Source organism: Campylobacter sp. 10_1_50, assembly GCF_000238755.1.
Lineage (GTDB): Bacteria > Campylobacterota > Campylobacteria > Campylobacterales > Campylobacteraceae > Campylobacter_A > Campylobacter_A concisus_R.
Genome location: NZ_JH414887.1, coordinates 135,428 through 191,915, shown reverse-complemented (window position 1 = coordinate 191,915; position 56,488 = coordinate 135,428). Strand labels below are relative to the sequence as shown.

At 40.2% G+C, this 56,488-nt stretch carries 61 protein-coding genes and 1 other RNA gene (1 of these 62 only partly in view); 24 read left to right on the top strand and 38 right to left on the bottom strand.

Features of this window, described 5'->3' with window-relative positions:
• The 10 genes in view from coaD to HMPREF1019_RS00890 are tightly spaced (at most 28 nt apart) and all read left to right on the top strand, a layout consistent with a single transcriptional unit that may run on beyond the window.
• Positions 1-291, top strand: partial view of a pantetheine-phosphate adenylyltransferase gene (coaD, locus tag HMPREF1019_RS00935; RefSeq protein WP_009293795.1) — the 3' portion only. It extends 180 nt beyond the left edge of the window; the window shows 291 of its 471 coding nt (coding positions 181-471); the start codon falls outside the window, past its left edge; the stop codon is at positions 289-291.
• A 1-nt stretch (position 292) separates the two neighbouring features.
• The gene (gene tmk, locus HMPREF1019_RS00930; protein ID WP_009293794.1) at positions 293-880 is read left to right on the top strand and encodes a dTMP kinase; all 588 of its coding nucleotides are present in this window, start codon (positions 293-295) and stop codon (positions 878-880) included.
• Between the two features lie 28 nt (positions 881-908).
• Positions 909-2,135 (top strand): histidine--tRNA ligase, encoded by a 1,227-nt coding sequence (gene hisS / locus HMPREF1019_RS00925; protein ID WP_009293793.1) that lies wholly within the window; start codon positions 909-911, stop codon positions 2,133-2,135.
• Positions 2,132-3,967, top strand: coding sequence for a biosynthetic arginine decarboxylase (gene speA, locus HMPREF1019_RS00920; protein WP_009293792.1), 1,836 nt, complete (start codon positions 2,132-2,134; stop codon positions 3,965-3,967). Before hisS ends, speA begins: the two co-directional genes overlap by 4 nt.
• Positions 3,968-3,978: 11 nt before the next feature.
• Positions 3,979-5,157 (top strand): pyridoxal phosphate-dependent aminotransferase, encoded by a 1,179-nt coding sequence (locus HMPREF1019_RS00915; RefSeq protein ID WP_009293791.1) that lies wholly within the window; start codon positions 3,979-3,981, stop codon positions 5,155-5,157.
• A complete protein-coding gene (gene thiS, locus HMPREF1019_RS00910) occupies positions 5,157-5,360 on the top strand; it encodes a sulfur carrier protein ThiS (protein WP_009293790.1) in 204 nt (67 codons plus the stop codon). The genes HMPREF1019_RS00915 and thiS overlap by 1 nt, the downstream gene beginning before the upstream one ends.
• Before the next feature lie 7 nt (positions 5,361-5,367).
• Positions 5,368-6,219: a sulfur carrier protein ThiS adenylyltransferase ThiF gene (gene thiF / locus HMPREF1019_RS00905; protein ID WP_009293789.1), complete on the top strand. Its 852-nt coding sequence runs from the start codon at positions 5,368-5,370 to the stop codon at positions 6,217-6,219.
• Positions 6,220-6,984, top strand: coding sequence for a thiazole synthase (locus tag HMPREF1019_RS00900; protein WP_009293788.1), 765 nt, complete (start codon positions 6,220-6,222; stop codon positions 6,982-6,984).
• Positions 6,984-8,138, top strand: a complete 1,155-nt coding sequence (gene thiH, locus HMPREF1019_RS00895; protein ID WP_009293787.1) for a 2-iminoacetate synthase ThiH — start codon at positions 6,984-6,986, stop codon at positions 8,136-8,138. Before HMPREF1019_RS00900 ends, thiH begins: the two co-directional genes overlap by 1 nt.
• A complete protein-coding gene (locus tag HMPREF1019_RS00890; RefSeq protein ID WP_009293786.1) occupies positions 8,125-8,739 on the top strand; it encodes a thiamine phosphate synthase in 615 nt (204 codons plus the stop codon). Before thiH ends, HMPREF1019_RS00890 begins: the two co-directional genes overlap by 14 nt.
• 36 nt (positions 8,740-8,775) lie before the next feature.
• Here HMPREF1019_RS00890 and HMPREF1019_RS10075 read toward each other — a convergent pair whose 3' ends face one another.
• On the bottom strand, positions 8,776-9,030 hold the full coding sequence (locus tag HMPREF1019_RS10075) for a hypothetical protein (RefSeq protein WP_009293785.1): 255 nt from the start codon (positions 9,028-9,030) through the stop codon (positions 8,776-8,778).
• A gap of 49 nt (positions 9,031-9,079) precedes the next feature.
• Between HMPREF1019_RS10075 and HMPREF1019_RS10070 the strand changes: the two genes are divergently transcribed.
• Positions 9,080-9,235: a hypothetical protein gene (locus tag HMPREF1019_RS10070; RefSeq protein WP_187364899.1), complete on the top strand. Its 156-nt coding sequence runs from the start codon at positions 9,080-9,082 to the stop codon at positions 9,233-9,235.
• A 108-nt stretch (positions 9,236-9,343) separates the two neighbouring features.
• On the opposite strand, the gene mog is transcribed toward HMPREF1019_RS10070, so the two are convergent.
• The 10 genes from mog to HMPREF1019_RS00835 form a co-directional block, all read right to left on the bottom strand.
• Entirely contained in the window at positions 9,344-9,883 is a 540-nt protein-coding gene (mog, locus tag HMPREF1019_RS00880; RefSeq protein WP_009293784.1) for a molybdopterin adenylyltransferase, read from the bottom strand.
• A gap of 13 nt (positions 9,884-9,896) precedes the next feature.
• Positions 9,897-11,549 carry an ATP-dependent metallopeptidase FtsH/Yme1/Tma family protein gene (locus HMPREF1019_RS00875; protein ID WP_034901193.1) on the bottom strand — a complete coding sequence of 551 codons (1,653 nt, stop codon included), beginning with the start codon at positions 11,547-11,549 and terminating at the stop codon, positions 9,897-9,899.
• A complete protein-coding gene (gene mtaB / locus HMPREF1019_RS00870) occupies positions 11,536-12,774 on the bottom strand; it encodes a tRNA (N(6)-L-threonylcarbamoyladenosine(37)-C(2))-methylthiotransferase MtaB (protein WP_009293782.1) in 1,239 nt (412 codons plus the stop codon). Before mtaB ends, HMPREF1019_RS00875 begins: the two co-directional genes overlap by 14 nt.
• Positions 12,774-14,363 carry a mechanosensitive ion channel domain-containing protein gene (locus HMPREF1019_RS00865; protein ID WP_009293781.1) on the bottom strand — a complete coding sequence of 530 codons (1,590 nt, stop codon included), beginning with the start codon at positions 14,361-14,363 and terminating at the stop codon, positions 12,774-12,776. Before HMPREF1019_RS00865 ends, mtaB begins: the two co-directional genes overlap by 1 nt.
• Positions 14,360-15,397: a 3-dehydroquinate synthase gene (aroB, locus tag HMPREF1019_RS00860; RefSeq protein WP_009293780.1), complete on the bottom strand. Its 1,038-nt coding sequence runs from the start codon at positions 15,395-15,397 to the stop codon at positions 14,360-14,362. The genes HMPREF1019_RS00865 and aroB overlap by 4 nt, the downstream gene beginning before the upstream one ends.
• Before the next feature lie 3 nt (positions 15,398-15,400).
• Positions 15,401-16,819 carry a COG3400 family protein gene (locus HMPREF1019_RS00855; RefSeq protein WP_009293779.1) on the bottom strand — a complete coding sequence of 473 codons (1,419 nt, stop codon included), beginning with the start codon at positions 16,817-16,819 and terminating at the stop codon, positions 15,401-15,403.
• A 103-nt stretch (positions 16,820-16,922) separates the two neighbouring features.
• On the bottom strand, positions 16,923-17,483 hold the full coding sequence (locus tag HMPREF1019_RS00850; protein WP_009293778.1) for an ABC-type transport auxiliary lipoprotein family protein: 561 nt from the start codon (positions 17,481-17,483) through the stop codon (positions 16,923-16,925).
• Positions 17,480-18,412 (bottom strand): MlaD family protein, encoded by a 933-nt coding sequence (locus HMPREF1019_RS00845; RefSeq protein ID WP_002940905.1) that lies wholly within the window; start codon positions 18,410-18,412, stop codon positions 17,480-17,482. The genes HMPREF1019_RS00850 and HMPREF1019_RS00845 overlap by 4 nt, the downstream gene beginning before the upstream one ends.
• Positions 18,413-19,153: an ABC transporter ATP-binding protein gene (locus HMPREF1019_RS00840; protein ID WP_009293777.1), complete on the bottom strand. Its 741-nt coding sequence runs from the start codon at positions 19,151-19,153 to the stop codon at positions 18,413-18,415.
• Entirely contained in the window at positions 19,150-20,256 is a 1,107-nt protein-coding gene (locus HMPREF1019_RS00835) for an MlaE family ABC transporter permease (RefSeq protein WP_009293776.1), read from the bottom strand. The genes HMPREF1019_RS00840 and HMPREF1019_RS00835 overlap by 4 nt, the downstream gene beginning before the upstream one ends.
• 79 nt (positions 20,257-20,335) lie before the next feature.
• Between HMPREF1019_RS00835 and tgt the strand changes: the two genes are divergently transcribed.
• Positions 20,336-21,466, top strand: a complete 1,131-nt coding sequence (tgt, locus tag HMPREF1019_RS00830; RefSeq protein ID WP_009293775.1) for a tRNA guanosine(34) transglycosylase Tgt — start codon at positions 20,336-20,338, stop codon at positions 21,464-21,466.
• The gene (locus HMPREF1019_RS00825) at positions 21,456-22,154 is read left to right on the top strand and encodes a CorA family divalent cation transporter (RefSeq protein WP_009293774.1); all 699 of its coding nucleotides are present in this window, start codon (positions 21,456-21,458) and stop codon (positions 22,152-22,154) included. The genes tgt and HMPREF1019_RS00825 overlap by 11 nt, the downstream gene beginning before the upstream one ends.
• A 61-nt stretch (positions 22,155-22,215) precedes the next feature.
• Here the strand turns inward: HMPREF1019_RS00825 and lpxD are convergent, their stop codons facing one another.
• The 12 genes from lpxD to HMPREF1019_RS00765 all read right to left on the bottom strand — a co-directional run bounded on the left by lpxD (position 22,216) and on the right by HMPREF1019_RS00765 (position 34,950).
• Positions 22,216-23,202 carry a UDP-3-O-(3-hydroxymyristoyl)glucosamine N-acyltransferase gene (gene lpxD / locus HMPREF1019_RS00820; protein WP_009293773.1) on the bottom strand — a complete coding sequence of 329 codons (987 nt, stop codon included), beginning with the start codon at positions 23,200-23,202 and terminating at the stop codon, positions 22,216-22,218.
• Positions 23,202-23,663, bottom strand: a complete 462-nt coding sequence (gene ilvN, locus HMPREF1019_RS00815) for an acetolactate synthase small subunit (RefSeq protein WP_223155267.1) — start codon at positions 23,661-23,663, stop codon at positions 23,202-23,204. The genes lpxD and ilvN overlap by 1 nt, the downstream gene beginning before the upstream one ends.
• A gap of 2 nt (positions 23,664-23,665) precedes the next feature.
• Complete coding sequence (locus HMPREF1019_RS00810) at positions 23,666-25,360, bottom strand: acetolactate synthase large subunit (protein WP_232210160.1); 1,695 nt, start codon at positions 25,358-25,360, stop codon at positions 23,666-23,668.
• Between the two features lie 445 nt (positions 25,361-25,805).
• The gene (mnmH, locus tag HMPREF1019_RS00805) at positions 25,806-26,813 is read right to left on the bottom strand and encodes a tRNA 2-selenouridine(34) synthase MnmH (protein ID WP_009293770.1); all 1,008 of its coding nucleotides are present in this window, start codon (positions 26,811-26,813) and stop codon (positions 25,806-25,808) included.
• Positions 26,800-27,285: an HIT family protein gene (locus HMPREF1019_RS00800; protein ID WP_002942290.1), complete on the bottom strand. Its 486-nt coding sequence runs from the start codon at positions 27,283-27,285 to the stop codon at positions 26,800-26,802. Before HMPREF1019_RS00800 ends, mnmH begins: the two co-directional genes overlap by 14 nt.
• Positions 27,285-28,070 (bottom strand): indole-3-glycerol phosphate synthase TrpC, encoded by a 786-nt coding sequence (gene trpC, locus HMPREF1019_RS00795; RefSeq protein ID WP_009293769.1) that lies wholly within the window; start codon positions 28,068-28,070, stop codon positions 27,285-27,287. Before trpC ends, HMPREF1019_RS00800 begins: the two co-directional genes overlap by 1 nt.
• Complete coding sequence (locus HMPREF1019_RS00790; protein WP_181000039.1) at positions 28,067-29,308, bottom strand: tetratricopeptide repeat protein; 1,242 nt, start codon at positions 29,306-29,308, stop codon at positions 28,067-28,069. Before HMPREF1019_RS00790 ends, trpC begins: the two co-directional genes overlap by 4 nt.
• Complete coding sequence (locus tag HMPREF1019_RS00785; protein ID WP_009293767.1) at positions 29,308-29,673, bottom strand: YkgJ family cysteine cluster protein; 366 nt, start codon at positions 29,671-29,673, stop codon at positions 29,308-29,310. Before HMPREF1019_RS00785 ends, HMPREF1019_RS00790 begins: the two co-directional genes overlap by 1 nt.
• On the bottom strand, positions 29,670-30,377 hold the full coding sequence (locus tag HMPREF1019_RS00780) for a tRNA1(Val) (adenine(37)-N6)-methyltransferase (RefSeq protein WP_009293766.1): 708 nt from the start codon (positions 30,375-30,377) through the stop codon (positions 29,670-29,672). The genes HMPREF1019_RS00785 and HMPREF1019_RS00780 overlap by 4 nt, the downstream gene beginning before the upstream one ends.
• The gene (locus HMPREF1019_RS00775) at positions 30,374-32,626 is read right to left on the bottom strand and encodes a vesicular transport factor Uso1p (protein ID WP_009293765.1); all 2,253 of its coding nucleotides are present in this window, start codon (positions 32,624-32,626) and stop codon (positions 30,374-30,376) included. The genes HMPREF1019_RS00780 and HMPREF1019_RS00775 overlap by 4 nt, the downstream gene beginning before the upstream one ends.
• Positions 32,623-33,585, bottom strand: coding sequence for an NAD(P)/FAD-dependent oxidoreductase (locus HMPREF1019_RS00770; protein ID WP_002942343.1), 963 nt, complete (start codon positions 33,583-33,585; stop codon positions 32,623-32,625). The genes HMPREF1019_RS00775 and HMPREF1019_RS00770 overlap by 4 nt, the downstream gene beginning before the upstream one ends.
• 24 nt (positions 33,586-33,609) lie before the next feature.
• Positions 33,610-34,950, bottom strand: a complete 1,341-nt coding sequence (locus HMPREF1019_RS00765; protein ID WP_009293764.1) for a class II 3-deoxy-7-phosphoheptulonate synthase — start codon at positions 34,948-34,950, stop codon at positions 33,610-33,612.
• 142 nt (positions 34,951-35,092) lie between these two features.
• Between HMPREF1019_RS00765 and rarD (HMPREF1019_RS00760) the strand changes: the two genes are divergently transcribed.
• The 6 genes from rarD (HMPREF1019_RS00760) to HMPREF1019_RS09680 are packed head-to-tail and all read left to right on the top strand — an operon-like array spanning position 35,093 to position 40,655.
• The gene (gene rarD / locus HMPREF1019_RS00760; protein WP_009293763.1) at positions 35,093-35,980 is read left to right on the top strand and encodes an EamA family transporter RarD; all 888 of its coding nucleotides are present in this window, start codon (positions 35,093-35,095) and stop codon (positions 35,978-35,980) included.
• A complete protein-coding gene (gene rarD / locus HMPREF1019_RS00755; protein WP_034900934.1) occupies positions 35,964-36,851 on the top strand; it encodes an EamA family transporter RarD in 888 nt (295 codons plus the stop codon). Before rarD (HMPREF1019_RS00760) ends, rarD (HMPREF1019_RS00755) begins: the two co-directional genes overlap by 17 nt.
• On the top strand, positions 36,844-37,296 hold the full coding sequence (locus HMPREF1019_RS00750; RefSeq protein WP_009293761.1) for a hypothetical protein: 453 nt from the start codon (positions 36,844-36,846) through the stop codon (positions 37,294-37,296). The genes rarD (HMPREF1019_RS00755) and HMPREF1019_RS00750 overlap by 8 nt, the downstream gene beginning before the upstream one ends.
• Before the next feature lie 54 nt (positions 37,297-37,350).
• Positions 37,351-39,489 carry an AAA family ATPase gene (locus tag HMPREF1019_RS10250; RefSeq protein ID WP_009293760.1) on the top strand — a complete coding sequence of 713 codons (2,139 nt, stop codon included), beginning with the start codon at positions 37,351-37,353 and terminating at the stop codon, positions 39,487-39,489.
• Entirely contained in the window at positions 39,461-39,952 is a 492-nt protein-coding gene (locus HMPREF1019_RS09685) for a 5-methylcytosine restriction system specificity protein McrC (RefSeq protein ID WP_050805221.1), read from the top strand. Before HMPREF1019_RS10250 ends, HMPREF1019_RS09685 begins: the two co-directional genes overlap by 29 nt.
• Positions 39,882-40,655: an McrC family protein gene (locus tag HMPREF1019_RS09680; protein ID WP_009293759.1), complete on the top strand. Its 774-nt coding sequence runs from the start codon at positions 39,882-39,884 to the stop codon at positions 40,653-40,655. Before HMPREF1019_RS09685 ends, HMPREF1019_RS09680 begins: the two co-directional genes overlap by 71 nt.
• Before the next feature lie 15 nt (positions 40,656-40,670).
• On the opposite strand, the gene HMPREF1019_RS00735 is transcribed toward HMPREF1019_RS09680, so the two are convergent.
• The 14 genes from HMPREF1019_RS00735 to HMPREF1019_RS00670 form a co-directional block, all read right to left on the bottom strand.
• Positions 40,671-41,726, bottom strand: coding sequence for a glycoside hydrolase family 3 N-terminal domain-containing protein (locus tag HMPREF1019_RS00735; protein ID WP_009293758.1), 1,056 nt, complete (start codon positions 41,724-41,726; stop codon positions 40,671-40,673).
• The gene (locus tag HMPREF1019_RS00730) at positions 41,723-42,613 is read right to left on the bottom strand and encodes an NAD(P)H-dependent glycerol-3-phosphate dehydrogenase (protein WP_009293757.1); all 891 of its coding nucleotides are present in this window, start codon (positions 42,611-42,613) and stop codon (positions 41,723-41,725) included. Before HMPREF1019_RS00730 ends, HMPREF1019_RS00735 begins: the two co-directional genes overlap by 4 nt.
• Positions 42,614-42,625: 12 nt before the next feature.
• Complete coding sequence (gene gatB, locus HMPREF1019_RS00725; protein ID WP_009293756.1) at positions 42,626-44,047, bottom strand: Asp-tRNA(Asn)/Glu-tRNA(Gln) amidotransferase subunit GatB; 1,422 nt, start codon at positions 44,045-44,047, stop codon at positions 42,626-42,628.
• 163 nt (positions 44,048-44,210) lie between these two features.
• Positions 44,211-44,891 carry a F0F1 ATP synthase subunit A gene (locus tag HMPREF1019_RS00720; protein WP_009293755.1) on the bottom strand — a complete coding sequence of 227 codons (681 nt, stop codon included), beginning with the start codon at positions 44,889-44,891 and terminating at the stop codon, positions 44,211-44,213.
• A gap of 65 nt (positions 44,892-44,956) precedes the next feature.
• Positions 44,957-45,718, bottom strand: coding sequence for a TSUP family transporter (locus tag HMPREF1019_RS00715; protein WP_009293754.1), 762 nt, complete (start codon positions 45,716-45,718; stop codon positions 44,957-44,959).
• A gap of 142 nt (positions 45,719-45,860) precedes the next feature.
• A complete protein-coding gene (locus HMPREF1019_RS00710; RefSeq protein WP_002942317.1) occupies positions 45,861-46,397 on the bottom strand; it encodes a superoxide dismutase family protein in 537 nt (178 codons plus the stop codon).
• 66 nt (positions 46,398-46,463) lie between these two features.
• Positions 46,464-47,231, bottom strand: coding sequence for a TIGR02757 family protein (locus HMPREF1019_RS00705; protein WP_009293753.1), 768 nt, complete (start codon positions 47,229-47,231; stop codon positions 46,464-46,466).
• Positions 47,228-49,099 (bottom strand): flagellar hook-associated protein FlgK, encoded by a 1,872-nt coding sequence (flgK, locus tag HMPREF1019_RS00700; protein ID WP_009293752.1) that lies wholly within the window; start codon positions 49,097-49,099, stop codon positions 47,228-47,230. Before flgK ends, HMPREF1019_RS00705 begins: the two co-directional genes overlap by 4 nt.
• A 3-nt stretch (positions 49,100-49,102) precedes the next feature.
• Positions 49,103-49,534: a flagellar export chaperone FlgN gene (locus HMPREF1019_RS00695; RefSeq protein ID WP_002942314.1), complete on the bottom strand. Its 432-nt coding sequence runs from the start codon at positions 49,532-49,534 to the stop codon at positions 49,103-49,105.
• 16 nt (positions 49,535-49,550) lie between these two features.
• Positions 49,551-49,754, bottom strand: a complete 204-nt coding sequence (locus HMPREF1019_RS00690; RefSeq protein WP_009293751.1) for a flagellar biosynthesis anti-sigma factor FlgM — start codon at positions 49,752-49,754, stop codon at positions 49,551-49,553.
• A 58-nt stretch (positions 49,755-49,812) separates the two neighbouring features.
• A complete protein-coding gene (locus tag HMPREF1019_RS00685) occupies positions 49,813-50,112 on the bottom strand; it encodes a rod-binding protein (protein WP_009293750.1) in 300 nt (99 codons plus the stop codon).
• Positions 50,112-51,164, bottom strand: coding sequence for a flagellar basal body P-ring protein FlgI (locus HMPREF1019_RS00680; protein ID WP_009293749.1), 1,053 nt, complete (start codon positions 51,162-51,164; stop codon positions 50,112-50,114). Before HMPREF1019_RS00680 ends, HMPREF1019_RS00685 begins: the two co-directional genes overlap by 1 nt.
• Before the next feature lie 57 nt (positions 51,165-51,221).
• Positions 51,222-51,788: a 16S rRNA (guanine(966)-N(2))-methyltransferase RsmD gene (gene rsmD, locus HMPREF1019_RS00675; protein WP_009293748.1), complete on the bottom strand. Its 567-nt coding sequence runs from the start codon at positions 51,786-51,788 to the stop codon at positions 51,222-51,224.
• The gene (locus HMPREF1019_RS00670) at positions 51,785-52,129 is read right to left on the bottom strand and encodes a hypothetical protein (RefSeq protein ID WP_009293747.1); all 345 of its coding nucleotides are present in this window, start codon (positions 52,127-52,129) and stop codon (positions 51,785-51,787) included. The genes rsmD and HMPREF1019_RS00670 overlap by 4 nt, the downstream gene beginning before the upstream one ends.
• Positions 52,130-52,248: 119 nt before the next feature.
• Here HMPREF1019_RS00670 and HMPREF1019_RS00665 point away from each other — a divergent pair, with 119 nt between their 5' ends.
• The 4 genes from HMPREF1019_RS00665 to HMPREF1019_RS00650 are packed head-to-tail and all read left to right on the top strand — an operon-like array spanning position 52,249 to position 55,008.
• Complete coding sequence (locus HMPREF1019_RS00665) at positions 52,249-52,644, top strand: FlaG family protein (RefSeq protein ID WP_009293746.1); 396 nt, start codon at positions 52,249-52,251, stop codon at positions 52,642-52,644.
• 2 nt (positions 52,645-52,646) lie between these two features.
• Positions 52,647-54,407 (top strand): flagellar filament capping protein FliD, encoded by a 1,761-nt coding sequence (gene fliD, locus HMPREF1019_RS00660; RefSeq protein WP_009293745.1) that lies wholly within the window; start codon positions 52,647-52,649, stop codon positions 54,405-54,407.
• Between the two features lie 9 nt (positions 54,408-54,416).
• Positions 54,417-54,788, top strand: coding sequence for a flagellar export chaperone FliS (gene fliS, locus HMPREF1019_RS00655; protein ID WP_009293744.1), 372 nt, complete (start codon positions 54,417-54,419; stop codon positions 54,786-54,788).
• Positions 54,781-55,008, top strand: coding sequence for a hypothetical protein (locus HMPREF1019_RS00650; protein ID WP_009293743.1), 228 nt, complete (start codon positions 54,781-54,783; stop codon positions 55,006-55,008). The genes fliS and HMPREF1019_RS00650 overlap by 8 nt, the downstream gene beginning before the upstream one ends.
• Positions 55,009-55,109: 101 nt before the next feature.
• Here HMPREF1019_RS00650 and rnpB read toward each other — a convergent pair.
• An RNA gene (gene rnpB, locus HMPREF1019_RS09700) (RNase P RNA component class A) lies at positions 55,110-55,436 on the bottom strand.
• A gap of 508 nt (positions 55,437-55,944) precedes the next feature.
• Between rnpB and HMPREF1019_RS00645 the strand changes: the two genes are divergently transcribed.
• On the top strand, positions 55,945-56,488 hold a 544-nt coding region (locus HMPREF1019_RS00645; protein ID WP_009293742.1), incomplete at its 3' end, for a Cache 3/Cache 2 fusion domain-containing protein.

Here is a 56,488-nt window from a genome sequence, read left to right as displayed (position 1 = left end):
GAGCTAAAAAATGTAAGCGTTCTTGGCTTTGATAACTTGCTTGTTGATTTTGCTAAGTCGCACGGCATAAACACCGTCATCAGGGGGCTTCGCGCGGTTAGTGACTTTGAGTATGAGCTACAAATAGGCTACGCAAACGCTGCACTTTGGGACGAATTTGAGACGGTTTATCTTATGCCAAGCTTAAATAACGCCTTCATCTCAAGCTCGATCGTCCGCTCAGTCTTGCGCCACAACGGCGACGTGAGCAACCTAGTGCCAGCAAAAATTCTTAAAAATTTAAAGGCGTAAAATGTATGTTTTGTTTGAAGGCATTGACGGCGTTGGCAAGAGCACGCAGATAGAAATTTTAGCTTCTAAATTTAGTGATGCCATCGTCACAAAAGAGCCAGGCGGCACGCAGCTTGGTGTAAATTTACGTGAAATTTTACTAAGCTCAAGCATAAAAATAGGCAAAAGGGCTGAAATTTTACTTTTTTTAGCTGATAGGGCTGAGCATTTTGAAAAGCTAGTCGCTCCAAATTTAAGTAGGCTCATTTTAAGCGACAGAGGCTTTATCTCCGGCATCGCCTACGCTTTGGCAAATGATGAAAACTTAGATGAAAACGTGCTTTTAGAGCTTAATAAATTTGCACTAAATGATAAATTTGCAGATAAGATCATCTTTTTTGAAGCAAACCATGAGCTAATAAGTTCGCGCCTAAAAGCAAGAGGCACCAGCGATAAGATCGAGGCTCGCGGGCTAGAGTATCTTTTAAAAGTGCAAAGTTTGATGAAGCAAATTCTTATCAAAAATGGCTTTGAAACGCTTTTTATAGACGCATCTAAAAGCATAGAGCTAATTTCAAAAGAGATAGAAAATTTTATAAATTTTAAGTAAAATCACAAAAAATAAAAAGGATAATGTTATGATAACGGCACTTCGTGGCATGAAAGATATGCTTCCAGCTCGCGCAAAACTTTACGCACAGATAATCAAAACCTGCGAGGAAGTCGCAAAAAACTACGGATATGAGCAAATTTTGACCCCACACCTCGAGGAGACGGCGCTTTTTAAAAGAAGTGTCGGCGAGAGCAGTGACATCGTGGGCAAAGAGATGTATCAGTTTGAAGACAAAGGCGGAAACGACGTTTGCTTGCGTCCTGAGGGCACAGCTGGCGTGGTTAGAGCGTTTATCGAGGCAAAACTTGACAGGGCAAATGTGACAAAACGCTGCTTTTACCATGGCTCGATGTTTCGCTACGAGCGCCCACAAAAAGGCCGCTTAAGGGAGTTTCACCAGTTTGGCTGTGAGTGCTTTGGCGAGGGCAGCGTCTATGAGGATGCGAGCATTATCTTGATGGTGAGCGAAATTTTTAACAGACTAAATATAAAAACAACCCTAAAGATAAACTCGCTTGGCGACGAGAGCTCGATGAAGTCTTACAAAGCAAAGCTTGTTAAATTTTTAGATGAAAACGACAATAAAATTTGCGAAGACTGCAAAAGACGCAAGCTTTTAAACCCTATCCGCGTGCTTGACTGCAAGGTCGAGAGCTGCCAAGAAATTTACAAAAATGCTCCAGTTATCACTGATAGCCTAAGCGATGAAGCGCAGGCTGATTTTGCAAAACTGCAAGAAATTTTAACGGCAAATGGCGTTAAATTTGAGATAGATACCAAACTCGTTCGTGGGCTAGACTACTACTGCAAGACGGCGTTTGAGTTTATCAGCAACGAGATCGGCTCACAAAGTGCGGTTGCAGGTGGCGGCAGATACGACAGGCTCGTTGAATATCTTGGCGGTAGGGCCAGTTACGGCGTTGGCTTTGCGATGGGAGTTGAGAGGATAATGGAAATTTTAGGTGAAGCCCAGGATGAGCGAGACGGAGTTTATCTTTGCGCGCTTGATGCGGCAAATGTTGATTTTATCTATAATCTTGGCTCAAAACTTCGCAAAAAATATCAGGTTGAAATTTCTTATGAAGCCAAAAAACTCCAAAAACATCTGCAAAATGCTGACAATAAAAATGCAAAAATTTTCCTTTGCGTGGGCGAAAACGAGATGAAAGAGAATAAAATTTGGTATAAAAATTTAGAGACCAAAGACGAAAAAACGATAAATTTAGATGAGCTTGAAAAGGAGCTGGGATGAATGATTTTGGACTTAGCATTTGGGGCAATTCAAATTTTGTGATAGAAGATGGCAAAGTCTGCATAAACGAAGCTAGCAAGCCAGCGATCATCGACATCGTAAAAGAGATAAGAGACGATGGCTACAGAGGGCCGCTACTGCTTCGCTTTCCGCACCTTATCCAAAAGCAGATCGAGCAGATCCACGCAAGCTTTGCAAAGGCAAAGAAAGAGTTTGCCTACAAAGGCAGCTTTAACGCCGTTTTCCCGCTTAAGGTCAATCAATACCCTGGCTTTGTAAAAAACCTAGTTCGCCTTGGCAAGCCCTATAACTACGGCCTTGAGGCTGGTAGTAAGGCTGAGCTACTTCTAACTATGGCTTATAACAACGACAAAGCGCCTATAACAGTAAATGGCTTTAAAGATAAAGAGATGATAAACATAGGCTTTATCGCTGCTGAGATGGGGCATAATATCACGCTAACGATCGAGGGCTTAAACGAACTTGAAGCGATAATCGCCATCGCAAAAGAGCGCTTTAAGCCAAAACCAAAGATCGGACTTAGGGTAAGACTGCACTCGACAGGCTCAGGACTCTGGGCAAAAAGTGGAGGTATACACTCTAAATTTGGACTAACATCAACCGAGCTAATAGAAGCTGTAAAGATGCTAAAAAAGGCAAATTTACTTGAAAACTTCACGATGATACACTTTCACATAGGCTCTCAAATAAGCGAGATCCATCCGCTCAAAAAAGCACTCATTGAGGCTGGCAACATCTATGCTGAGCTTAGAAAAATGGGCGCTTCAAATTTAAAAGCAATAAATTTAGGCGGCGGCCTTGCGATCGAGTACTCGCAGTTTAAAGAGGAGAGCAGCAGAAACTATACGCTAAACGAATATGCAAACGACGTTGTTTATATGCTTAAAACCATAAGCGAGCAAAAAAAGGAGATCGAGCCAGATATTTTCATAGAGTCAGGTCGCTACATCGCCGCTTCTCACGCACTTTTGGTTGCTCCTGTGCTTGAGCTATTTTCTCAAGAATACACCGAAGAGAAGCTAAATTTAAAGAAAAATAATCCAAATTTGATAACCGAGCTAGTTGATCTTTACAAGTCAATCAAGCCTTCAAACGCCCTAGAGTACCTGCACGACGCCATCCACCACACTGAGAGCATCCTCACGCTTTTTGATCTAGGCTATGTCGATCTGCAAGATAGATCAAACGCAGAGGTGCTTTTAAGGCTCATTAGCAAAAAGGCTGTCGTGATGCTTGGCAACAAGAGCAACTCAAGCGATCTAACTAAAATTCAAAAAGAGGTTCAAGAGAGATACCTGCTAAATTTCTCTATTTTCCAAAGCTTGCCAGACTTTTGGGGGCTAAAGCAAAATTTCCCTATCATGCCACTTGACAGGCTCGATGAGCGCCCTACCCTGCCAGCTTCGATCTGGGATATCACATGCGATAGCGACGGCGAGATCAGCTATGATGACGAGAAAAATCCGCTACTTTTGCACGACGTGGATGTGGAAAAGGAGGATTATTTCTTGGGATTTTTCCTAGTTGGCGCATATCAAGAGGTGATCGGCATGAAGCACAACCTCTTTACTCATCCAACAGAAGCTACCGTGGAGATAACAAGCGATGGCTATAAGATTACAAATTTACTAGAGAGCCAGTCGATCCTTGATATCATGGAGGACATGGACTACGATATCTACGAGATCCAAGACACTCTAAATGAGCGCTTGGAGAAATCAACTCTGATAAACGAAACACAAAAGAAGCAAATTTTGGGCGAACTTTATCTATTTTTAAATGATAATAGCTACTTAAAGACAATCAACTAAAAAGGACGAAAATGCAACTAGCAAACAGAATGCAAACATTAAGCGAATCAATCACAATCGCGATCAGTACAAAGGCCAAAGAGATGAAGGCTGCTGGCATCGACGTGATCTCACTTTCAGCTGGTGAGCCTGACTTTATGACTCCAAAAAAGATAAGAGAAACTGTAAAAAACGCACTTGATAACGATAGCAAAAGTGGCAAATACACGCCAGTGCCGGGCTTGCCTGAGGTGATAGACGCCATTAGAGCAAAGCTAAAAAGAGATAACGGACTTGACTACAAAGCAAATCAAATCGTCACAAACATCGGCGCAAAACACTCACTTTTTAATGTATTTCAAGCGCTTATCAACCCAGGTGACGAGGTCATCATCCCATCTCCATACTGGGTGAGCTACCCTGAGATAGTTAAATTTTGTGGTGGCGTGCCTGTCTTTATTGAAGCAGACGAGAGCACAAATTTCAAAGTCACAGCCGAGCAGCTAAAAAAAGCGATCACTCCAAAAACAAAGGTCTTTTCACTAAATCACCCTACAAACCCAACTGGAGCTGTATATACAAAAGATGAGATCGCGGCATTTGGCGAGGTTTTAAAGGACACTGACATCATCATCACAAGTGATGAAATTTATGAAAAAGTGATCTACGGCAAGAAATTTCACGCAGTAGCCTCTGTAAGTGAGGATCTTTTTAAAAGAACGGTCACGATAAATGGCCTAAGCAAGTGTGGCGCGATGCCTGGCTGGAGATTTGGCTATATCGCAAGCTCGATGGACTGGCTAATTGCTGGTATCAAAAAGCTTCAAAGCCAAAGCACAAGCAACATTAGCTCGATCGTGCAAATAGGCGCTATCCCATCACTTCTTGGCGAAACTGACGAAGACATCGAAAATATGAGAAAAGAGTATGAAAGAAGACGCGACGTGGCAGTTGAGATGATAAATGCTATCCCTGGGCTAAGCGTAGTTAAGCCTGATGGCGCGTTTTATCTATTTGTAAAATGCAAAGAGGTAGATAGTGACTCGCTTAGATTTTGCAAAAAGATGCTTGAAGAGGCGAACGTAGCAACCGTGCCAGGAGTTGGCTTTGGTATGGAGGGATACTTTAGAATTTCTTTTGCGACAGACATCGAGAGCATAAAAAAAGCGATCGAGAGGATCGCAAATTTTGTAAAAAGCTACAAAATTTAATGATCAAATTTAGAGTAAATGGCAAAATTTTCGAGCTTGAAAACGATATAAATGTTTATGATTTTTTAGCTCAAAATGGCTATGAGATTAAATTTATAGCCCTTGAGCGAGACGGAGAAATTTTGCCAAAAAAGCTTTGGCGTGAGTGCTTCATGAGTGAGGGCAAAGCTTATGAGATCGTCACTTTAGTTGGCGGTGGATGAGGAGAAAATGATAGAGATAGTATTAAATGGCGCAAAATTTAAGGTGCCAGTAAAAAGCCTTGGCGAGCTAAAAGAGCTTGCGCTTGGCGATAAAGAGAGTGAAATTTATAAATTTTTAGAGAAATTTAACGCGACAAAGCCAGATATTTTTATCGTTGATGGCTTTGCCATAAAAGAAGATAGCGAGCTAAAAGATGGCTCAAACGTCGTATTTATAAGGCGCGGCGTAATGCCTGAGCGTGAAGTTTTACGCGCGATGATCGCCTCACGAAACAGCCCTGAGCTAAATTTAGCCCTAAGTAAAGCCGTGATCGGCGTGGCTGGACTTGGCGGTCTTGGCTCAAATATTGCGCTAAGTCTTGCAAGAGTTGGCGTAAAAAAGCTAGTGCTTGCCGACTTTGACGTCGTTGAGCCAAGTAATTTAAACCGCCAGCAGTATTTCGTCCGCCACATCGGCTTAAAAAAGACGCAGGCGCTTAAAGAGCTGATAAATGACGTCAATCCCTTTGTCAAGGTCGAAACTCACGATATATTTTTAGATGAAAAAAACGTGGCTAGCGTCTTTGGTGAGTGCGAAATTTTATGCGAGGCCTTTGATAATGTCGCTGGCAAGGCGATGATACTAAACGAAGCTGGAGCTAGCTTAAAAGAGAAAAAGATCATCGGCGCCTCTGGCATGGCAGGATACTTTAGCTCAAATCTCATAAAAACCATAAAATTTGCCAAAAATGTCTATCTTTGCGGCGACCTCACAAACGAGGCGAAGATCGGTCAAGGGCTCATGGCGCCACGCGTCGCAGTCTGCGCAAATCACGAGGCAAATTTGGCCATTAGACTACTTATGGGCTTGGAGGCGTAAGTGCAAAGTGATAGTTTGATCCTTGGCGGCAAGGAATTTCAGAGCCGCTTTATCCTTGGCTCTGGCAAGTACTCGCACGAGCTCATCGACTCAGCCGTAAACGAGGCTGGCGCGCAGATCCTAACCCTTGCTCTTAGGCGCATAAACGAGAGCAAAGAGCGAAATATACTTGATTTTATCCCAAAAGGCGTGACGCTTTTGCCAAACACAAGTGGCGCTAGAAACGCTAAAGAGGCCGTTCGTATCGCCCAGCTCGCACGTGAGCTTGGATGTGGCGAGCTTGTTAAGATAGAGATCATAACTGACTCTAAATTTCTCTTTCCAGACAACGCTGAAACCATAAAAGCGTGCGAAGCCTTGGCAAATGACGGCTTTGTGCCAATGCCATATATGTTTCCTGATCTAAATGCCGCAAGAGCGATGCTAAGCGCAGGGGCAAGCTGCATCATGCCTCTGGCTGCGCCCATTGGCTCAAACCAAGGGCTAGTTTTTAAAGATATCATTGAAATTTTAATAAACGAGCTTGATACGCAGATCATAGTTGATGCTGGCATCGGCAGGCCATCACAAGCGTGCGAAGCGATGGAGATGGGAGCGGCTGCGATCATGGCAAACACAGCCATCGCCTCATCAAAAAATATCCCACTCATGGCAAGAGCCTTTAAAGAGGCGATCATCGCTGGTCGCAACGCCTATCTAGCAGGGCTTGGCGCAAAGAGCAAAAGCGCAAATGCCTCATCTCCGCTCACTGGATTTTTAGACTGATGAAATTTACAAGAACCGATCACATGCAGCTACTACCTCACATGCAGGATGTTGGCAGCGACATTATGGATGAAATTTTAAAAGAGCGAGCTAGCTATAAACCTGAAAATTACAGCGAAGCGGACGTAAAGGCAGCTCTTAATGCAAAGCACTGCTCGCTTGAAAATTTAAAAGCCCTACTCTCGCCTGCTGCAGCACCATTTTTAGAGCCAATAGCCAAACTCGCTCAGGCAAAGACAAGGGCAAATTTTGGCTCAAACATCACGCTTTTTACCCCACTTTACATAGCAAACTACTGCGATAATCTCTGCGTTTATTGCGGTTTTAACGCTAAAAATAATATAAAAAGGGCAAAGCTAAGTGACGAGGAGATCACAAGAGAGTTAAGAGAAATTTCAAAGAGCGGTTTAGAAGAAATTTTGATCCTAACTGGCGAGAGCGAGACAAACTCAAGTGTCACTTACATCGCAAATGCCTGCGCTTTGGCAAAGAAGATTTTTAAAGTCGTTGGGGTTGAAATTTACCCGCTAAACTCTGAGGGCTACGCCATACTTCACAAAAGCGGCGCAGACTACGTGACCGTCTTTCAAGAGACCTACAATCCCACAAAATACGAAAAAATCCACCTTGGTGGCAATAAAAGAATTTTCCCATATCGCTTAAATGCGCAAGAGCGAGCGCTTCTTGGAGGCATGAGAGGAGTTGGCTTTGCCGCACTTCTTGGCATAGATGACTTTAGGCTTGATGCCTTCGCGACAGCACTTCACGCAAGCTTAGTTCAAAAAAAGTATCCGCACGCAGAGATCGCATTTTCATGCCCAAGACTTCGCCCTATCATCAACAACGACCGCATCAATCCACGCGACGTGGGCGAGCGCGAGCTTTTACAAGTGATCTGCGCTTATAGAATTTTTATGCCAACAGCTAGCATAACGATCTCAACCAGAGAAAAGGCGAAATTTCGCGACAACGCCGTAAAGATCGCCGCAAACAAGATAAGCGCTGGCGTAAAAGTGAGTATCGGCGCTCACGGCGAAGAGAAAAAGGGCGACGAGCAGTTTGAGATAAGCGATAGCAGAAGCGTGGACGAGATCAAGGCTATAATAAAAGCAAACGGACTAGAGCCCTTGATGAGCGAATATGTCTATGTTTAAAATTCTCTGCGTGGCCGACTTTGAAAGCTATGAGGGTGATGACTTTTTAAAGAGGATAGAGCTACTTTGCAAGGCTGGCGTGGATGAAATTTTGCTTCGAGCAAAGGGGCTAAGCGAGGCTCATTTTTACGATCTTGCTAGGGTTGTGGCTCAAATTTGTGAAAACTACCGCAAGAAATTTATCATTAATCAATTTTTTGACGTAGCATGCAAGCTAAAGAGCGACTTTTGGCTCACTTCGGCGCAGCTTGATTTTTTTAAAAATCACGGCGTTTTTTTGGATGAATTTAGAAAAACAGCTAAAATTTACGCCCCAGCTCACGACCTAGAGCAGGCTAAAATTTCAGCCTCTATCGCCGATGTGCTCGTTGCTTCTCATATATTTGCCACCTCTTGTAAGGCGGGTTTAGAGCCAAAAGGGCTAAATTTTATAAGTGAGATAAAAAGCTTAGACAAAGAAATTTACGCACTTGGCGGACTAGACAGTGGGAACTACAAAGAGGCCATAAAAGCTGGCGCAAACGGCATTTGCTTCATGAGCCTAGCAATGAGCGGCGATCTGGAGCTTATAAAAAAGATAATAGATAGCAAAAACGGCTAAATTTAGTATAAATTACATAAAATAATACATAAAATTTTACTCATTTTTGCTAGCGATATATGTTTTTATATCAAATATAAGTAGCGTCACAAGCGATGGCAGCATATAGGAGTTTAGCACTAAAAGCAGCGACTTTGTCAAATTTGACTTTATTAAAGTCTCTATGCCAAAGCTGCTGTTGTAGTTAAAAAAATATAGCAAGGCAAACTCGCTAACAAGAACTATGCGAGTGATCTTTAGCAAGATGTCATTTCCCAGTCTTGCAAATTTATCATCAACCACAAGCGACAAAGTGATCCAGCCAAGCAGCTAAATTGAGCAGGCTAAAGCATAAACAGTAATGCTTTCATCAAATTTTTCAAGTAGTAAAAATACCAAAGGTTGCAAAAATACAAGGCTAGTGATAAACCAAAGAAGTGAGCTAAAGGCTAGCAGGCAAACACAGCCAAAGATAGAAATGGCAGAGATAAAGCCAAAAACCTCTAACCCAAGATAGTAGGCCAGCGCATAGGATAAAAAAGAAAAAAAGCCAAATTTTAATAACAAGCCGCCACCTATTTGCAAAGGCGGTGGCTTTTAAATTTAGGCTATCTGTCAAACTCATTTACGAGATTTTCTTTTGTTTTGGACGGAAAACTTTCATCACGTTTTCATCAGTCTCGATAAATGCGCCCTCTATAAGATCAATGCAGTATGGCACCGCTGGAAATACCGGCTCCAAGCACTCTTTTATCGCTTTTGGCTGACCTGGTAAATTTATGATTAGCGCGTGGCCTCTTATGCCTGCTGTTTGGCGTGATAGGATCGCAGTTGGGACGTATTTTAAGCTCGCAGCTCTCATAAGCTCGCCAAAGCCTGGCATCATCTTCTCGCAAACTGCCTCAGTGGCCTCTGGAGTGACGTCTCTTACAGCTGGTCCTGTGCCTCCAGTCGTTAGCACAAGGTCGCATCCTAGCACGTCTATCATATGTACGAGCCTCTCTTTTATGAGATCAAGCTCATCAGGGATCACCTCGTAAAAATACTCTCTCTCGCTTACTATCCAGCCATCAAGCACCTCTTTGATCGCTGGGCCTGATTTGTCCTCGTATGTGCCCTCACTTGCGCGATCGGACATAGTTAGAATTCCTATTTTTGCTTTCATTTTTTCTCCTTTATTAGTAGTTTTCGTTTAAAATTTTAGCAAGCGTCTCTTTATCTACGCTCTCATAAGCAAGCAGATATGAGCTTATCCTTGCGATCTGCTCGTTCGTGCCCTTTAAAAAGGACATTATCTCATCTTTTGCTTGTTTTAAAATTTCTTCCACATCGTTTGGATTTGGCACGAAAGAATTTCCCATGCCATACTCATAAACCATCTTTGAGGCGATCTCTTTTGCTAAATTTAGATCGTTGCTTGAGTTTGAAAAGATATCGTTCTCATCTATCTCGAGCTTGCACATGCCAGAGATTAAAACCTTTATTCGTGAGAGCATCTGCGACTTTGACTCGATCTCTTGCTCAGTCGCCATAAAGCGGTCTTCAATGAGCGAAATTTTTTCAAATTTCACATCAAACCAGTAAGCACTTAGCGCCTTTGCACCTTGGTAGATGGCTTGAATTTTCTTCTCGCTCTCGCTGTAGCTTAACACCTTTTTCTTGCCGAGCAAGACCTTGTTTAAAACAGCCTCAAAATCCCTCATCCTAAGCACGCTTTCGCCGTTTCTTAGGGCATTTATCGCTGCTTCATTTACAAGCGTGCTAAGTGCCGCACCAGAAAAGCCAACGCTCATCCTAGCGATATCCTCGGCTGACACTTCGCAGTTTTTATCTCTTAGATATGTGTTTAGGATCGCCACCCTGTCGTTAAAATCAGGCATTGATAAAAATATACGCCTATCAAAACGCCCTGATCTAAGTAGCGCCTCGTCGATCATCTCGATCCTATTTGTTGCGGCTATGACGATGACGCCTGAGTTATCCTCAAAGCCGTCCATCTCGGTTAGTAGCTGATTTAGCGTGGCTTCTCGCTCGTCGTTTCTAGTGCCACCCCTGCTCTTGCCAACGGCGTCTATCTCGTCGATAAAGATGATTGATGGTGCGTAGGATTTGGCTCTGCTAAAGAGCTCTCTAACTCTTTTTGCGCCCATGCCGACGTAAATTTGCACAAAGCTTGCGCCATTTTGGTAAAAAAACGGCACATTTGCCTCGCCAGCGACTGCCTTTGCCACAAGCGTCTTGCCAACGCCTGGAGGGCCGATCATTAGCACGCCTTTTGGCATTTTGATACCAAAATTTCTATATTTTTGTGGATTTTTAAGAAAATCAACTATCTCACTAAGCTCGCTTTTGACCTCGCTAATGCCCGCTACATCGCTAAATCTCACGTTTGAGATGACTGGCATCGCATTTTGATTTAGCACGCTTTCTATCTCAAAAGCGCCGTCTTTTTTGCTTAAAAGGCTCTCCTCTTTTTTCTTGATAGCCCTAAAAATATATGCATACCAAAGTACAAGACAAACAAAGATGATGCTTCCCCAAACCATGCCAGGCGTGATATACTGCACGCTTCGCTCGACTGGGACCTTTTTGATAAGCTCTTTTATGTCTATGCCCTCTTTTATGATGGCAAAGCGGTTATTTTGCGCATAGAGGATAACCTCATCTTCGTCGATGACCGCTTTATCGATGAAATTTCCATCCATTAGCTGCAGATATTGCGAGTAGGTGATGTTTCGTGGTTCTTTGCTCACAGCAAAAAGTAGCGCTATTATCAGAGCCATAGCGGCTATTATCAGGATATTTTTCTTGTTAAATTTAAATTTTTGCATAATTGGCATCTGGCTTAATTTCATATTCGCTTACCTCCAACCACTCTTTTGTTATGTCGTTTTGACTAGAAATTTTAGCTTTGTTGTAAAACTGATCAAAGCCCTCGTAAAAGTCGCCGTTTTTTTGCTCGACTAAAATTTTTAAAGTCTCATTTTGTTTTTTTCTAAAATTTTCATTGTTTGTAAAAGCAATGCCTTGTAAAACTTTCAGCCTTGCCTTTGCCACATCGCCACTTACATCGCTTTTTAGCGTTGCTGAGTGCGTATCACGCCTAGGCGAATAGACAAAAGCGTGCAAATGCGTGATAGGAAATTTCTTGAAATTTTCCACCGCTTCTGCCCAAATTTCTTCACTCTCACCTGGATGACCCACGATATAGTCAGTCCCTAAAGCAAAACCAAGGGAGCTAAGCTCATTAAAAAGCTCTAAGTCGCTAAATGCGTTGTTTCGCCTGCGCATGATCTTCAGCATCGCCTCGCTAGTGTGCTGAAGTGCGATGTGAAGATGACGCTCCAGCCATTCCTCTTTTAAAATTTCTCTAAAGCTCTCATCTATCTGGCTTGGCTCGATACTGCCAAGTCTTATGCGTCTGATGCCTGAAATTTTGCCTAAATTTGCTAGCAATTTGCCAAGAGAGCTATTTGTATCTTTGCCGTAGCTGCCTATGTTTGTGCCAGTTAGAACGAGCTCATTATAGCCATTTTGAGCTAAAATTCTAGCTTCTTTTAGTATCATTGCCTCATCCATGCTCCTAGCTCTGCCGCGCACTGATGGGATGATGCAGTAGCTACAGTTAAAGTTGCAGCCTTCTTGAATTTTTATAAAGGCCTTTGTGTGATTTTCGTAGTTTGTGACGATGTTTTTATCGACTGAGTTTAAATTTCCAAGCTCAAAAAATGGCTTTTCTTGTTTTAAAAGCTCGTTTAGATCGCTCTTTTTACTAGCTCCTAGCACGCCAAAAACGCCGCTTGCAAACAGCTCTTTGCCCTTGCTAACTGCGCCACACCCTGTTAGTATAACCTTTGCGCCACGTCTTTTTACGCCGTTTATATAGTTTCTAACGCCGCTATCAGCCGAGTTTGTCACGGTGCATGAGTTTATCACGACGATATCAGCGACCTCTTCGTCATTTGTGATCTCGTAGTCTTTGATGTAGCTCTTTAAAAGCTCGGTGTCATAGATGTTTGTGCGGCATCCAAATGTTTTAAAAAATATCTTTTGCATTAGATATTTTCGCCCTCTTGCTCGGCGTGAGCTACGTGATCGCTTGGCGTTTCTTTTTTACCTATAAACATAGTTTGTGTTGGGTAAGCTATCTTTATATCATCGTGAGCCAAAAATGCCTCAATTATCTCAGCGCTTATCGTGCTTCTAAGAGCGAGTGTGGCGTATGAGTTTGACATAAACCAGCATGAGATATTTATACCGTAAGGCTCAAAAAATGTATAAATTCTTGGCTCTACGTTTGGATTTTTGATGCTGTACTGGCTTCTTAGCTTGTTCATCTGACGTTTTGCGATGTCAGTGTAGCCTTTTGAATATTTTTTTACTATATTTTTTGCTAGATAGGCGGCCTTTTTGTGATTACTATCAAAGCTTATCACGACATCTATGCCGTCCCAAACGGTCTTCATGCCGTAGTGTGAGTAGTTTGCGATGAGGTCTGTAAAGATGTAGTTATTTGGCACAAAAATAATCCTACCTGCACGGCGGTTTGTCTTATAGGTCGAGTAGCTAACGTCTTCAAAAACAGTTAAGCGAAGCAGCGAAATGTCTATCACATCGCCCACAAATTCGCTACCGTCGTGATAGACCCTGACGCGATCTCCCACGTGGATCGTGCCACCAAACATGATAACCATCCAGCCAAGCATACTCATAAACATATCTTTCATCGCGATGGCAATACCAGCTGAGGCAAAACCTAGCACGGTTACTAGATATGTGACGTTTTCGATGTATGAAAAGAGCAAAATTATGATGATAACGGTGATGTTTAGTACGTTTAAGAATTTATTGACCGTGTAAAATCTCTCGTTATCCGTGATTGTTCTTTTAACGATAAATTTAGCGATAAATGTTAGTCCGATCGTTAAAAGGATGACGATGGCTGTGTAGCCCATGCTTAAAAACTGAGCCTTGATGTCAGATGTCGTCATATTTACCGCTTCATCTGCCCTTTTTTCATAGACGCTATAAGTGGTATCAGCGATCTGTTTTGCCGCTTTGAAGTCGCCTATCTCTTGCTTTGCAAGGTTTAGACTTGCTCTATTTTGCTCGCTGTCATCTATCAAATTTAGCCTATTTAGCAAATTCTCTTTTGCTTCAAGCTTCTCAAGCAAGGTGTCAAGCTCTTTGATGTGCCTTTGGTACTCGATCTTGTCGCTTCTTATCTTTTTGATGTATGAAAAGCCAGATACTAGCGCCACTGGGCTATTTATCCTAGGTGGTGTCTCCATTTCTGGGGCTGCTAGCATATTTGAAAATGGCGTTTTCTCATACTCTTTTAGCAAATTTATCTGCTCTTTTAGGGTTTGACTTCTCTTTATGAGATCGCCACCTCTTTTTGAGCCTTTATCGAGCTTTTTAAGCTCATTTTCATTTTGCTCTAGCTCATCAAGAAGCTTTTGATAGGTGTTGTAGTTGGCGTATCTTGTGATCCAGATGTTGTTTTTTAGGGAGTTATCTAAGTTTGAAATTTCTTTTATAAGCTCGCTATTTTGTAAATTTTGTGAGACATTTTGCTCAAGCGTGGCGTTCTCTTCAGCGTAAAGTGCAAAGCAAACAACTAAAAAAACTAGGATCTTTTTCATTTAAATTCTCTCAAAGTTTCTAAAACGTCCTCTTTTTTGACGTCATTTTTGATGAACGCACTGCCGATTTTATCTGCGATTATGAAATTTATCTTATCACCTTTTGTCTTTTTATCCATAAAAAACGCCTCGTAAAATGCATATTCATTTTCTATTTTATAGCTTACAGGCAGATCAAATTTCACCAATACCTGCCTTATCTCCTCTGCCTGCGCCTCGCTCATGAGACCCAGTCTAACGCTTAGGCGATTTGCCATATTCATACCTATCGCCACCGCTTCGCCGTGTAAAAATTCTTTGTAGTTTGTCTCGTTTTCGATGACGTGAGCAAAGGTATGACCGTAGTTTAGGATGGCTCTTAGCCCATTTTCTTTCTCATCTTGCTCGACCACTCTAGCCTTTAAATTTATTGATTTTTCAACTAGCTTTGCTAAGTTTTCATCGTCTAAATTTATGCTCTTTAGCCAGTTAAACATCTCTTTATCAAATGTCACAGCCATCTTTAAAGCCTCTGCCACGCCAGCTGCAAATTCTCTCTTTGGTAATGTTTTTAAGAAATTTATCTCACAAAAAACTGCCTTTGGCTGATAAAATGAGCCTATTAAGTTTTTGCCAAATTTGTTATTTACGCCTGTTTTTCCACCCACACTAGCATCAACTTGCGCTAAAAGCGTGGTTGGGATATTAATGAAGTTTATCCCTCTTTCATATATGCTTGCCGCAAAGCCAGTCATATCGCTGATGACGCCACCGCCAAGAGCTATGAGCGTAGATGAGCGGTCAAATTTACTAACAAAAAGCTGCTCTAAAATTTGCTCTATCGTTGTTAAGTTTTTATACTCCTCGCCGTCTGGCACGCTTATGATAAATTTCTCATCGCACTTTAAAACGCTAAGTAGCTTTTCAAGGTGAAGCCCCGCCACTTTGGCGTTTGTGACGATGCCGACCTTGCCCTTTAGCTCTAATCTCTCAAGTTCGTTTATATAAATTTTATAGCTTGACGCCTTTTCCTTAAGGTTTAAATTTATCTGCATTTTCTACTCACTTACTGGCACAAAAAGCTGTGCGTTTTGGCTTAGTTTTTTATAAAGTCTATTTAAATTTGTCGATAAAAAGGCAAAAGCGCTGCCATTTGCCACGCTCTTGCTAAACATCACAAAATGAAGCAGATCATTTGTGCCTTTTAGCTTCACTAGCGGGTTTTTGAGGCTGTGATTTTCTATCTTTATGCGCTTTGAAAAGAGCGTGCTAATGCTCTCAAAGTGCTCTTTTAACGCCTCATCGTCGCTATGTTTGTTATCAAAATAGTAAAATCTCATCTCCAAATCAAGCTGCGCGCAGCAGTCTGTAATGATAGCTGATTGATTTTCCACCTCTTGGCTTTGATCGCCTAGTATCACGCCCTCTTTTATATTTGAGAGTAAAATTTTGCCCGTTTTTAGCACTGGGATTTTAAGCTCATAAAATAGCTTTTGAAATTTAAAAAAGTATCTATTGTCGCTTATGATCAGTCCGATGTCGTGTTTTAAAACGTCATCTTTTATCGATTTATTATCGCTATTAAAATAATCCATCAAAACAAGGATGTTTTTCTCTTTTATCGCCTTTAGCGTCTCTAAATTTTCGCCTAAAGTTGGGTTTATCACTCTAAAGATAAGGCGTTTGTTATTTAGCTTTGAATGCACATATAAGCTATCTTTTATGAGTTTGCTAACTCGCTCTTTGCTCATTGATCTCATGTCGATTAGCGTGTAGATGTTGCTACCAAACGGACTTGGAAACTGCCCACTCTCGCGTTTTATTGAGCGATAAACGTTTTGAAGCACGTTTGGATCGCCAACGATTAGCAAGATATCGCTTGGCTGGATCATTGTGTTTGGCTTTGGCAAGATGATCTCAGCGCCCCTGTAAATGAGCGCTATCCGCCATCTTTTTTGAGCGATCGAGCTTACATGGCGATACATATATGAGCTGCCAATAGGTACCTTCACCTCCATGATCTCGCCCTCGCTAAAGCCGATATTATCAGCATATACAGGCATGTCTGGCAGATAGTCCATGAGCCTAGAAGCTGCGATATCTCTTATATCAACCACGCTTAAATGCTTATCGCTTGCAAAAGTCTCCTTGCACTTTTCATCAAGCTCCCACGAGTTCATAAAAATGGTCTCAGTCTTTGTGCTGATCTGTCTTAAATTTTCATAAACAGCAACCGCTTCATTTTTGTTCTCACTTACGATACAAAACTGGCTAAAATAGCCATCACTTATGCTCTTTAGCTTTGAAAGACTAGTTGGATCAAACTGATAAAATGTGAAATTTTCGTAATTTGCCTTTTGGCTGTGATCTTCATTTGAAACAACGATGTAGTGGTGTAAATTTGATTTTGCTCCAAGAAGTCTATCTAAAAAATTTCTTGCAAAAGCTCCACCAGCGATTATTAAAATTCTCTTCATTAATTCTCCGTATTTTAAAGCCGCATTATAACAAAAGGTCTTTAAAATAAGCTATTTTTGGCTGTAAATTTAAGCTTTCACAGCCAAAAAATTTAAGAAAATTTTAGTAGATTATTTCAGAGATTAAAGTATCGATAGCTGAATTTGCAGCCTTATTTATCGTCTCAAAAATGGTACTTGAGCTTGGGTCTGGGCAGAAAATTTCTTTTGTGATCATGCCTGATTTTAGCGAGGTGTTTGCGTTAAATAGCTCATACGCTAGCGAAACTTCGGCCTTGTCGCCTCTTATTTGAAGTGAGATAATGCTAACTTTTAGCCTAAGATCCTTTGCATTTGGTGAAAATATCGGCTTTGCAGCGCAGTTTGAGTAAAGTCCTTTTACGAGCGACTTATAGATCATCTCGCTTGGCTCAGAGACAAATTTAGCATCGCTCAGGTATCTTATCTTATTGTTTTCAGCGACGATTAGTATCTTTCTGGTATCGACCATATCAAGGGCGCTTACGTTTTCTATGAAGACATTTTTTAGCTCTTTTTGCTTGTTTTCAGCTGAGCACTCTTTGTTTGAGTAGTGAATTTCATACATAGTTGCCACTGGCACGTCGGTCTTTAGCGAGCAACCAAAAAATAAAAATGTAGCCGCTAGAAAGATTAAATTTCTCATTTTTTATCTCCTTTGTCATTTGGCACTGGATTTGTGAAGAAAAACTCATAAGGGTTGTCCTCAAGTCTTTGAAGCGCGCCTCTAAACTCACGTAGCGTCTTGTCAAATCCATTTAAAAACTCGCTGGCCTCTCTAAGCAGCGGAGAGACCGTGTTTCTAAGGTCATACTCGCCGTTTTTTACCTTTTGAGTGATGATATCTTGAAGCGAGCTATATCCAGTGACAGCCGAATTTGCTGATTTGAAAACTGAATTTGCGCTTGCGATTAGCGTGTTTAAATTTTTAGCAAGCTCTTTTGTGTCTGTTTTGTTTAGGCTATCAGTGAAATTTTTTACATTTTTAACGATACTATCAACCTCGCTTAGACCATTTTCATCGGTTAAAACCTGAGTAAATTTATCGATATTTCTTAGGATTGACTCGATGTGAGAGATATTTTCAGCTGAGAAAAAGCCATCAACCTTATCAAGGGTTTGATTTATCTTTAAAGTGATGTTCTCAGCGTTGTTTCCAAGCTTTGAAAGAAGGCTCTCTTCAAGCTTTAAGATAGGTTTATCGCCTGGTTTAAAATCCTTCGTGCCTCGGCTTATATTTATACTTGCCACACCGCTAATAGCCTGAACTTCTATGCTAGCCACGCTATCAGCCTTGATAGGCAGGTCCTCTCTTATCTTCATCGTGATGTTTATAAGAGCGTTTTTATCATCGACAAAATTTATATCGCTAACGCTTCCAGCTGGCACGCCGATAAATTTAACCGTAGAATCAACCTTTAGTCCGCTTGGCAGCTCGCTTGTGTGGATGTAATACTCCTTAAAATCAACCTTTGTATTATTTTTGCTAGTCATCCACCAGATAAATATAGCAAATGCTGTAAGGCAGGCTATGAAAAACATGCCGACAATGGTATAAGAATTTCTATTTTCCATCTACTTTTTCCTCATTTTAAATAGCTCTTCAAGTGGGTTGTTTTCAAGATGCTCAAGCTCTTTTATATCTCCCTCAAAGGCTATTTTTTTGTTATCTATTATCAAAAATCTATCCAAAATATCAAAAATGCTATCCGCATCATGCGTCACCATGACGACAGTTACGCCGATGCTATCACGAAGCTCTTTTATGAGCGCGTCCATCTGCCGCGAGCTAACAGGATCAAGGCCGCTGTTTGGCTCATCTAAAAATAGCACTCTTGGACTTAGCACCAAGGCTCTTGCAAGTGCAGCACGCTTTTTCATACCGCCACTTAGCTCGCTTGGATAGAGCATTGAGACCTCTTTTTTAAGCCCCACCTTTTGTATCCAAAACATCGCTATCTCATCGATCTGGCGCTTGTTAAATTTAGAGTACTCATGAAGCAAAACGCCTACGTTATCAAGGATCGTCATCGAGCTATAAAGCGCTCCAAACTGAAACATCGTCCCACTTTTTAGCTTTATCTCTTGTTGTTCTTGTTGGCTACTTTTCCACATATTGACGCCATCAAAAAATATATCGCCCTTGCTTGGCTTTTTTAGATATATCATCGTCTTCATAAGCGTCGTTTTACCAGCGCCACTACCGCCTAAAAAGCCGTAAATTTCAGCCTCTTTGACGCTCCAGCTCACATTATCGTGCATTATCTTGTCGCCATAACTTGTCGTTATGTTTTTTCCAACTATTATCTCGTTCATATCTTTAGCCACATAAAAATTATCGCGAAAAATGCATCAAGCGCAATGACCCAAAATATCGCATTTACAACGCTAACGGTTGTCATCGCTCCAAGACTTTGGGCGTTTTGACTAACGCCAAATCCCCTCATGCAGCCAATGATCGCTATCACCGCGCCAAAAAACGGAGCCTTTATCATGCCAACAGCAAAGTGCCTAAGCTCGACCATCTCGCGAAATCTATTTAGATAGTCGCTAAAGCTGATATCAAGAATAGTTTGGCAAATGATCATCTGTCCTAAAATGCTTATGCTATCAGCTATAAAGATGATGACAGGCACGCAAAGCACCATAGCGATGATGCGTGGCAGCACCAAGAAGTTAAAAGGTTCAAAGCCCATCGTCTTCATCGCGTCTATCTCCTCAGTTAGCTTCATAGCGCCAATTTGAGCGGTAAAACTGGAGGCCGACCTGCCCGCAACGACGATAGCAGCGATGAGCGGTGCGACCTCTCTAAGCGTTAGCATGCCCATGATCTCAACTATAAATATACTTGCCCCAAAGCTTGCAAGCATCGCACTACCAAGATAAGCAAGCACGACGCCTATCAAAAAAGCGGTGAGCGAGACGATGAAAACGGCATTTACGCCACCATCTTTTATGTAGTTGCTAAATTCTCTAAACCTTAAATTTGCGGGATTAAATAAAATCCTCACACTCTTTATCAAAAATTCGCCCAAAAACGAGCCAAACTCAAGCAAATTTACAAATCCCTCGCAAATTTTCTCTCCTAAGCGTGAGAAGAAATTTAGGCTATTGTGAGGCGGCATATAGTTAAAGTCGATCTTCTCGTCATTTAAAAGATCGCTCATCGCCTTTATCTTCTCATCATTTGTAATGATCTCAAATTTCTTGCCATTTAGCGTGTTTTTTAAAAGGATCAAAACGGCGTAATCAATGCTCTTTAGCTCGCTAAAGTCAAATTTAACATTGCCGTTAAGCTTTTGGATTTTTTTAAAAATGCTTTGTAAATTTTTTGCGTCTTTGTAGCTAAACTCACCTGCAAATTTTATGGTCGCAGTGCCATTTGCTTCGGTAAAAACGATATCATTTCTTTTTTGCAAAAAGTTCCTTTGCCTTAAAATTTCTGGATTATATTATAAATTTTGTTAAAATAAAAAATCAAAAATTTTAAGGACTTAGATGAAATTTGAAGTTATAAAAAAAGATGGCAACGCAAGGCGCGGCGTCCTAACAACCGCTCACAGCGTGATACAAACGCCAGTTTTTATGCCAGTTGGCACGGTTGGCGCAGTTAAAAGCTTAGATGCCTTTGATATGAGTGAAATTTTAGACGCAAAGATAATCTTAGCAAACACCTACCACATGTATCTGCGCCCTGGCAGTAAGGTCGTGCGTGAGTTTGGCGGGCTTCACGGATTTTCTAAATTTGATCGCTCGTTTTTAACTGATAGCGGAGGATTTCAGGCATTTTCGCTTAGGTCAAACACCAAAAATGACGATGGCGGGATAAAATTTAAGAGCCACATCGACGGCAGCACGCACTACTTCACTCCAAGATCCGTCCTTGATACGCAGTATGAGCTTGGCAGCGACATCATGATGATACTTGATGATCTAGTCGCCTTGCCAGCTGAGCCAAAAAGGATAGATCTAAGCATAAAACGAACGATAAAGTGGGCAAAAGAGGCGATTGATTACCACAAATTTATGCAAAGCAAGGGCGTTGGCTTAGAGCAAAATATCTTTGGTATCGTTCAAGGTGGCACCGACTATGAGGCACGTAAATTTTGCGCTGAAGCCTTAAATCAGATGCCATTTGACGGCCTTGCTATAGGAGGGCTAAGCGTTGGCGAGAGCAATGAGGCGATGTATGACACGGTTGAGGCGGTTATGCCATTTATGGATGAGCTTAGACCTCGCTATCTAATGGGCGTTGGCACGCCAGAGGACCTAGTCGAAAATGTCGAACGCGGCGTTGATATGTTTGACTGCGTTATGCCAACAAGAAACGCAAGAAACGGCACGCTTTTTACTAGCTTTGGCAAGATAAATATAAAATCAGCCAAATTTATAAACGACCACGCGCCGATAGACCCAGCTTGCCAGTGCTACACCTGTAAGCGCTACTCAAGAGGCTATCTAAACCACCTTTTTAAGGCAAGGGAGCTAACATTTTTTAGACTAGCAAGCCTTCACAACCTGCACTACTATCTAAATTTAATGAAAGAGATGAGAGATGCGATCGAGGTCGGCGAATTTGCTAAATTTAAGCGAAATTTCTACGCAAAAAGGAGCGCAGATGAGCTATAAAAACGTGGTTTGTGGATATTTTTATGGAGATGCATTTGACTACATCACTCTCATCTCGCCGTCACAAAAGCAAGTTTTTAAATTTTTATTTAAGGACGGCAAAATTTATAAAGAAGACTTTGATCATGAGTGTGATAAAGATATGTTTGAAGCTGCTCTTAAGGGACTTTGCAATGAATTTGCAAATAAAATTTTAGAGCACCAAGACGAGCTAAATGAATATGAGAAAATTTATGCAAGTCAGAAAAATTTTGACAAATTTATAAAAAGACACCACTTTTTAAAGTATGAGATCAGAAAATTTCAAAATAGTATTTCGCACTTTTACGAAGCACTTGCTATCTGCCAAAGTGAGCAGCAAGGGTTAAAAAAAGAGCTTAAAAACAGCATCCACGAAGCAAGTGTCTTTAAGACCATAGCCAACGAATATGCCTGCAGGGTCGAAGACATCTATACATTTATACAGAGCGCTAAAAACGACAAGATAAACAAAAATATCTACCTTTTAACGCTACTTTCGGCGCTATTTTTACCGTTAAATTTCATCACTGGCTTTTTTGGTATGAATACAAATGGCATGTTTTTAAGCTCATTTAAAGATGGCACATTGATAGTTTTTACCTTTATAGCGATGCTTTGTGTGCTATTTTTTATATTTTATTACAGATCAAATAAGGATATTAGTTAAATTTATGCGAGGCTTGGCAAGTTGATCCAACCTGCCAAGTAAATTTGAAGTTATTTTTTCTTTATGATGATATTCTAGCTACGTTATTACAATTTTTAGTTTTTCTAAAAAATCTAATCATCTTAGCCTGGATTTTGAACATCTCTGAAAGCTCCATTATCGGATAAGCCCCAGCGTATTTTTTGCCGCCAGGCAGGTCTTTACTAACGCCTCCACGTGCAGCGATCTGCGCAAAGTCGCCCACTTTTACGTGGCCAGCTGAGCCACTTTGTCCGCCCATGACGACATTTCTGCCCAGCACTGTTGAGCCAGCAAGTCCAGTTTGTGAGACGATGAGGCAGCCATTTCCAAGCTCGCAGTTGTGGCCTATTTGAACGAGATTGTCTATCTTTGTGTAATTTGCGATCATCGTGCTTTCAAAAACTCCACGATCTATCGTCGTGCAAGCGCCGATCTCGACAAAATCGCCCAAAACAACGTTGCCATTGTGATAAATTTTCACATGCTCGCCAGTTTTTGTATGCGCATAGCCAAAGCCGTCGCTGCCAATGACGCAGTTTGCTAGCAGGTGGCACTCGTTACCGATGACGCAGTCATTATAGATGACGACGTTTGGGTGGATGATGCAGTTTTTGCCGATAGTTACATTATCACCCAAAAACGCCCCAGCCATCACTATCGTGTTTTCGCCCACGCTCACGTTTGAGCCTATATAGACATTTGGCATGATAGTTGCGCTCTGGGCGATATTTGATGGTTTTGGCTCGCAAAAAAGCGGCTTTGCGTACTCTTTGCTAAGGATGGCAAATGCAAGATGCGGGTTGTCGCACACAAGCGCTACCATGCCAGCTGGCACTAGGTCCAAAAGCGATTTTGTTACCAAGATAGCTCCAGCGTTTGAAGTGCTTATAAATTTGGCATTTTTCTCGCCATCGCAGTATGTTAGCTCAGCTTTATTTGCATTTTTTAAAGAATTTAGAGCAAAAATTTCCAGGTCTTCCCCGCTAAAAGTAGCGTTTACTTTTAAGGCTATTTCACTTAGTTTCATCATATATCCATTATCACAGATCCGCCGCGTACGACGTCAACTGGGTTAAATTTCTTTATTGACTTTAAAAAGCTCTCTATCCTGCTCGCATCGTCAGCCACCATGACGACGATGTAGTTTTCGTTTGTATTTGTGACGATGCCATTATATGTCTTTAGTATCGCCTCAAGACCAGCAAAATTTTCACCAAGCGGGATTTTCACAAGAGCCATCTCTTTTTCGACAAATTCGCCACTTTCTATGACTTTATATGTTGGGATTAGCTTGTGAAGCTGTTTTACGATCTGCTCTAAAACCCTCTCATCGCCGCTTGTGACGATGCTTAGCCTTGAGAAGTTGCTCTCAGGTATCGGAGCGACTGTGAGCGTGTCGATGTTGTAGCCCCTGCCCGCAAAAAGTCCAGAAATCCTAGCTAAAACGCCATGTTCATTTAAAACTATAACCGAAATCGTTCTTCTGATACTCATTTTTCTTCCTTGCTCTTTAATATCATATTATAAATCGCAGCCCCTGCTGGAACCATAGGAAGCACGTCCTCAAAGCGGTCGATCCTCACGTCGATAAGTGCTGATTTTTTACTCTTGATCGCCTCTTTTAAAGCCTTTTTAAACTCATCTTTGCTCTTGCAAACAAAGCCAACGCCACCAAATCCCTCAACGATCTTTGTAAAATCAGGCTGCAAGCTAAGGTCAGTCGATGAGTAGCGCTTTTCATAAAAAAATGTCTGCCACTGGCGCACCATGCCAAGGAAGTTGTTGTTTAAGATGATGTTTATGACAGGGACATTTGTCTCATAAGCGGTCATTAGCTCTTGGATATTCATAAGTATCGAGCCGTCGCCTGTGAAATTTATGACTAAATTATCAGGCATAGCGCACTTTGCACCGATCGCCGCAGGGAGGCCGTATCCCATCGTGCCAAGGCCGCCGCTTGTGACAAACTGCCTTGCACGGTTAAATGGATAAAACTGCGCCACCCACATTTGGTGCTGGCCGACGTCTGTCGAGATGATTGCCTCGGGGCCTGCTATCTTTGCGGTCTCTTCAACCACCCATTGAGGCTTTAAGACCTTGTCGCTATCTGTGTAGCCAAGCGGATTTAGCTTTTGATATCTATCTAAAATTTCTCTCCAAGGCACATAGTTTTTAGGCTCACCTTTCACCTCTTCATAAAGCTCGCTTAGCACGTTTGTAAGGTCACCAACTATCGGATAGTGCGCGTTTATGATCTTTGAAATAGAGCTTGGGTCGATGTCTACGTGGATGATCTTTGCATGTTTTGCAAATTCGTCCGTTCTGCCAGTGACCCTGTCGCAAAACCTAGCTCCCAGCGAGATAAGAAGGTCGCACTCGCTAAGAGCCATATTTGAAGCGTAGCTGCCGTGCATGCCCGCCATGCCTAAGTTTAGCTCATCTTTTGCATCAAGCACGCCAAGAGCCATCAGCGTTTCGACTGCTGGAATGCCAGTTTTTTGCATAAATTTACGGATGATCTCACTAGCATTTGACGCGACCGCGCCGCCGCCTATGTAAAGAAGCGGCCTTTTGGCCTCATTTATCGCAGCTGCTGCTTTTTTTATCTGCTTAGAGTTGCCTTTGTAGGTCGGCTTGTAGCTTGGGATAGAAATTTCTTTTGGATATACAAAGTCGCCAAGCTTTGATGTGATATTTTTTGGGATGTCGATGTGAACTGGTCCTGGGCGGCCTGATCTTGCGATGTAAAAGGCCTCTTTTATGATGCGAGGCAGCTCCTCGACGCTATTTACTAAAAAGTTATGCTTAACACAGGGGCGTGAAATGCCGACCGCATCGATCTCTTGAAAAGCATCTGTACCGATCATAAATGTTGGTACTTGACCGCTTATAAGCACAATCGGAATACTATCGCTATAAGCTGTTGCAAGGCCTGTGACTGCATTTGTAAAGCCAGGGCCACTTGTCACAAAAGCAACGCCAACTTTACCACTAACCCTAGCGTATCCATCGGCCGCGTGAACGGCTGCTTGCTCGTGGCGAACCAAGACGTGCTTAAAATAAGTTTGTTTATATGTCTCGTCGTAGATATTTAAAGCTGCACCGCCAGGATAGCCAAAAACTATCTCAACGCCCTCTTCGTGCAAGGCTTCGCTTATCATCTGTGAACCAGAAATTTGTTTTATCATCACTTTAGCCTTTTGATAAATTTATCGCAAATTATATCCCAAAGCATTTTAAATCCATTTTAACTTTTTAGCGAAATTTGGGCGTTATCTTAAATTTTTTGAAAAAAATTTGAGTTAAAAAAGTGAAAAATACAAAATATTTTACATATATTTATGCATATTATTTTTAGTATTTTGATAAATTTGACAAATTTAGAGCAAAATTTAAAAAATAGAGGGGCGCCAATCCAGCCAATCCAATCCCAGATAAAAACAGATAAATTTAACCAGAAATTTCACAAAAATGACAAGAAATTTTATCTAGCAATTTAAAAACAGCCTTAAAATAAGCCATTTTTAAGTACAAAAACGATCTATCTTAAATTTAAAAGTAAATTTTAGCTAGCTATAAAAAGCTAAATTTAGAGGTGAAATTTACCCTCAAACAAAGCGCCAAAAGGATTTAAAATTTAGCCTCGGATCTCATCAAATTTAGCTTTTTTACAGCCTCTTCGAAGTCGTCAGAGCTTAAAAAAACATCAATGTTTTCATTTTTCTTATAGACTTTATCGTAGTATTTTGTGAGTAAAATTTCAGCCACTTTGGCGATGTCGTTTTCGTTAAATTTAGCCACCGCCTCATCTCTAGCCTCTTTGTCGATGAAGGGTGAAATTTTCTTTATACACTCATCAAAAAAAGCTTTATCAACGCTTTTATAATCGCTTGTGATGCATGAAATTCTATTTTCCAAGCTCGCACTAACCTCAACACAGATGCCGCAACGCATCGCCTCATAAAGGCTTTTTGGAAGTGTTAGCGAGCCGATCCTTCTACTCTCGCCCTCGATAAAGCAAATTTGATCTTTTAGCGTGATGAGCTTTTCAAAGAGCGCATCTTCAAAGCTTTTTTGGCTAGGCTGTGCGCCGTTTATCGCGCCAAAGACTGAGCCTAAGTGATTTGCCATCGCTTCAAGGTCGATTGACGGCGAGAGTGCCCTTATTAGCTTACTTTTATAGCAGCCAGTGTTGCCAAAAAGAGTGATAAATTTCGTGCTTAAAGGGCGCTCTAAAAACTCCAAAACATGGTTTCTATAAGCCTTATAGCCGCCATTTAATCTATAAATTCTATATCCGATCATGCTTAGTACATAGGCAACCGAGCTTGATCTAAGTCCGCCCTTTGCGCAGTAGATCCCAACTGCTGAGCCAACCTTAGCCCTTTTATAGACCTCATCGATGATATTTTGTAAATTTTTGCAGATGTATTTTGCGCCAAGGCTCTTGGCTAGGGCCCTGTCACTTTTGTAGATCGTGCCTACCTCTTTGTGCTCAGCGTCATCAAGTGCGTATAAATTTAGAGCATCTTTTATATGCGAGTAGGCATACTCGTGAGGCGATCTAGCGTCTATCAGGACTTCAAACTCGCCTCTTTTTTCAAGCCACTGCTCTATATCAAGCTCAAATAACGCCACTAAAAGCCTTTTTTAGCTTTTGATAAAGCGGATGAAACGGCGTGCCATTTACCCTGACATCGGCGATCGTTGTGATGAAATTTGTATCCCCACTCCACCTTGGCACAAGGTGATAATGCACGTGCTCAGCTATGCCAGCGCCTGCTGCTTTGCCTAAATTCATACCGATATTTACGCCTTGCGCGTGAAGCTCGCGCTTTAAAATTTCAACCCCAAGCCTTACAAATTTACTCATCTCAAACCACGTCTGCTCGTCAAGCTCCTCGATCTTGTCGGTGTGGTGATTTGGTATGATCATAAAGTGACCTGGCGAATACGGGTATAAATTCATGATCCCAAAGCAGTGCTTGGCACGAAAAAGCACGCCATTTTTCTCATCGTCCTCTTTTGAATTTATGACCTCGCAAAAGACACAACTATCTTTTTTTGCGCTGAAATACTCGCTTCTCCAAGGGGCACAAAGGTGCTGCATCACTCGCCCTCCTTTATCTTTTTAACGGCATTTTTTATATCATCTTGCCTCATAAAATGCTCTCCTATCAAGAAGGCATCAACTCCGATCTTGCTTAGCTCGCGAAGCTGCTCATGCTCGTAAAGTCCGCTTTCAGCGACTATTATCTTGCCATTTGGCAAAAGCGGCACAAGCTTCTCGCAAAGGCTCATATCCATCGTAAAATCATCTAAATTTCTATGATTTATCCCTATTATATTTGCTCCTGCAAAGACCGCCTTTTTCACATCGCTCGCGTCATGGGTCTCTACTAAGACCTCAAGCCCCAAGTGGTGCGCGTACTCAAGTAGCTCTTTTAGCTCGCCTTGAGTTAGAGCTTTGGCTATGAGCAGGATAAAGTCCGCCCCATAAACAAGCGCTTCTAAAATTTGATACTTATCAACGATAAAGTCTTTTCGTAGGATAGGCCTTGAAGCGTAGCGGCGAACCTGCGTGATATACTCTATGTTGCCTTTAAACCAGTGAGGCTCTGTTAGGATACTAAAAGCATTTGCGTACTGCTCGTACTCCTGAGCGATCTTGATCGGCTCGAAGTCCTCTCTTATCACGCCTTTGCTTGGACTTGCTTTTTTTATCTCGGCTATGATCTTTATAGGCTCATCTTTACTTGATCTAAGTGCGTCCAAAACGTCTCTTGGCACGTATGGGTTGTATGCGAGCGAGCGGCCCAGCCACTCCTGCGGATAGTCAGCTTTTCGCTTTTTTAGATCCTCTTTTGTCTTTTTTATGATCTCATCAAGTATCATTTTTTAAGCCTTTTGTTTAAATTTATTATGCAGCGTTCGATTAGATGCAGGTGCTCTTTTGCCTCTTTTGAAGTCCTAAAATCAACATCTTTCATCGCGTGGCTCATTATGCCCTTTGCCTTTTTGCACTCGCCAAGCTTGAAGTACCCCCACGCTAGCGAGTCCTCGTAGTAAGGCGAGTCTGGCGATATCTCAAGTGCTTTTTGCACCATCTCCACGCCCTTTCTAGGGTCTATCTCGTGGTCAATGAGTAAGTAGCCATAGTAGTTAAAAAACATATCGTTATTAAGCTTTGGCACGCTTGCTTCAAATTTATCTAAGATATCAGTGATCTTTTTCTCATCTAGGCTATCTTTATTCATCTCGTACTCGTAGATGGCGGCCTTTGCTAAGAAATTTAGATCCCTGCTATCGTTATAAATTTTAACCGCCAAAACGTATGCATCGCCAAAATTTCCAGTAGCAGCGTAAAGGTCCATCAGCGTGGCGTCGTTGTAGCCATATTTTTTCAAAATTTCAATAGCCGCTTTGTAATTTTTAGCATAGACAAAATACTGCACGATCTTGTCAAGATAAGAGGTGTCGTGAGTGATGTCGTAGATCTCTTCAAAAAGCTCGATCACCTTTGGGAAATTTCTTTGCTGAGAGTAAATTTCAGCCAAAAGCTCGCATGTCTTTTGAGTGCAGCCCTGCTCTTCACGGAATTTCTCGAGGTATTTTGTCGCATCATTTACATTATCCATGCGGTTTAAAAGTATATCAACGATGCGGAGTAAATTCTCCTCTTCAGGCTTTAGCGAGTATGCCTCTTCAAAGTATTTTAGCGCCGTTACCGTATCATTTTGCATCATGCAAATAGTGCCAAGCATGAGCAAATTTTGAGCGTTTGGCTCTTTTGTGGCAAGCTCTTGCATCAACTCTTTTGCCTCGTTTAGCTTAGAGAGATTGACTAAATTTGCAACCTTGATCCTGATAAAATCGCTATCATCTTTTAAGCTCTTCTCGCCATCACTCATGAGGCTATCTAAATTTTCATTTTTTGTAGCAAATGCTAGCTTGATCGCCTCTTTTAGATAGGTCTTTTGATTTGTCTCTTTAAAAAGACCTAGATAGGTCTGGATGCTAGCATTTACATCGCCACTATCTTGCGAGATGAGAGCTTGCATTAGGCGTAAATTTACACTTTTGTTATCATCTGCAAGCAGATGCGTGCTAAAAAATACGCTTATAAAAATCATTAAAATTTTACGCCAATGCATTCTGCTCTTAGCTCCTTTAAGTTTTTTTTAAAATAATCCCAAAACGGAAATGTCCTGCACTGCTTAGGTCTTAGCTCATAAACCGAGCAGTTTTTATTTTTCTCATCAAAAAATATGCAAGCAAAACCGTCATCATAAGGCTTTTCTTTTATGCTTCGCCTAAGCCCGACACGTATTAAAAATTTGCTCTCAAACTCATCTTTTGACATATCAAAAGCGGCACAAAATTTTAAAATTTCACCCTCATCTATCCAGATGTAGCCGCTCTCGCCAGTGCAGCATTTGCCCCCGCAACTCTCGCAAAAGTTAGGATCAAACTCATAGCTAAAACCATCAGCCCTCACGCTATCTCCTTGTAAGAGACGCTGTTTGTATCAGCTTTTTTAAATATCTCGCTTGCCTCTTTCGTGTGCGCGCCATCTTCGCTCATCACAAGAGGCGGCAGGACTTTTAGCTTTGAGTTTGAGTTGTTTCGCACTTCAAGCAAAGCCAAATTTGCTGGCTTATCCTTTTTGGTATGGACAAATTTTAAGCTCACCAAATTTAACTTATGCTCTTTTAAGCAAGCTGCTATCTCGCTAAGATCATCTGGTGCATAGCAAAAAAACGCCCTTTTATGTGGCTTTAAATTTACGCTTATGCCTCTTATAAAATCCTTTAAATTTAGTGAGCTTGCATATCTACTAACTTTTATGTGCTCATTTTGGCTTTTTGTAACACCGTCATGATAAAAGGGCGGATTTGAGATGATTAGATCAAATTTCTCACTATCTTTAAAATTTGCAAAATCAGCCGTTATAGCTCTAGCCTCTAAGCAGTTGCTCTTTGCGTTAAAGCTTGAAATTTCGCTATTTAGCTCCAAAAGATCAAGCATGCTTAGATCTATCTTTTTAAAGTCACGCTTAATCAAAAGTCCAAGTATCCCGCACCCTGCTCCAACGTCCAAAACTCTGCCAGAAATTTCGCCAAAGCTCGCGCAAATAAAATCATAAAGAACGAGCGTATCGCTGTTGTAGCGATAGCCATTTTCAAGCTGGGCTAAGATCATCTATAAACCTTGATGATAAAGCCGCGCGTCACATCTTTTACGATCACTTCAGAGCTAAAGCTGATCCTTGCAAAGTCGCCAAATTCCTCTTTTATAAGCTCAGCCGCAGCCTTTGCACGCTCCTTGCCAACGCCGTAATTTACGTAGTTATTTAGCTTGCCAAGGTCATCTTTTTTGATATTTTGAGCGACATTTGATGGGATGACAAAATTTTTCTTATCCACGATCGGGATGATCTCATACATATAGTTTGAGTTAAATCTCTGTAAAAACTCGCTCACTCTGTTTTTGCACATTATGCTCACTTTGTCCTTTGCGTCCATATCGTCGCACTCGATGCTAGAGATGAGGACGAGCTTTGTTGGGGTTTCAGGCTTTGTCGTAGCTTGTAAGATGTTTTTTAAATTTACATTTTCATTTTCAAGCTCGTCTTGTCTGTTTAAATTTTGCTCAATATCTTTTTGAAGCTCGATGATCTGGGCATTTACAGCTCCGCCTTTATGACCGCTCGAGCTTAGCTCACTTATCTTTGAATTTAGCCGCTCGATCGTCTTGTTGCTCTCGTTTAGCTTTTGCTTTGCATTTTCTAGTTCATTTTGCAAGCTTAGTAAATTTTTGCCGCCACTTTTGTTATTATCAGTTAAAAATGTTGAGGTATCAACTATCTTTTTTTGTAGCATATTTATCTGCTGGCGCAAAATTTCATAGTTTTGCATATCGATCTTTAGCGTTCTTTTTTGAGTTTCTAGCTCGTTTTGCTTGGCGATTAACATCTGGCTTGTCTTTGTGACATTTTCTTCAAGCTCTTTTATCTTTGCTTCTTTTAGATCAAGCTTTGCGCTTAAATTCTTTAGCTCGCCCTCGTTTGAGCCAAGTTTTTGCGACTGCAAAGAGATGGTTTGGTTTTGATCAAATAGCGTTTTTATAAATTTAGTTGTCTTTGTATCAAGTGCTTTTAGCTCTTCTTGGCTCTTTTTAAGGCTCTCCTCGCTTAAACTTAGCTTTTTGCTTAGCTCATTTAGAGTTGAGTTTGCGTCTAAATTTTGCTTTTCAAGCTTTTTATTTAGAGCATTTGCCCTCTCAAGCTCTTTTTTAAGCGAGCTTATGTTTTCATTTGCAAGCTTGTTCTCTTGCTCGCTTTTTAAACTCTTTTGTTTTAGATCATCAAAGCTTTTATGAAGTGCCGCAAGCGAGGCATTTAGCTCTAAATTTTTGCCATTATAGCTTTGCGCCATTAGATCTTTTGAGTTTAGGTTTTTCTTGATCTCTTCAAGCTCGTAAATTCTATCTTTTAGTGCGGTCTTGCTTGACTCAAGAGCCTCCTGCAGATCAATTATCTTATTTGCCTTTTTAGAAAGCTCATCCTCCATAACGCTCTTTTGCGTCTCAAAGCCATCATTTAGCGCACTTATCTCTTTTTCGTAGCTAAATTTTTGAGTGTCGGCGTCATTTTTAACTCGCTCGATCTCCTCTTTTAAAAGCAAAATTTCTTTTTTCTCGCCTCTATCTTTTTCACTTTGAGCTTTTTCATACTCTTTTATAAGAGCTTCTTTTTGCGCAAGTGTCGCGTTTAGCTCGTTATTTTGCTCTTTTAAAGCAGTGTAGTTTGCTTCAAAGCTCTCTTTAAATTTATTAAAGCTGGCCTTGGCATCTTTAAGTTTGCTCTCATCGCCATTTCTAGCGTCATTTATCGCATTTTCAAGGTCGATTATCTTTTTCTCATAAGCCTTTGAGCTCTCTATCATATCAGCTTGCGCTTCATTTAGGCGCTTTGTCAAAGCTTGGATATTTTCAAAGTGTTGCGCCTCAAGCTCGCCAAGAGCCTTTTGATTTTTTTCTACTATCTCATTTTTTTCATCTTCGTTATTTTTTCTCATCTCGGCGATCTTACTTATGAAGTCTAAATTTTTCTCGCTCATATCGACATTATCAGCGGCTAAAATTTCATTTTTTTTGCTTAGCTCGCGCACTTGCTCTTGAAGCTCTTTTACATTGTCTGATAAATTTAGATCCTTGTCATCAACAAAATTTTGCATGTAGCTCTTTGGCGTGATGTAGCCGCCATACTCGTAAAGATCGTCTTTACTTACATATCTTTGCTTCTCTTCTTCGGGGAGATCATCAAAATTTATAGAATAAATCGTTTGATTAGTATCTTTTGGCGCCTCGTCCTCTTTTTGAAATTTCAAAAACGAGAGAGAAAAGCCAGCTATCAGACAAACAATAGCTAGTGCGATTTTATTTATCAAGCTTGTGCCTTGCCTTTTAAGATGTCTTTGATAACGCTATGAGCGTGATTTAGTCCGACTACTATCGAGCCGCCATTTTTTAGCACGATGTCGCCTCCCACGTATAGTCCTGGCACGCTACTTTGGTAATTGCTATCAACTATCGGAGTGCCTTTCTCATCAGTTTTTATCTGACATTTTTGTAAAAAATCAACCGGACTTGAGCCACCGATCGCATAGACAACCCTGTCATAGACACGGATCTTGCCATTTTCATAATGCACTCTTACCTTGCCTGATTCATTATCGATCTCGGTTATATCGTGATTTAGCCTTACTTTTATCTTATTGTGCTTCTCAAGCTCCCAAAGTGCGCTTAAATTTGTCTCATTTACACGGCTAAATTTATCTTTTCTGTATGCGATCGTAGTTTTATTATACTGACAAAGCTCGATAGCATACTCAACTGCAGAGTTGCCACCGCCCACAACTAGCACTTTTTCGCCGTTTGTGCAGTTATCAAGGTTAAAATTTACAACTGAATTTAGTGATGGCGGGATCTTATAGTCAGGTTTGTTTGGTCGCCCCATTTTACCGATAGAGACCATCACGTTTTTGGCTTCATAGACAGCTTTTGAGGTAGTTACTTTAAAAATTTCTCCCTCTTTTTTTACGCTTTCGACCTCAGAGTTAAAAAACGCCTCGATATTCTCAGAGTCAAGTAGCTTGTCAAAATAATCAAGCGTGCTCTCTTTTGTGCCATCTTCAAACGAAACTAGCCCATGTATCGTGCTATCTTGCCCTTTATACTCTTTATCTACGCGTTTATTGTCTTTATAAAATTTTCTGATCGTTTGGCTGTGGTTGTCGCCTTTTTCAAGGAGCAAAACATTACTTAAGCCATTTCTTTTAGCCTCTACTACGCTAGCTATACCACAAGGTCCGCCGCCAACTACTATTAGATCATAAATATTTGCCATATTTTTCTCCAAATTTTATAAATTTTAAGCTTTTTTAACTAGATCAGCCATCAAAAATGCAAGCTCTAAAGCCTGATCAGCATTTAGTCTTGGATCGCACTGCGTCTCATATCTCTCTTTTAGCGAGCTTTCAGTGATGTTTAGCGCGCCACCAGTGCATTCTGTCACATCTTTGCCAGTCATCTCAAGATGCACGCCACCTGCTCTTGTGCCCTCAGCTTTATGAATTTCAAAAAAGCTTCTAACCTCGCTTAAAATTTTACTAAATTCACGAGTTTTGTAGTTGTTTGAGGTCTTAACGGTGTTGCCATGCATCGGATCGATGCTATAAACGATATTTAGTCCCTCGCGCTTTAGCTCTCTTAAAATTTTTGGTAAATTTTCGCCGATCTTATCAGCGCCCATTCTGATTATCACATTTAGCCTGCCAGCTTCATTTTCTGGATTTAGCTTATTTGCAAGCGCGACGACATCTTCTGCTTTCGCGCTTGGTCCGATCTTTACACCGATAGGATTTTTCACGCCACTTAAAAAATGCACATGAGCATCGTTTATACCACGCGTTCTCTCGCCTATCCAAAGCATGTGAGCTGAGCAGTCATACCACTCGCCACTAAGGCTATCAACCCTAGTTAGTGCCTCTTCATAAGGCAAAAGCAGTGCCTCGTGAGATGTATAGACTGCGGTTTGATTTATCGCTGGGGTATTTGCTGAAGTGATGCCACAAGCTGCCATGAAAGATAGAGTTTTTGTTAGATCATCAGCTAGTTTTGCGTATTTCTCGCCGATCTCTGGCTTTTTAACAAAGCCTAAATTCCACTTATGCACCTGATGAAGATCTGCTAGACCTCCTCTTGAAAAGGCTCTTAGTAAGTTCATCGTAGAAGCACTTTGATAGTAAGCCTCTATCATGCGTTTTGGGTCAGGAACTCTTGCCTGCTCGTCAAATTCAAAGCCATTTATGATGTCGCCTCTATAGCTTGGCAATTTAACGCCATTTACCTCTTCATAGTCACTACTTCTAGGCTTTGCAAACTGCCCTGCCACGCGGCCTACTTTGACCACCGGACAGCCACCACCAAAGGTTAAAACTATCGCCATTTGAAGTAGTACTTTAAACATATCCCTGATGTTGTTTGCGCCAAAATTTGCAAAGCTCTCAGCGCAGTCGCCACCTTGAAGCAAAAATGCCTCGCCACTACAAACTTTTGCAAGCTCATTTTTAAGACTTCTAGCCTCGCCAGCAAATACCAAAGGCGGAAGCGCTTTAAGTTTTTCTTCAGCCTCTTTAAGCTCTTTTAAATTTGGATAAGTTGGTTGTTGCAAGATGTTAAATTCTCTCCAGCTATCTCTGTTCCAAGTCATACATTTTCCTATCTTTTACCTTAATTTAGCGCTGATTATATCACGCAAAACTTAAAAAATAAAAGCCATTAATGGGTTATTAAAGATATTTTACATACAATCGCTACTTTAAATTTACCCAAAAAAAGAGAAGATTTTTTTCATGATAAAAGGCATATTTTATTCGCTTTTAGCATCAGTTTTATTTAACTGCATCTACTACATGTCAGTGCTCATGAACCCCATCAGCACGCAAGCTCTTATTGGATACCGCATGATCTTTGCCATGCCTTTTGTCATCGCCGCCATTTTTTTGTTAAAACAGCAGCGAAATTTCAAATTTTTACTTCTAAAAATAAAGCTAAAACCTAAAATTTTACTAGTTTTGCTTGCTACCTCGCTCATCGTCTCATTTCAGATGTGGCTCTATCTCTGGGCTCCAAGTAACGGCGCAGCGCTAAAAGTCTCGATAGGCTACCTCATCATGCCAATAGTCATGGTCCTTTTTGGACGGATATTTTTCAAAGAGCACCTCTCAAAAACAAAGTTAGCATCGATATTTTTCGCTGCCATTGGCGTCTTTAGCACAGCAGTCATTAGTGGCGGCATCTCGTGGGAGAGCGCTGTAGTTTTTTGCCTTTATCCAGTCTATTTTACCATTAGAAAGTACTACAACCTTGCAAATTTCTCAAGCTTTGTTATCGAGATAATTTTTATGTTTTTATTCTCATTTTATTTTGCGCTCACAGCCGATATGGACTACGTAATGAGCCAAAATCCAAACATCTACTATCTGCTCATCTTGCTTGGTGCTATCAGCGGCATAGCCCTCATCGCCCAGATCCTCTCAAGCACGCTCGTGCCGATAAACGTGTTAGGTCTGCTTACATATTTTGAGCCTATAATGATGCTTTTTGTCTCATTTGCCATCGGCGAGAGACTGGAGAAAAGCTCATACTTTTTGATGATCTGCCTAGCCATCTCTGTCACGCTTTTGATGATAGATAGTATAAATTCTATAAAAGGCGACAAAAATACCAAGACTAAATGAGAGCCAAAAAGGCGTTATTCTCGCGCTTAGCGCCTTTTTTATGTGGGGGTTTTTGGCGGTTTATTTCAACCTCTTTAGTAAAGAGGTGGATGCTTATGAAATTTTAGCCCACAGGATCATCTGGTCATTTTTCTTGATGGCGGCAGTGCTTTGCATTAATGGCAAAATGGGCGAAATTTTTGCGCTTCTTAAAGATATCCGCTCGCTAAAGGCTCTATTTTTAAGTGGTATTTTTATCACCATAAACTGGGGCGTTTATGTCTATGCGGTGGGTAGTGGCAAAATTTTAGACACAAGTTTGGGCTATTTTATAAATCCCTTGATAAGCATGCTTCTTGGCGTCATCATCTTTAAAGAGCGCCTGAGCAAAGCTGGCGCCATAGCCGTTTGCATCGTCATCGCAGCCGTCTGCGTGCAAATTTATGCCAAAGGCGGTCTGCCGCTTGTCTCTATCATCTTGCCACTTTCATTTGGTTTCTACGCGATGGTTAGAAAGATGGCGAAGATTAGCGCATTTAATGGGCTTTTTATCGAAACATTTTTTATGTTTCCATTTGCGCTTGGCTACGTTTTATGGCTGGTTTTTCACTCGCAAAGCCACTTTGGACTAAACAAGGACTCGCTTTTAATGATCGCTTCAAGCATCGTAACTATCGTGCCACTTGTCGCATTTAACGCAGCTGCTACAAGGATAAATTTAACGACGATTGGCTACTTGCAATACATCTCGCCAACTATCGCGATCCTTTGCGCGGTCTTTATTTACGGCGAAATTTTAGACGGCTATAAAGTCGTCTCATTTTGTATGATATGGCTGGCTTTAGCGATAATTAGCGTGGATAAATTTAGAAAAAGGAGTAAAAATGAATAGCGTAACGATCTATTTGCTGCTTGCATTTTTTGCAGCGCTTATTTTATATTTTCAGATACAAAAACTAACCAAAAAGCTTGACGATGAGGGGGCGGTGCCTGCCTATCAAAAGGCTGCGCAAGAGGTTTTAGAAAATTTAAGCAACACTGAGAAATACCCTAAATTTTGCAATGTCATCTTAAAAAAGATAAATGCTCTAAGGCAAGACATACTATTTGAAGATGCGCTAAATGAGGCTAGTGACAAGGACAAAGCTCTTGATCAGCTCGAGCAGACAAGAGATAAGCTAGAAGCACTTTTAAAACAAGAAAATGCAAACTGGGAGAGCGAACTTGTTGAAATTTTAGACGAGATCGATGGCTTTGTAAAGGCAAATTTAAAAAACGGCGAAGATAGAGCCGAAGAGCTAAGGGACGAACTAAAAAAAGAATTTGATGGGTTGTGAAAATATATTTAAAAGGTCTAAAGCTATAAAATAACAAAAACTAAGGATAGAAGCATGATAAGCGATAGTTTAAAAAATGAAATTTTGGATGGATTTGATTTTTACAAAAATAGATACGCCGAAAATACAAAATACAGCTCAGACGACAAAATAACGTATGACAAGTTAAGTAAATTTCGTAAAAATTTAATAACTTTTTCTAAAGATATATTTAGTGGATTTGAGACTGTAGATTATGGGATGTGGCAAAATAGCGGAAACATTTCAAAATATATATGGAATAGATATAAGCCCCGTGGAATAGAAAATAAAACAAATTTAATTATTTGTTTTGCCGTCTTGGCTGAGCCAGCTAGTTTTTATATATCTATAGACCTAATCAAAGATAATATAAACAATGAAGAAAAAAGGCAAAAAGATAAAATATATGAGTTTTTAGAAACCGAATGTAAAAAAATACATGTAGAAGGATTTAAACTTGGTAAATTTTCATGGGAAAGAAATATATTTTTTGCTATAGAAAATATAGACAATTTTACATCTCTTGATTATGCAAACTTACTTAATGCACTAACAAACGTATATCATCTAACATGTGAAAAATTTTATAAAAATACAGAAAATAATCAACAAAACAATAGTGATAATGAAGGATATAAAATGACCGACAATGACAAGAAATTAACTTATCCACTTAATCAAATTTTATACGGGCCTCCAGGAACAGGAAAAACATATAGCGTTGTTCGTAAAGCACTAGAAATTATAGAAGGCAATGCTTCCGATGATATATCTAAATTTAAAGAGTATGTAGAAAAGGGACAAATAAAATTTATCACATTTCATCAAAGCTATGGATATGAGGAATTTATTGAGGGCATAAAGCCTATTTTAAATAATGATGAAGCAGATAGCGACAAAGAGATAAAATACGATGTTGAAGATGGGATTTTTAAAAAACTTTGCAAGATGGCAAAAAGCATTGAAGGCAAAGCAAATAAGACATTAGAATTTAATGAAGATGTAAATTTTTGGAAGATGTCTTTGGGAAATTCTCAAAATCCGGATGAAGACTTTGTTTTTGAGTATTGCATAAAAAACAACGTTGTTTTACTTGGTTTTGGTAATTGGATTGATTTTAGCGATTGCGAAAATATCAAGCAAATTTTAGAAAAAATGAAAAAAGAAACGGTAGATTTTCCAGTCACAGCCATAAATAGACTAAAAAACGAGATAAAAAATGGAGATATAATCTTAGTTTCACTAGGAAACAAAAAGCTAAGAGCAGTGGCTAGGGTAACCGGTGAGTATGAGTTTTTAGATCAAGATGATCTTAACAGTTTTGTTCAAGCCAGAAGCGTTGAGTGGATTTTTGTGCCAGATGAGCCGATTGATTATGATAAATTTTTATACAAACAATTCTCGCAAATGAGTATTTATAACATAAAATATAATCTAAAAATAGACGAGTTTAAACAAATTTTTACAAAAGATAGTCAAAAAATTGAAAAAAATTACATCCTAATCATCGACGAGATCAATCGCGGAAATATATCTAAAATTTTTGGTGACCTCATAACTCTTATAGAACCGTCAAAAAGGCTCGGGGCAGATGATGAGATAATGGTCGAGCTGCTATACTCAAAAGAGAAATTTGGAGTGCCGTCAAATTTATACGTAATAGGCACGATGAATACAGCGGATCGCAGCATAGCTCTTATGGATACGGCTCTTAGAAGAAGGTTTGAGTTTGTGGAGATGATGCCAGAATATGACAACCTAAACAAAATAAATATCGAAGGCATAAATATAGGCGAAATGCTAAAAACGATAAACGATCGTATAGAGTATCTTTACGACAGAGATCACACGATAGGACATGCTTATTTTATGGGCGTGACAGACATCAAAACGCTTGCAAATGTCTTTAAAAATAAAATTTTACCGCTACTGCAAGAGTATTTTTACGACGACTGGGAGAAGATTAGGCTGGTTCTAGGCGATAGTCAAAAAGATGAAAATTTACAGCTTGTTAAAATCAAGAGAAATATGGCAGCAGAAAGACTATTTAGAGGAAAAATCGACTATATAGACGATAAGATTTTATACGAGATAAATAGTGAAGCCTTTAACAATCCGCAAAGCTACATAGAAATTTATAAAAATGCAACAAAGTCAGATAACGATAACTGAGTTTGAGCGCATATATCAGCACGATATATGCAAAAAAGACTTTGGCGATATAGAAAATTTTATCCTTAAAAATAGCGATGAAAATGCACCTTTTTTAAGGATAGCAAGCGGGGTTGGCGGGAAATTTATACAAGCTAGAAACTATGTCGGCGTCTTGCAGACAAAAAGTGGTCTAACGATAGAAATTTTGCCAAAAATAGCAGACAAAAACGACTCCGAAAGATCGAAAGCGGTTTTTATAAAAATGCTAAAGACGCTAAAAAAATTCCCATTTAAAAGCTCAAATTTAGCCAGTTTAAAAACACAAAATTTACCGCTTTTGGAAATTTTCATCTCTATGTTTTTATGCGAGCTTAAAGCTCTTGTAAAAAAAGGGGATAAAAAGCGACTATGTGGCGCTAGAGGAGAACCTGAATTTCCTAAAAGGAAAGCTAAACATAAACGAGCAGATAAAAAGAAATAGCATCCACAAAGAGCGGTTTTACGTAGGATACAGCGAATTTTTAAGCGATATAAAGATAAATAGGATCATAAAAACAACACTTAAATTTCTATACAAAAAGTCAAATTCTAGTAAAAATCAGCAAAAAATACGCGAGCTTTTATTTATATTTGATGAGGTTTTGGAGTGTGAGGATTATAAAAATTTCTTTGCGAAGCTTGTCATAAACCGCCAAGTAAAACACTACGAGCAAACTCTTTTATGGTGCAAGATCTTTTTGCTTGGCAACTCATTTACACCGCACAAGGGCGATGATCTAGCCTTTGCCTTGCTATTTGATATGAATGCACTCTTTGAAAGCTATGTTGGAAATTTTATAAAGAAAAGCTTTCCATGCACTATATTACAACACTCAGAAAAACACCTCGTTGAAGATCCAAAGAGTTTTAAACTAAGACCTGATGTATTTTTAGAAGGCAAATTTATAGCCGATACAAAATGGAAGATCGTAAGTTCAAGAGATGATATCTCACAAGCCGACCTATATCAACTCTACGCTTACGGTAAAAAGCATCCGTGTGACGGCAAGCTACACCTCATCTATCCAAAGATAGATGACATAAGACAAAAAACTATGAATTTTAGATACGACGATAAAATGTTGCTTGAAATTTTATATTTTGATCTTGAAAAAGACGAAAATAACGCAAATTTACTAACGTAACTTTAAAAGCCAAATTTAAAGCTTCGCTTTTAGAGCCATTATCCTCTTGTATGAAGCGTCTATTCGCTCTTTGCTGATCTTTTTCTCATTTACAGCATCAATTATGATCTGAGTGATCAGATCGGCCGTTCTTTGGTTGTTTATCTTAAACTCGCTAAAGAGTAAGATGTCGCCACCAGCGTTTATAAATTTCACCACTTTTTGAGCCAATGTCTCGTCTCCAACGCCTTTCATCAGCATATCATCGCTGATGACCACGCCATTAAATTTAAGCTCATTTCGCAAGAGGTCGGTTATTATTTTTTTAGAAAGTGTGGCTGGATTGTCCTCGTCGATACCCTTTACAAAAAGGTGTCCGACCATGATGATCTGCGCTCTACCAGTGCTTATGGCGTCTTTGTATGGCAGTAGCGCGTCTTTGCTTAGCGTGACCTCGCTCTTATTTTTATGTGAGTCCTCTTTTGAGCTGCCGTGCCCTGGGAAGTGCTTAAGTGTCGTTAAGATGCCCTGCTCTTTAAATGCGTCCATAAAAGCATCAGCGTAGATCACCACTTTGCTTGCATACTCACTAAACGCCCTTTGCTTAGCGGCGATGATAGGCGAGTTTTCATCGTGCAGATCAACCACTGGGGCGAAATTTAAATTTATGCCACACTCTTTTAAATTTATAGCCATTTTTGAGTAGAGATCGTATGCACTTTTGATATCAAGCGTGCTTGCGACCTCGTATGCGCTAGGATATGGGCCGTCAAAGCTCTTATCCTTCATACGACTTACGTTGCCGCCCTCTTCGTCGATAGCGATGAAAATTTTAGGACTTTTCTCTTTGATCGCCTTTATACTAGCTTTTAGCTGAGCTTTGCTGGTGACGTTTCTGCCAAGCAGCATAACTCCGCCAAATCTCTCGTATCCAGCGTCGCTTAACATCGCGCGAAACGCAGCATCTTTTGTGCTAGCTCCGTTAAAGCCAACCATTATCATCTGCGAGACTTTGGCTCTTAGGCTCACCTCAGCGCCATTTAGCCCCAAAGCAAAAATAGCCACAAAAAGTATAAATTTAAAAGCTCTCATCTTCTTCCCAAAAGCGATTTTACGCTCTCAAAAACGTCTTTGCTATTTAGCATATTTTCAACCTCACTAGCGATAGGCACATATATGCCCTTTTCTTTAGCGATCTTGCTAATAGCCCTTGCAGTATCGACGCCCTCTGCCACCTCGCCAAGCTCATTTAAAATTTTCTCTAATCTCTCGTGCCTTGCGATGCCTAGACCTACGCGGTAGTTGCGCGAAAGTATCGACGAAGCGGTTAAGAAAAGATCCCCTGCGCCGCTTAGCCCCATAAATGTCTCGTCTTTTGCGCCAAAAAATTTACCAAATCTAGCCATCTCGACAAGCCCACGTGAAATGAGACTCGCTCTTGCGTTGTTGCCAAGGCCAAGACCGTCACAGATGCCACCAGCTATGGCGATCACGTTTTTATAGGCTCCACACACCTCAGCACCGATCACATCATCAGAAGTGTAAGCTTTCATATAGCTTGGGAAAAATGAGGCAAATTTTAAAGCTAAATTTTCATTTTTAGAATTTACCACCAAGGCGCAAGGCAGCTTTTGCATGATCTCTTTTGCAAATGTCGGCCCAGAAAGAAAGGCCAAATTTTCTCTATCAACAAAGTCTTCATAAATTTCATTTAGAAATTTAAGATTTGCCGTGTCTATGCCCTTGCTGGCGACTAGGATCTTTTGACCTTTGTTTTTGTAGTTTTGCTTTAGCCATAAATTTGTAGCTTGCGTTGGGATCGTGCAGACTAGATATTCACACTCCAAAGCTTCATCCAAGCTTACAAAATTTGGCATCTCTCTTGGCGTTCTTGAACTGATGACGCACTCGTTATTTTCACTAAATGCGTGAAAAAGTGCACTGCCCCACTTGCCAGCTCCGATGACTGCTATGCTCATTTTAGCCCTTTTTTAGCCTATTTTGGTCTTTAAAAGCTCATTGACCTTGCCTGGGTTAAAGGCACCCTTGCCCTCTTTCATCACCTGACCGACAAAAAATCCAAACATCTTATCTTTGCCGTTTTTATACTCTTCGACTTTGTCGGCGTTTGCAACTAAAATTTGATCTATGATCGCGATGATCGCTGAGTCGTCACTCACTTGTTTCAAGCCAAGCTTTTCGATGACGCTATCGACGTCCGCGTCATGCTCCATTAGATAATCTAACACCTCTTTTGCAGCTTTGCCGCTTATCGTGCCATCTTCTATGCGTTTTAGTAAAATTATCATCTTAGCGCTGCTAACTGGGCTTGTCTCGATCGTTACGCCGTTATTTAAGCGGCCAAGAAGCTCGACTATAAGCCACGTAGTAGCAAGCTTTGGCTGAATTCCAGCAGCGATCAGCTCTTCAAAATATCTAGCCATCTCAACGCTTTGAGTTAAATTTAGCGCATCACTCTCTTTTATACCAAGCTCACTAACATATCTTGCCACCTTTTGCTCGGCAAGCTCTGGGATTTTGATCGCTTCGTTATACATCTCCTCTGGCACTTCAACAGGCAGCAAGTCAGGGTCAGGGAAATACCTATACTCCGCGCTATCCTCTTTGCCACGCATCGATCTTGTCACTAAATTTGTGGTGTCAAACAGCCTTGTCTCTTGATAGACCTCTTCGTCATATTTGCCATCTTCCCACGCTGTACTTTGGCGCTCTACTTCGTAGTCGATCGCTTTTTGGATAAATTTAAATGAGTTTAGGTTTTTTATCTCAACCCTTGTGTAAAGCTTTGTGTCACCTTTTGGACGGATAGAGACGTTTGCATCGCAGCGGAAGCTACCTTCCTGCATATTTGCGTCGCTGATGTTTAAAAAGCGAAGGATCGAGTGCAGTTTTTTAAGATAAGCCACCGCCTCGTCGCTACTTCTAAGGTCTGGCTCGCTAACTATCTCAAGAAGCGGCGTGCCGGCCCTGTTTAGATCGACCAAGCTCTCATTTTCTTCGTGGATATTCTTGCCAGCGTCCTCTTCAAGGTGCGCTCTAGTTACGCCTATGCGTTTTTTAGTGCCGTTTACGTCGATGATGAGCTCGCCGCCTTCTACAATAGGTATCTCAAACTGTGAAATTTGATATGCCTTTGGAAGGTCTGGGTAGAAGTAGTTTTTTCTATTAAAGACTGATTTTTTATTTATCTTAGCGTTTATCGCTGTGCCAAAGCTGATCGCCTTTTTAACAGCCTCTTTGTTTAGCACGGGTAGCGCTCCAGGCAGAGCTAGGCAGGTCGGACAAACGTGAGTGTTTGCCTCGTCGCCAAAGCTAGTCAAGCAAGAGCAGAAAATTTTAGTTTTTGTATTAAGCTGAGTGTGAACTTCTAAACCGATAACGACTTCAAACATATTTTTACCTTTAAATTTATGCAAATTTTTAGTGCGTATTTTAGCGATACTTTCTTTTAAAATATCTAAAGGGGAGCTTTGGTAATATATTTATATAGGTTAAAAATGTTTTTGGAGAATAAATTTAAAAGAGAGAAGCCATATAAAAATATGGCTTTAAATTTTAGTGTTCTCCGCTAATAGCGACTGCGCCAGCTAGATAAACGTAAGTTAGCATCATGAAGATAAATGTTTGCAAAACAGCCATAAGTGTTAGAAGTGCAAAGGCTGGAAGTGGAGCAAACCAAGGTGCAAGTGTAAGCATCGCAAGTAAAAACAAGTCATCGCCTTTGATGTTACCAAAAAGACGGAAAGATAGCGAAACTACACGTGAAAGATGTGAGATGACTTCGACTGGAAACATAATAGGAGCTAGAAATTTGTTTGGTCCCATGAAGTGTCCAAAGTATTTGAAAAAGCCATTTTCTCTAATGCCCTCAAAGTTGTAGTAAATAAATACAACCAAAGCCAAAACTAGAGTTAAATTTAAGCTTGAGCTTGGTGACTCAAAGCCAGGGATGATACCGATGACGTTTGAGAAAAATACGATAAAGCCGATAGTTGCGACAAGTGGGAGGTATTTTCTAGCTAGCTTTTCGCTACCTAAAGTATCCTTGCCCATAGAGATAACGCCCTCCAAATAAGCCTCAACTATGTTTTGAAGGCCCCTTGGCACAAGCTGCATTTTGCTCCTTGCGATGTAGGCAACGATGAGGATGATCAAAGCTACAAGGCAAAAGTGAAACGCATAGACAAAGGCATGTGAATGGTTTAGCAAATTTGAGAATAGAAACAAATCTTTCATTGATTTACCTTAGATTTAGAATTTTGTGTGATTGTAACAAAATTATTGTTAAAACATTTTTAATTTTAAGCTTTGAAGTAGTCAAAAAGTAGTTTGCAAATGGTCGCTGCAACAACTATCAAAAACATCGTTCTAATAAATTTGACCTCTTTTTTGATGACTAAATTTGAGCCAAAATATGCTCCTAAAATTTGCCCCACAGCCATCAAAAAGCCAACTAGCCAAAGTATCTGCCCGCCTGCTACAAAAACGCCAAGTGCTACGATATTGCTGGTGAAATTTAAAGCCTTTGTGTGAGCGACAGCTTTTTTTAAATTTAGCCCAATTAAAGCCACCATTGCAAACATCCAAAACGAGCCTGCTCCTGGGCCAAAAAAGCCATCATAAAAGCCAAGAATTAGTCCAAAAACGACATAAAAAAGCCTCTCATTCATCTTTGCAGCCCTGTCGTTCTCGCCTATTTTTGGCATAAAAAGCGTGTAGATGAAGATGGCGATTAGCAAAAATGGGATGATTATTTTTAAGAAATTTGCATTTAAAAATAAGATGAGCGTTGCGCCGATGAGAGCTCCAATAAATGTAAAAACTATGCCAACAAAGCACTCTTTGTAATTAATCAGCCCTTTTTTAGTGAAATTTAGCGTTGCCGTGAAGCTGCCAAATACGCCTTGAAGCTTGTTTGTACCAAGGGCTAAATGAGGTGGCACGCCCATAGCCATGATGGCTGGCAAAGTGATCAGTCCGCCGCCTCCTGCGATCGCATCGATAAAACCACCCAAAAATGCAGCGACAAAAAAGACAGTGTAGCTAAGTAGGTCAAATTCCATTTTTGTTCTTTGTAAATTTAAGTTAAAAAGCGGATTGTAGTTTAAAATTTTGAAATTTCATCTTAGAAACGGGGGTTAAATTTGAGCGCTAAATTTAAAAAGCCTTTAAACATTAAATTTAAAGGCTTTTTGTGAGGCTTAATTATTTAATAACGCCGCAAAGCATTCTAGCGCCGCCACCGCCAAGTGCTTTTGGCTGGTCGCTGTGGTTGTCACCACCGACGTGAACCATTAGTGAGTGACCTTTTAGCTCGTCAAGATTTTTTATCTTTGGAGCTAGTACTGGGTAGTTTGCATTGCCCTCAGCATCTACGTAAAGCGCTGGCAGATCGCCTTTGTGACCCTTATCGTCCCATGCAAATGAGTGCATCTTTGTTTCAGCTGGATCCCAGTGACCGCCTGCTTTCATACCAAGACCTTTTTCAGTCGCGCCACAATCAGCATTTTGATGAACGTGGAAGCCATGAAGTCCTGCAGGAAGACCTTTTAAATTTGGAAAAAACGCAACACCGTAGTTTGTCTTAACAGCTACTACTTCGCCAACGCTCTTATCGCCCTTTTCGCTTAGCTCATTAACAGGTATGACTAGATGTTCGCCAGCCTTTGGATCAAAGTGATGACCCTCGTGAGCAAAAAGCAAAGTTCCTAAAACTGCACTTAGTAAAACGATTTTTTTCATACAAGCTCCTTATGGATAAAATTGTATCGTAAGTTTATCCTAAATTTAAAAATTTAGCAATAATTTTTATTTTTTAAGATTTTTTACGATAGTTTCTAGCTCTTTGCTCTGCCCTATCCTGTAAAGCGCAAAATCGTATTTTATCGGGTCTAGCTCGTCAAATTCTCTAAGTTTTTTTGTAAGCTCCATAACCGCTTTGAAGTCGTAGCTCTTTCTACTTATAAGGCCTAAATTTAACGAAACCCTATGCGTGTGCACATCAAGTGGCATCAAAAGTCTATCTTTTGGCAAATTTTTAAATAGTCCAAGATCGATGTCGCTATCTCGCACCATCCAGCGAAGATACATATTGTAGCGTTTATATGGACTTTGTGGCTCTTTACTAAAGCTCTTGCCAAAGAAAAACTCATATCCGTCCGAGCGGTAAGAATTTAGCCCATAAATAAATTTAATAAGCTCATTTACTGCTTCTATCATCTCGCCGTTTTTTGCAAGACCTTGGCGCAAAATTTGCTCAATATCAGCCTCTTTTTTTAGGCGTGAAAGTGTGATAAAAATTTCTTTTACGTCATTTTCATTTTGAAAGCGGTATTTAAAATTTGATAAATTTTTCTTGATATTTTGCTCGCTCTCATCAAGCAGGCTAAATTCAAGCGAATTTAGAAATTTCACTATCATTTTTGCGTTGCCGTAAGCAAATAACGCGCAAATGAGCGCTATGTTTGGCTCTTTAAATTTAGTAGCTACTTGAAGAGGATCCGGGGCGTCAAATAGCCCCTGGTTTGTATTTTTACTAATTACGTGCGAGTCTAAAAGGCTCTTTAGTTCGCTCATTGTTTTAGTGAAAGAAGCGTGTCTAGCATCTGATCAACGGTCGTGATGATCTTTGCTGCTGCGCCGTAGCTTGCTTGAAAGCGGATCAAATTTGTAAGCTCTTCGTTGGTATCTACGCCGCTTGTTGATTGAAATTCCTCTTCAGCAGTCCTTTGCAAAGATGTGTTTGTGTCGTGGATAGTGTTGTTTGCCTCGGTATCGCTCGCCATATCAGTTGTGAAATAGCGGTAATACCCCTCGATCGTCTCATCTCTATCAAGCGCAGTGCCACTTGAGTAAAATGTCTGCTTTTGGTACTGAAGTTGAATCATCTTGTTTGCAACTTCGTTGTTTCCGACAACTGGCTTTGAGTAGGCACGAAGTTTTGTATGATCTTGGGTGAAATTTTGATTGATGCCTATTGTATTTGAGTTTGTGCCAGAGAAAAATCTGTTGATACCAACAACGCCTGGGAAATTTGTGCCGTGATCGACTATTGAGATACTATAAAGCCCTTGAGCTTGCTTTGGTATGAGCGCAAATGTGCCTTGATGCGTGTTTTTATCATAAAAATACGACGCTTCAAAAAAGTCATCGACGTCATTTAGCATGTTGTTATCGTTGTTATCGTCTGAATTTGAGTTAAAATCCTGCACAACAGAGTTGCCGTATTTTGTATCGTTCATCGTCGTAGTGCCGTTTATCTCGATAGTTTTTTTAGCTACGACGTTACCCTTATTGTCATAAACGATAGCATCAAAACTGCCGTTTCTTATGCTGTTGTCGTGGTTCATCAGCGTCTTGTCATTTTCTAGGTAGCTGATCGGATCTGAGTTCGAAATTTCAACCGCAGACTCGGCATAGACGTTATTTGTGCTTGTTATTAAAGTTTTTGAAAATGTATTTAGGTTGTCGATATATTTTTGGATGATACCATCGCTAAATTTATCATTATCTGGCTCGTAGTTACGGCCTCTAAGATCAAGCGCGGCACCTATCTTGCCATTTGTGATCTTCTCCTCCATAGGGATGCGTCTGCCATCTTCTCTTTCATAATAAATTTTTGTGTATTGCCCACTCTCGGTTGAGCTCATAGAAATTTCATGAAAATTTACGCCATCAACTATGCTCACACCGCCGATATTTAGGTTGTAGTATCTTCCTTGATCGCTTATGCCTGTATCTATCCTTGACTCGCTTTTTAGATCGCTTTTATAAACAGCTGTATTTACTAGCTTTGACATAGCAAGCTCGAGCTCATCGCGCTTGTCACGAAGGTCGTTTGCATTTATCTTGATGCCAGCGTCTGCGCCAGATTCAACTCTTTGAATTTGCTTATTGATATTTGCTATTTGCTTGCCAAGTGAGTTTATCTCGTTTATATTTATCTTTATAGTCTCATCTATCTGCGTGTGCATATCATAAAGCATCTTTGATGAGCGGTTGATGCTAGCTGTTAAAACGCTAGCTTTGTTTATCAGATTTACCTTTTGAGCTCCCTCGTCTGGGTTTGAAGCGAAGTTGTTCCACGCTGCAAAATACTCCTGTATATCTTTTACCATGCCGTTATCTTTTAGGTCTGGGAAGTATTTTGTCGCCTCTTGTAAAATTCTCTGTTTATAGCCTGTATTTTCTAAATTTGATGATGAATATTTTAGTCTTTGGTAGGCAAACTCATCGTGAAGTCTTGTCACAGTATCTACTTGCGTACCTGTGCCAACGCCACCAGGGACAGTATTCATCGCTGGAGATGCTGACTGGACTACACGCTGTCTTGTGTAGTAGTTACTATCGGCGTTTGTGATGTTGTTTCCAGTTGTGCTTATTTGCACTTGGGCTGCATTTAGCCCTGAAACGCCTGTGCCTAATGACATAAAGATATTAGCCATTTGTTAAACCCTTGATTTGTAAAAATTATTATCTGTGCCGCTGCCGTCTTGGCCATATTCATTAGTCTGAGTACCAAAGACTTTTTTGCTAAGCGAGTCGAAAAACTCCTTAACAACAACGACGTGTCTTGCATATTCTTTATTTACTTTATGCAAAATTTCAAGCTTTGAACGCATAAGCACTAGCTTTGACTTCACTTCATCATCTAAAACGCTTGCAAGTGTCGTAGTGCCACTCTCTTTTGAAACCCTTAATAGCTCTTTATCCAAAGCTCTTTTGGTATCTTCAAAAGCGCGCACGAGAGCATTTTTCTTCTTCACGCTCTCATCAACGCTTGAGTGCTTCGCCTCTTTTATATTGGCGATATCTTGCATCGTTAAATTTATAAGCTCGTCTAGCTCGCCTATGGCCTCGTCCAAAAGCTTCTTTATCATTTAAATTCCTTTAAATTTAGAGCAACACATCAGCCACAGCTTTTGCTGTTTTAGAGATATCTACCTGATAGGTGCCATTTGCTATTGCATCAGCTATCTCTTTTACTCTTGCGTTTTCGTTTGTTTTTACTTCTTTGTTTTCATTTTTAACTCTAGCATCGCTATTTTTATTTAGCGTATTTGCCTGGTAGTTTGGTCTTTGGTTCAAAGGAGTTATCATATCCATACCTCTTAAAATAAAATGTTTATATCACTACATCGGCAAAATATAAATTTACTTAAGAGTCTCTCTTCAAAAAATTGTATAAAAGTTCTGAAAAACCTAAATTTCCACTCAAAGCTTTGCTCATAGCGTCGTTATACATAGACCTGTAAATGTCGCTGCCAGCGGCTTTTGGATAGAGTGAGTTCTTATCATCTTCTTTTAAAGCGATATCAAGAACAGCTTTTACCATAAATGCTTCAAAAGCGTCAGTTTGCTCTTTTAAAAGTGCATCTTGTTTGGCATTTGCATTTTTTATCTTGTTTGCTGAGATGTCGTTATATGAATTTAGTGCTAGGGTGTTGTCTATTTGCATTATATTATCTCCAGATCGACTTGTATCGCGCCAACTCGTTTTAAATTTTCAAGTATCGATATGATATCACTTGGCGTTGCTCCAAGCTTGTTTAGCGCTCTTGTCACGTTTGCAACGGTCGTTTTCTCGCCTGAAATTTTAAGTAAATTTTGACTAGGAGCCACCGAGGTGTCGCTACCTATATTTACATCATTTTGCGCTGCCTCTTCGTAGCTGTTTGGCTCTATCTTTATAGTTATAGCGCCATGAGTTATCACGACTGGACTAACTACCGCGTTTATACCGCTAACTATCGTGCCAGTTCTCTCATCAACTACGATCTTCTCATCTGGCTTATACTCGACATCAAGATCAAGCACAGCGCTTGCAAGCTCGATGATGCTAACATCATCTGGCTTTTTAACGATAACCGTTCTTGGATCGATCGCCTTTGCTGTATCGTCTGAGATGTTTGCATTTATGGCGTTTTGGATATCAAGAGCGGTTTTAAAATTTGTATCTTTTAGGCTTAGTTTTATGCTATCTTGGTTGTATATATCGTAAGTGACCTCGCGCTCCACAAGGGCGCCATTTAAGATAGTGCCAACGGTTGGGTGGTTGCCGCCACTTCTGCCTGCGCTCTTGCCGCCGATACTTAGAGGTCCTTGAGCCAAAGCGTAGATATCGCCATCAACGCCTTTTAGTGGGGTCATAAGAAGGGTGCCACCTTGCAAGCTCTTAGCGTCGCCGATAGATGAGATCTCGATATCAAGCTTGTCGCCATGCCTTGCAAATGCAGGCAATTTTGCTGTCACCATAACAGCGGCTGCGTTTTTAGACTTGATATCATCTGGATTTATCTTGACATTTACGCCTTGAAGCATGTTTGATAGCGACTGGATCGTAAATTTTGACGTTGAACCATCTCCTGTGCCGTTTAGTCCGACGACTAAACCATAGCCTATTAGCTGATTATCCCTTACGCCAACGATGTTTGCAAGCTCTTTTATCTGCGTAGCAAAGGCTGAAGTAGCTATCACCGAAGCTGCTACAAAAGATAAAATTTTTTTCATATTTTTTCCTAAAATTTAGCTATTTTAGGTTTTTAAAGCAAAAGATGTTCCAAATTTTTACTGAAAATAAGAGAGAGAAGTAGCTCCAAATTTTTTAAATTTAACAAGCTTATACGCAGAAATTTCATCGCCAAATTTAAAGTCGCTGTTATGCTCAAAAACTATCATATAAATTTTCTCTTTTTTTAGCTGTGAGATCAAATTTACGAGCTTTTCGTAGATATCATCAAAGCCAGCCCTTATGTCAAATGGCGGATCAAGATAGAGCAAAACCTTGCCATTTTGCGAATTTACAAGATCAGGCAAAAGCGCAAAGCTGTCGCCATTTATCGCTTTTAAATTTGCACACTCCAAGCTTGCAAGGTTGTTTTGCGTGATCTTAAAAGCGGCTCTATCTTTTTCGATAGCGATAGCCTCGCGCGCTCCGTTGCTAACAGCCTCGCTTGCCATCACGCCACTTCCGCCAAAACCCTCTATAAATGTAAGTGAGTAAATTTCATCTCTAATGACGTTAAAAAAGGACTCCTTTACGATGCTTTTTGTGCTTCTTGTCGTGCTTAGACTTGGTAGCTCAAGCCTTTTGCCTTTAAATTTACCACTTGAAATTTTGGTGTAGAGTTTCACTGATTTGCCCTTAGAATTTCAAATAGATCAGCTTTAAATTTATCAATTAAGAGTGATACTTTTTGCTCCAAACTCTTTTCATTTGCTATTTGATCTGGCTCTTTTGCCTTTGAAATTTGTGTGGCTGAGTAAAACTCCTCGAGCGTATAAAGAAGAGTGGCTCTTGTGAATGGATGAGAAAGATGAGCGTTCTTACCTATTATAAATAGCGGTTTTTTTGTGACGATCTCTCGGTCACTTACTACAAAATCACAATCCTTATGATGAGCGGCCAAATTTCCACAAAAAAGTAGCAAGGTCTTTTGCAGCAAAATGCAGTCGCATTCAAATGAAATTTTCATATCCCGTCCTATAAATTTTGCTCGATTTTAACCTAAATAATCAAAAATTTATATAAATACTAAAGGAATTTAAAATTTTACCGATGTAGGAGCTAGCATAAGTTTTAAGGAGTAAAAATATGGAGATTTTTAAAGCAGCGGCAAATCAAACACTTGATGCAAGCATGAGCACATCGGCTCAGCGTCAAATCGATAGCAGACCTATCGAGCACTCTGATGTAAAAGTAAATGCCGATAAAAACGGTAAAGCAAAAGGTGCAGATGACCTAGACAAGCTTAGCAACGAGGATCTTGCTAGAAAGACAAGAGAGGTCACTGATAGGCTAAACTATCAGATGCAACAGCTCGATACTAATGTAAGATTTGCTTACAATGAGAAGTTAAATTTAATGGTAGTGCAAGTAAAAGACGCCAAAACAGGCGAAGAGATAACACAGCTTCCGAGCAAAGAAGCTATAAAAATCAGCGAGTATTTCAAAGAAAGTATCGGAATACTTTTTGACAAGGAGAGTTAAAAATGGCAGTAGGTAACGTAACAAATTTAGGCATCGGTACAAAAAATAGCGGCCTAAACGATGAGCTTATCAAGAAACTAAAAGAGGCTGATGAGGCTGGACAGATCAAACCACTTACAACAAGACTAGAGAAAAATGAGCTTAAGCAAAAGGACCTTGCGGCGCTAAAAACTCTTGTTAGCAACGTAAATGTTAGTGGCAAGACACTTGGCGGCGAGGCACTTTATCTAAAAAGAAACACAAATAACGCTGGCAAAAGCGTCACAGCTTCTGCTGCAAACGGCGTTAGCGTGCAAAGCTTTAGTATCGATGTGCAAAAACTTGCTCAAAAAGATACATTTCAAAGCAAGAATTTCAAAAATTCTTCAAGCATGGTGGGTGCGACAAATACTGGCTCGTTTGACGTTGAGATCGATGGACAAAAATTCTCTATCGGCGTAACAAGATCGACAACCTATCAAGATATCGTTGATAAGATAAATGACGTAAGTGGCGGTAAATTGCAAGCTAGAATTTTAAATGTTGGTGGCGATAAACCAAATCAAATAATGCTTCAATCAGGCAGCACTGGCGCTACACAGACTATTAAATTTTCAAACGACACTGCTGGTATTTTAGACAAGCTTGGCTGGGATGATACGCAGTTTCAAGACACAGACGAGCACGGCACAGCGCTAACAAATCCTGATGGCTCGCCAAAGATGACATCAAATTTGGAGAAAAATAGAATTCTAAAAGCGCAAGATGCAGAATTTACATATAACGGCGTAAATATCAAAAGAGATAAAAATAGCTTTGATGATCTAAGACCGGGTGTAAATATCACGCTAAATGAGACTGGCAGGACAAATGTCAGCATCTCTCAAAACACTGAAGAGGTCGTAAAAGCGGTTGAAGAGTTTATAAAAGACTACAACCTAATGACTATGAACCTTGAGATCGCTACAAAATATGATGAAGAGAAAGGCGCTGGTACTTTTCAAGGTGTAAGTGAAATTTTAAGCCTTAGATCAAACATCGGACGTCTAGTAAATGGTCAAGATAGCGAAGGCAAAGCGCTAAGTAAATTTGGCATAGTGCCAGATAAAGACGGTCAGCTTCAGCTTGATCTAAATAAATTTAACGCAGCTCTTAGCAAAGATCCAGAAGAAATTCAGAAATTTTTCATGGGTTCAAGCAAGACTGAGCCGATAAGCTACATGGGTAACTCAACCGTTAGCGCAGGTGCGTTAAATATCCAAGCTGGCGATCTAACGATAAATGGCAAGTCAGTTATATTTTCAACCATAGCTGGCGGGACAGCTGAGGATAACGCCCTAAAGCTTCAACAAGCTATCAATGACGCTGGTATCGACAGTGTCACAGCTAGCCTTGATCAAAGCGGCAAGAGGATCATATTAAAAAGAAGCGATGGCGAAAATATCGAGGTAAAAGGCAAAGCTTCTGCACTAGCAACTCTTGGTATGAGCGAAGCCACTGTAAATCCAGTGACTAAAAAAACTGATGGTCTTTTTACAAAGCTAGCTAATATGCTTGATGGCGCTGTTGGCAAGAAAGGTACTATGATCGCTATGCAAAATCAGCTAAAAGACGAGAGTGAGTCTATCACTAAAAATAAAGAGAGCACTCAAAAGCTTTTAGATGAGAAATATACAACGATGCAAGAGCGCTTCATCAAGTATAACTCTATCATCGCAAGTTTAGAAAATCAGTTCTCAACTCTAAAATCAATGATAGATGCTGAGATAAACAGTAGAAAATAAGAGAGAAAAATGAATCAAAGTGCATATAGTGCATACGCACAGTCGAGTTTCGGGGGCATCGAGTCCCCGACTAAATTAATAGAAATGCTTTATGACGGAATTTTAAAATTTATATTTCGCACCAAAAAAGCGATCGAAGCTGGAGATATAGAGAAAAAAGTCTATTATATAAACAGAGCAAACGCTATCTTTGTCGAGCTTTTAAACTCACTTGATTATTCTCAAGGCGACGTAGCTCACTATCTTAGCGGACTTTATACAAGGCAGATGCAGCTTCTTGCTATGGCAAATATCCAAAATGATATTAATGCACTAAACGAAGTAACAAATGTCGTAAAGCAGTTATCAGAAGCATGGAGAGAGGTAACATCAGGTGAATAGCTGGATCAATGAATTTAAGCTAGCGTTAATAAACGAAGACACAAGAAAGCTAGCTGCACTATCACAAAGCTTTAGCAAAGATATGTTTAAAAGCTTAGCTTCGGCTCAAGAAGCACAAGCGCTAATAGGCGGTGCGATAGAGCTTTTTAAAACTAAATCTTCACACATCCAAAACGAGCTTACAAAACTACAAAAAGCTCAAAAATACGTAAAAAACTAATCTAATACCAAACTTTCAAGGCACGGCATATTTGCCGGTTTCGTCTTGAAAATCTTTCAAATTTACCAACTGCTTGCTACTTGAAATTTACTCTAAATTTAAGCAAAGGCACGGCGTTAAGCCGAGTTCTGTCTTGAGCGATCATTTATCTACGCTTGCTTTTACAAACAAGCTCTAGCGAAGGGTTTTAATATAAGACCAAAACCATCCCTTCTTACTGCAAGTTGGGTTTATATGGCCACGCAAGTTACCAAGCGTGCCGGTGGGCTCTTACCCCGCCGTTTCACCTTTACCGCCAAGGCGGAAGTTTGCTTTCTGTTACACTATCCCTTAGGTTTCCCTAGCCATCCGTTAGATGGAACTTTGTCTTATCGCAGCTCGGACTTTCCTCTTTTGCAAGATGCAAAAGCGACCGCTTACCGTGCCAGAGCGTGATTATATTTAAAAATATATAAATTTACCCTGCGACCAAATTTTTCATCAAATTTTGCAAATTTATCTAAGAAATTTTTTTGATTTCTGAGCCTAAATTTTGTCACAAGTTGGTATGAAATTAATTTTTTTATTTAATCTTTTTAAAATTTCTTTACAAAAACAAGAGTAAAACACTCCAAATTTCACTTTTTTGTTATTTTGCTTTGAACCTTAAACCAATCTAATAAAATAGACAACAAATCAACAAAAAGATACAAATTTAAAATTTAACCCCTCAAAAGTACAAAATTCTAACTAACATCAAACTATAAATTTTACTTAAAAAGCTAAATTTAAATAGCAATTTTTTATAAATTTTTACTCCAGTTTCATAAAAGTTATAATTATAAATACAAAGCAAACAAAAATTTAAAATTCGTTATTTTTCCCCAAAATTCTATATGTTTTACGAGAAAAAATTTGTATAATAAACCCTTAAAATCTAAACCAAGGAGGATATAGATGAATTTGCGTAGCATCTTAGTCAAGGTCTCAGCGATCATCGCTTTAGTTCTTGCCATTTGTATGGCTTGCTTTGTTTTCTACACGTCACATGTCTTAGAGCGTGAGATCAAGGATGGAGTAGTAACTACTGTTAAACAAAATGTCGCTCTTGCAATGGATACGGTTGAACTATTTAACAAGGACAATGTTAATAATGCAGAGACGTTAATGAGCGTCTTTAAAGAGTTGGTTGGAAAAATCTCAGTTGATCATCAGATGAGTAAGACTGGCAATTACGAAGCACTTGAACTAGTCTCTCAAAGCGGTATTTTAAATAACAACTACGATATTATCGATAAATTTGGTAGAGCATCAAATGGCGGAATTTCAACCGTTTTTGCAAAATCAGGCGATAGCTTTTTAAGAGTAAGTACTGCCGTAACACAGCCAGATGGTAGCAAAGCTGTCGGCACACTACTAGATAAAAATAGTCCAGTTTATAAAAATGCAATAAACAAAGAACGATATGTAGGTGTTGTAAATTTATTTGGTCGCAACTATA

Coding starts and splice junctions, on each gene's coding strand:
- HMPREF1019_RS00845 (WP_002940905.1), bottom strand. CDS start 18,412: ATGGAAAATAGAAATTCTTATACCATTGTCGGCATGTTTTTCATAGCC.
- trpC (WP_009293769.1), bottom strand. CDS start 28,070: ATGATACTTGATGAGATCATAAAAAAGACAAAAGAGGATCTAAAAAAG.
- thiS (WP_009293790.1), top strand. CDS start 5,157: ATGATCAAATTTAGAGTAAATGGCAAAATTTTCGAGCTTGAAAACGAT.
- HMPREF1019_RS00770 (WP_002942343.1), bottom strand. CDS start 33,585: ATGGCAAATATTTATGATCTAATAGTAGTTGGCGGCGGACCTTGTGGT.
- thiF (WP_009293789.1), top strand. CDS start 5,368: ATGATAGAGATAGTATTAAATGGCGCAAAATTTAAGGTGCCAGTAAAA.
- HMPREF1019_RS00780 (WP_009293766.1), bottom strand. CDS start 30,377: ATGATCTTAGCCCAGCTTGAAAATGGCTATCGCTACAACAGCGATACG.
- HMPREF1019_RS00850 (WP_009293778.1), bottom strand. CDS start 17,483: ATGAGAAATTTAATCTTTCTAGCGGCTACATTTTTATTTTTTGGTTGC.
- HMPREF1019_RS10070 (WP_187364899.1), top strand. CDS start 9,080: ATGCTTTCATCAAATTTTTCAAGTAGTAAAAATACCAAAGGTTGCAAA.
- HMPREF1019_RS10250 (WP_009293760.1), top strand. CDS start 37,351: ATGATAAGCGATAGTTTAAAAAATGAAATTTTGGATGGATTTGATTTT.
- HMPREF1019_RS09685 (WP_050805221.1), top strand. CDS start 39,461: ATGCAACAAAGTCAGATAACGATAACTGAGTTTGAGCGCATATATCAG.
- HMPREF1019_RS00750 (WP_009293761.1), top strand. CDS start 36,844: ATGAATAGCGTAACGATCTATTTGCTGCTTGCATTTTTTGCAGCGCTT.
- HMPREF1019_RS00765 (WP_009293764.1), bottom strand. CDS start 34,950: ATGACTTGGAACAGAGATAGCTGGAGAGAATTTAACATCTTGCAACAA.
- HMPREF1019_RS00735 (WP_009293758.1), bottom strand. CDS start 41,726: ATGAGAGCTTTTAAATTTATACTTTTTGTGGCTATTTTTGCTTTGGGG.
- HMPREF1019_RS00825 (WP_009293774.1), top strand. CDS start 21,456: ATGAGCTATAAAAACGTGGTTTGTGGATATTTTTATGGAGATGCATTT.
- HMPREF1019_RS00665 (WP_009293746.1), top strand. CDS start 52,249: ATGGAGATTTTTAAAGCAGCGGCAAATCAAACACTTGATGCAAGCATG.
- HMPREF1019_RS00710 (WP_002942317.1), bottom strand. CDS start 46,397: ATGAAAAAAATCGTTTTACTAAGTGCAGTTTTAGGAACTTTGCTTTTT.
- HMPREF1019_RS00890 (WP_009293786.1), top strand. CDS start 8,125: ATGTCTATGTTTAAAATTCTCTGCGTGGCCGACTTTGAAAGCTATGAG.
- HMPREF1019_RS00690 (WP_009293751.1), bottom strand. CDS start 49,754: ATGATAACTCCTTTGAACCAAAGACCAAACTACCAGGCAAATACGCTA.
- flgK (WP_009293752.1), bottom strand. CDS start 49,099: ATGGCTAATATCTTTATGTCATTAGGCACAGGCGTTTCAGGGCTAAAT.
- HMPREF1019_RS00670 (WP_009293747.1), bottom strand. CDS start 52,129: ATGAAAATTTCATTTGAATGCGACTGCATTTTGCTGCAAAAGACCTTG.
- speA (WP_009293792.1), top strand. CDS start 2,132: ATGAATGATTTTGGACTTAGCATTTGGGGCAATTCAAATTTTGTGATA.
- HMPREF1019_RS00730 (WP_009293757.1), bottom strand. CDS start 42,613: ATGAGCATAGCAGTCATCGGAGCTGGCAAGTGGGGCAGTGCACTTTTT.
- rarD (WP_009293763.1), top strand. CDS start 35,093: ATGATAAAAGGCATATTTTATTCGCTTTTAGCATCAGTTTTATTTAAC.
- thiH (WP_009293787.1), top strand. CDS start 6,984: ATGAAATTTACAAGAACCGATCACATGCAGCTACTACCTCACATGCAG.
- tmk (WP_009293794.1), top strand. CDS start 293: ATGTATGTTTTGTTTGAAGGCATTGACGGCGTTGGCAAGAGCACGCAG.
- HMPREF1019_RS00715 (WP_009293754.1), bottom strand. CDS start 45,718: ATGGAATTTGACCTACTTAGCTACACTGTCTTTTTTGTCGCTGCATTT.
- mtaB (WP_009293782.1), bottom strand. CDS start 12,774: ATGCAAAAGATATTTTTTAAAACATTTGGATGCCGCACAAACATCTAT.
- gatB (WP_009293756.1), bottom strand. CDS start 44,047: ATGTTTGAAGTCGTTATCGGTTTAGAAGTTCACACTCAGCTTAATACA.
- HMPREF1019_RS00680 (WP_009293749.1), bottom strand. CDS start 51,164: ATGAAAAAAATTTTATCTTTTGTAGCAGCTTCGGTGATAGCTACTTCA.
- HMPREF1019_RS00800 (WP_002942290.1), bottom strand. CDS start 27,285: ATGCAGCACCTTTGTGCCCCTTGGAGAAGCGAGTATTTCAGCGCAAAA.
- mog (WP_009293784.1), bottom strand. CDS start 9,883: ATGAAAGCAAAAATAGGAATTCTAACTATGTCCGATCGCGCAAGTGAG.
- HMPREF1019_RS00915 (WP_009293791.1), top strand. CDS start 3,979: ATGCAACTAGCAAACAGAATGCAAACATTAAGCGAATCAATCACAATC.
- lpxD (WP_009293773.1), bottom strand. CDS start 23,202: ATGAAACTAAGTGAAATAGCCTTAAAAGTAAACGCTACTTTTAGCGGG.
- HMPREF1019_RS00685 (WP_009293750.1), bottom strand. CDS start 50,112: ATGCAAATAGACAACACCCTAGCACTAAATTCATATAACGACATCTCA.
- HMPREF1019_RS00720 (WP_009293755.1), bottom strand. CDS start 44,891: ATGAAAGATTTGTTTCTATTCTCAAATTTGCTAAACCATTCACATGCC.
- HMPREF1019_RS00840 (WP_009293777.1), bottom strand. CDS start 19,153: ATGAACGAGATAATAGTTGGAAAAAACATAACGACAAGTTATGGCGAC.
- HMPREF1019_RS00875 (WP_034901193.1), bottom strand. CDS start 11,549: ATGCAAAAATTTAAATTTAACAAGAAAAATATCCTGATAATAGCCGCT.
- fliS (WP_009293744.1), top strand. CDS start 54,417: ATGAATCAAAGTGCATATAGTGCATACGCACAGTCGAGTTTCGGGGGC.
- tgt (WP_009293775.1), top strand. CDS start 20,336: ATGAAATTTGAAGTTATAAAAAAAGATGGCAACGCAAGGCGCGGCGTC.
- HMPREF1019_RS00705 (WP_009293753.1), bottom strand. CDS start 47,231: ATGAGCGAACTAAAGAGCCTTTTAGACTCGCACGTAATTAGTAAAAAT.
- aroB (WP_009293780.1), bottom strand. CDS start 15,397: ATGCAGATAAATTTAAACCTTAAGGAAAAGGCGTCAAGCTATAAAATT.
- fliD (WP_009293745.1), top strand. CDS start 52,647: ATGGCAGTAGGTAACGTAACAAATTTAGGCATCGGTACAAAAAATAGC.
- HMPREF1019_RS00695 (WP_002942314.1), bottom strand. CDS start 49,534: ATGATAAAGAAGCTTTTGGACGAGGCCATAGGCGAGCTAGACGAGCTT.
- HMPREF1019_RS00855 (WP_009293779.1), bottom strand. CDS start 16,819: ATGAAGAGAATTTTAATAATCGCTGGTGGAGCTTTTGCAAGAAATTTT.
- HMPREF1019_RS00790 (WP_181000039.1), bottom strand. CDS start 29,308: ATGATTTTTATAAGCGTATTTTTTAGCACGCATCTGCTTGCAGATGAT.
- HMPREF1019_RS00865 (WP_009293781.1), bottom strand. CDS start 14,363: ATGAAAAAGATCCTAGTTTTTTTAGTTGTTTGCTTTGCACTTTACGCT.
- hisS (WP_009293793.1), top strand. CDS start 909: ATGATAACGGCACTTCGTGGCATGAAAGATATGCTTCCAGCTCGCGCA.